Genomic DNA, 57,671 nt, shown 5'->3' with positions numbered 1-57,671 from the left:
GATAGCACGGCATTTTTCAGCAGTCATTCTAATATCATTGCCTTGGCGCAAGATAATAATGTAGAGCAGCCCATAAAGAGGGCCCAGGTCAGGAAACAAGGTTTCGGGAGTAAAAACCAACATGACAGAAATGATCTCCGCAACGGTGCTGCTGTTGCTCATTATGGATCCACTCGGCAACCTGCCGATTTTTATGTCCGTGCTCAAGCATCTCGATCCCAAACGCCGACGCGTGGTGTTGATCCGTGAAATGCTGATCGCCCTCGGGCTGATGCTGATTTTCCTGTTCGCGGGTGAGCGTATTCTGGCGTTCCTGAATCTGCGTACCGAAACCGTCTCCATTTCCGGCGGTATCGTGCTGTTTCTTATCGCGATTCGTATGATTTTCCCTTCACAAGAAGGCAACAGCAGCGGTCTGCCAGCCGGTGAAGAACCGTTTCTGGTGCCAATGGCGATTCCACTGGTGGCGGGACCGTCGATCCTTGCGGCACTGATGCTGCTGTCCCACCAGTATCCTAATCAGCTTCCTCATCTGACGCTGGCGCTGTTTATCGCCTGGAGTATCTCCTTCATCATCCTGCTGATGTCGGATGTGTTCTTGCGTTTGCTGGGTGAAAAAGGCGTGAGCGCGCTGGAGAAATTGATGGGATTGATTCTGGTAATGCTGTCGACGCAGATGTTCCTCGACGGCGTGCGCGCTTATATGAAGTTATAGCCGCATCGCTACCCCTCAGTGTCTCATACATAAATGCGCAAATTATTATGGGGGTCGACGTTATCCGGCGTAAAAATTATGCAGCGGTGGACATGACCACCGAGTGAGCGGCATGGACGCCGCGAAAGGCTGTGCCGCGCCGGGAGCGCGTCACAGTCGGCTCGAAAAGTGGTCATGAACGCCGATGGCACCGCGTAGCGGCATAATTTAGCCAGAAGCCAGGGGGCATGGGGCGAGCGGCGTTTGAGCCGCCCCATGTCGGGCGCGTGCTATGAAGTAGCATGAAAATAACGACATTATCGCGCACGAAACCGTTTCTTAGTCGGCATAAAAATGTGACTAAAAGCCCCCTCTGCAAGGAGGGGGCTAAACATATCAGAGCAAAATACTGCCTATTACCGCAATCAGGAACGCGATAGTCCCGAGCAACGTTTCCATTACCGTCCAGGTTTTCAGGGTCGTTTTCTCATCCATCTCAAGGAAACGACTCACCAGCCAGAAGCCAGAATCGTTCACATGCGACAGAACGGTCGCACCACCCGCAATTGCTACCACAATAAAGCACAGGTCAAACTGACTTAAGCCTGTGGTCGCCGCCACGGTGGGTGCCATCAGCGCCGCCGTCGTCGTCAGCGCCACCGTCGCCGACCCCTGCGCCACACGCAGTGCCGCAGACACGACAAATGCAGCAACAATCACTGGCATCCCCGTATCAGCCAGTGCGCCAGCCAAAGCATTACCAATCCCGCTGGCACGTAGCACGCCACCGAACATGCCGCCCGCGCCAGTTACCAGGATAATCGAACAAATCGGCCCTAGCGCCCCATCACAGATTTTTTCAAGGTGTGAGCGGCTCTTATCACCACTAAAGACTATCAGCGCAAAAAACACCGTGATCAATAATGCAACCGGCGTTTTTCCTAACATACGCAGGAACTGCACCAGTCCACTATCACCGCTGACAATACCCATTACCGTTAACGTATTGAGTCCGGTATCGAGAAAAATCAGCACCAGTGGCAGCAGCAGGATACTCAGCACCACGGAAAAACGCGGTGGTTTAACGCTCGTATCCGTTTCAACCGCAGACAAGAAGCTCGAAGGCAGCTTGATATCGAATTTTTTACCTGCGTATAACCCATAGAGATAACCGCCGAAATACCAGGTGGGTAACGCAATAAGGCCACCGATAATCACTAACAGGCCAATATTGGCACCCAGCAATTCACTGGCCGCAACCGGACCGGGATGTGGCGGCACTAACGCGTGCATAGCAGCAAAAGCACCCGCAGCGGGGAAGGCATATTTTAATGTCGAACCACCAAAGCGTTTTGCTACGCTGAAAATAATCGGCAGCATGACAACCAAACCCGCATCAAAGAAGATCGGGAAGCCAAAGAGCAGTGAAGCAATACCGAGCGCAAAGGGTGCTCGCTGTTCACCGAACTTGTTGATCAGCGTATCAGCCAACACCTTCGCGCCACCGGTGACTTCCAGCAAACGGCCAATCATTGCTCCCAAACCAACCAGCAGAGCAACAGAAGCCAGCGTACTACCGAAGCCACTGAGCAACGTGGGGACAATCTTCTCGTATGGAGTTTTCGTCACCAGAGCAGTGACCAAACTTACCAGTGTCAAAGCCAGAAAAGCATGCACTTTAAAGCGCATAATCAACACCAGTAACAGTGCGACTGCGCCTGCGGCGATGGTTAATAGCACACTGGCGCTATAGGCGGATGTTATTTCTGTCATCGTTAATCATCTCTCTTAGACACCGGGCCAGAATTGGCTGATTGTTTGTGAGGTGTATCACATCATCATTTGATACCGGTAACATGATACGGGTAACATGTTAAAGTCTGGAACCATTAAGTATCATTTAATTTACAGTTTGAGATAGAGATCAAATTATGTCAGGTCGAAGCATTATTCTGATGGGCGTATCAGGCAGTGGAAAATCCTCAGTTGGCGCTGAACTTGGCCGCGCCATTCAGGCAAAATTTATTGATGGCGACGATCTGCATCCGCGCGCGAATATCCAGAAAATGGCCAGCGGCACGCCACTGAACGATGACGACCGTGCACCGTGGCTGGAGCGGCTTAGCGATGTCGCTTACAGCCTGGCACACAAAAACGAGACCGGCATCATCGTCTGTTCCGCGCTGAAAAAGCGTTACCGCGACCGCCTGCGCGAAGGGAACGAAAAGATGGTGTTTATCTATTTGAAAGGCAGCTTTGAGCTAGTGCTCGAGCGTCACAAAGCCAGAGCAGGCCACTTCATGCCAACGGATCTGCTGAAAAGTCAGTTCGATGCGCTGGAAGAACCGGGCAGCGATGAACCGGATGTCCTGAAGGTCGATATTGACGGCACACGGGAAGAAGTCGTACAGCGCTGCGTTGAGGCACTGCGTGCAGCAGGCTAACGCAGCGGTTTAAAGGCTTTCACCGTCCAGCACGGTAAAACCGACATCGACCATGCCCTGAGCAACTGGCTCGCCCCGCAGACGAGCCAGTAAACGCTCGGTGCCGACACGCCCCATGTGCTCACGCGGTGTCAGTACGCTCGCCAGCTTAGGCACCATCGCCTGACCAATATCGTGCCCGTGGAAACCCGCTACACCGATATCTTCCGGCACGCGCAATCCCTGGCGCTGGCATTCAAACATCGCGCCGACGGCTAAGTCGTCGTTGGTACAAAATACGCTATCGACCTGCGGGTATTCCGTCTGTGTCTGCCGCAGCAGCTCACCACCGAGCGAATAGGAAGACGCCCGCTCGCTCATCACGCAGTAACTTTTGAGATCGCTTTCCCACATCGCCTGCTCGTAGCCCCGGCAGCGCATAATCGTACGCTCATCCTGCCGCGCCCCGAGATAGACGATATGACGATGCCCCAACGCGACCATACGCAGCGTCATCTGACGCCCGGCTTCAACGTTATCAAACCCAACGGCCATATCCAGACAGGGTGAGACGGAATCCATCAGTTCCACGACTGGAATGCCGGCGACGTCCAGCATCTGGCGCGTTCGCGGCGTGTGGGTACGTTCGGCCAGAATAAGCCCATCGATGTGATACGACAGCAGTGAGGTCAGGCGCTGTTCTTCTTTGTCAGGATGATAGCCATAGTGCGCCAACATGGTCTGGTAACCGTGCGCTTCCGCCGTACGCTCAATCCCACGTAATACCTCGGCAAAAACCTGATTGGTTAATGACGGCAGCAGCACCCCAATCGCCCGGCTGGTGGAGCTGGCGAGCATATTCGGCGCGAGATTGGGAATATAGCCCAGCTCATCCAATGCAATAGCGATCTTTTCCTGCAACGCGGCTGACACCTGCGCAGGGTTACGCAAATAGCGGCTTACCGTCATTTTGGTAATCCCAACGCGGTCAGCAACGTCCTGGAGAACGGGTCTTTTCTTCTTCATCATCGACTAAAAATGCCTGAAAAACAGTAGGCTAAGTCTAGCAAAAAAAACGTAAAGAAAGTAAAGGCAAAGGGGCAGAATCTGAAGGGTAACATGCGGCTTTTAAGAGCATAATAAGCCCGCGTCCATTCCTACGCGGGCTTATGTTTCACATCTTCGCCGTCGTTATACTGGCGGCAAATCAAACAGCAGAATTTCACTGTCTTCGCTGGCGTGTACAGAAATCGCCGTTTCGTCCCAGACTGCGAACGCATCGCTAGCTTCCGCTTTCTGGCCGTTAATCTCTACCGTACCACGCACCACCTGAACCCAGACGCGACGGTCAGCCTGAATCTGATACACCGATTGCTCCTGCGCTTTCAGCGCCCAGCGCCACAGCGTCATATCCTGAAAGACTTTCAGCGAGCCTTCACGCGCATCCGGTGACAGCACTAACTGGCGTCCTTGTTGCACATCAAAGCGTTTCTGCTCGTAGCGCGGCGTCAGCCCGGTTTTTTCCGGGATAATCCAGATTTGGTACAGATGCAGCGGTTCGTCCTTGCTGGCATTGTATTCAGAGTGACGAATACCGGTACCCGCACTCATAATCTGGAATTCGCCTGCTGGCACCTGCTCTTTATTTCCCATGCTGTCCTGATGCTCAACGGCACCGGATAAAACATAGGTCAGAATTTCCATATCTTTGTGCGGATGTGTGCCAAAGCCCTGCCCGCCTTCGATAACGTCTTCATTAATGACGCGCAGTGCCGAAAATCCCATGAAATCAGGATCGTAATAATCGGCAAAGGAGAACGTGTGCCAGCTGTCGAGCCAGCCGTGATTCGCATGTCCGCGATCTTGCGCTTGACGTAAATAGATCATGTTATTTCCTCCCGCGTTTTTGATAAGGAAAGTGTAACGGGCGGTGGCAAATAAGATAGCGCAAAAAACTCACCGCTCTGTTCGAAAAATCAGAACAGGATGACGCATTGAGAAATAAGCATTGAGAAATGACGGAACCAGAGATAACTCCAGTTCCGTGTTCGGTTATTACTTAACAACACCTAACGCTGTTGGATCGGGATATAACATCATCCACCGGCCATTATCATTGCTAACGCCCGTTCCAGTCGCTGAAATTTGATAGGTATCAGAATCCATAATCAGGAAACGCTTATTCGATACGGACAATAACGTTCCATTACCATTGCCAGAATCGGTATAAATAAAGGATTCGCTGTCGGTCACGTTGTTGGCAGATGCAACTAAACGACCATCCGAGGTGGCAGAAATATATTTCCCTGTCTGTATCGAACGGAAAGCGAATTTGTTTTGATTAAGATAAACCGCCTGAATCCCACTATTTACCGACGGATTGACCCCATTTACGGTAATTGGCGCGGACTCACCCGTGACGGCAGCCAGCGTTCCCGTGTTATCGTTATTCCGAGATTTGCTGACGGACTGCAACACAATATACATATTGTCGGATGAAGAAGAATCTGTCGCATTGATTAATCCTTCATAGGAAGGATGATCAAAATAAAACTTACCTATCGGCATACGACTGATAACTTCTTTCGTGTAAGGCAGTTGAGTTTCAGACACACCGGCTGCGGTGAATAAGCTGAAAATGCCACGATATATTGGCCTGAATTCGCCACGAAATGCAGAAGAGATGGTCAGACCGGGGATCCATGCGCGCCCTTTTCCCATATCCGCAAGCGTATAACCTTTACCAGGAATCGGCGTATAGGGCACCGTATATCCCAGATTATATTTCGCGGTGTATTCCGCCGCCTTAACCAGTGGATAGCTATTATTCGGGTAGCTCACCATATCTGCCCCGCTTGTATGATACTGGCGCTGGTTATAACCAATCTGCGCCGCCATCACCAATAAGCCTAATCCCCCTTGCGCATGCGCCTGATCGCGGCCACTCTCCTGCAATTGGCCATTCTCATTTTGTACATAATGGATAACCGAACCATTGCCCTCGCCCTGTTTAAAATACGTTACAGCGCTATTATATAATTCAGAATCGTTCAGCCAGACCCCTAAACTCAGGTGAAATAGCGTGTCGGCCGCATCCCAATTACCATTCGCCCAACCGCCATTGACCTGACCATAGGTGCTGGTCAATGGGTAAAATACGTTGGTCATCATTTTACTAAACTGCGCAATATCAGCCGACGACCAGCCGCTGCCGGTATAGCGTAATATCTCAGCCGCATTAAGCAATTTATAGCCATACAGGCTGGCGGCAAGCTGTGCGTCGTTGCCCTTAATTGCCGTCAATGTCGTTGACCAGCCATTCAGAATTTTTATCGCCGCATTCGCATAGGCGGGATTTTTTGTCATCGCCCATTCAATTGCGAGGGACAATGCGGCTGAAGCACTATTCTGTAGCTCGCCATTTCCCGCACTGCCATTTGTGGGATCGTTTCGGTATACCACCGCTTTTGGCGTGACTGAATACGTGGCGCTTGCCAAATAGTGAGATTGCAGCAGTTGCCAATCCGTATACCAAGGCTCCTGCTTATTATTAACCCCTGCCTTCATCCGCTCCAAATCCGCTTGCGTATAAAGCATACCCGGATGCAGGAAGGCTTTATCATTGACGGCCGCGTGTCCTACTCTGAGTACGCTTAGAAACAGACTCAAAAATATAATTATTAAGAAAAAAACACCTTTTTTCTTACTCAAACAGATATCCATACACAGTTTCCTTTTTATTGATTAACAACAGATTACAGAGATCATGGCGTAATAGTGACATTGATTCTGTAATCAGATTTTGCAGGTATTTCCTTTTGTACTGCCAACATGGATGTCCCCACGTTGTCCTTTTGTCGGTTATCGGCAGGTTTTGTCGATAGAACACGAAATTCCGCAGAATCATCATCTTTTATCACGTTGATCGTCCTACCCTCTTTGGTCAACAATGCCGTATTGCCCTTGATAGTGATCTCGGCAGTTGTCACCATTGCCCAACGGTATATTTTGGGGTTGTAGGTTCCTTGTATTGCATCACTTATTGTTATGGCTTTTCCATCTAACTGATATTCTCTGAGTATATTTTCCGCGACATGAGGATAGGCTCGTGTTAATTCAAGCCTTGCCGTTGATTGCTTTTCATCCCAAATGAGTGTCGCCACGCCATTAGGATCCTGATTGTCACCATCAAAGGTGAGCGTGTTATGGCTTAAGGCAGATACGCGGAAATACGATGGACGCACGGCATTATCAAAATAACCGGGGAGATTATAATAGTCTTTGCCTAAATCATTAGCCCAGCGGACACCATCATATTCCAGAACAAAAGAGCCAAGATCCTGATGGGCATGATTCGCTTTATTGTCACCAGACTTAATACCTAACCAGACATTTCCCCCATCTGAAAATTGCTTCTTATAAATAAAAAGCGCTGATGGTCCATGAAACAGAAAGTTATCTTGTGTCGTTGCACCACTGACGCTCACGGCTTGTGGATACCACAGCGCAAATAGTGGCAAAAAGCGATCGAACTCTCCCCACACCTTCCCTGCTGCTGAGCGCGCTAGCGCTTTCTGCATCTGTCCTCTGGCAGCATTAATAATGAGATCTTGTTTATAGCGATTGCCGAACCAGGCATAAACGGGGGTATAACCCTGATCTTCTACCGCATCACCGTAGTTGAAACCATCACCAGAGAAACCTTCAATAGCAAAACGATACCAGGGTGTTTTTTCCAGAACGGTATCTGACGATAAACCATAATCCTGACCAAACGCGCTTCTCAGCATCTCCTGCGCAATAATGCGATAGGTCATACCGTAGCTCCAATAAATGGGGCCTTCTGCACTCGCGCCATCTGGTTTATAGGCATCCAGCCCCATCTTCAGCGAGGGGATAATATTGTTGAGCAGCGTCCGTGTCCGTTCGGGATAATGTTCCGCGGTAGCAAGAACTGCTGCAAGCACCCCGCCGTTGCAGACTTCATTCCAATTGGTCGCCCACCACGGAAACCCCAGGCTGGGCGCGGCGGGATCCTTGTCAGCGTAAGCTTTTAATCCCCAATTAATTCCCTTCTCAAGTAGTGCCTCCCGAATTTGCTTCTCTTCTTCGGCGGAGAACTGGTCGTAAAGCCAGTCATAGCCGATAGCCACCGCAAACATCATTTCTCCAGCATCAAGAAAACGGGATTGCGCATTCCAGTCAGGAAAGTCAGATACGGCAAGCACGGTTTCTTTCGCTTTTCTAGCGAAACGAGCATCTCCGGTGATTTTCCAGGAAAATGCATTATCCAGGATAATCTTTATAGCCTTCCGCGATGTATCCAGTAATGAAGGTGATGCATCGTTCCCAGTCAATTTATAATGAATAACCGGCTCATTAAGGCTTCCTTCAGCTCTTCTAATTACCTCATCAACCAGCTTTTTCATCTCTTCATCGCTTTTAACCTGCTCTTGGATAATTTTTATATCCTCGCCAGTCATCAATAATCTTGGATGATCTTTTTTTAAATTTTTAACGACAGTATCGCGAGTAAATATATTGATAGCGTTAAATTCATGAGCGTCAGGAACAGCAGCCAGCACGGAGGGAGTGATGAAAATGGTAGTCATCATTATAGCCAGAGAGATTCTATTCATGATTCGTCTATTTTCCTGTTTATTTTATTATCTAACAGGAATAAGCAAGGGATATGCCAAGAGGTAAATAACTTTTATTTTCAAAAGATTAAAATAATGTGTTCAAGAAGAAACACATTCATTATTAGTGTCTACGGCAACCCAGACGCTAGGCGAGACTCGGATCACACAACATGTAGAAAATAGAGGTATGTGTATCAATTAACTCCTTTCACATACTTTTTTCCCCACATTTAAAGCACCTCTTTATTGTCGATACGGTACTACTTATCGATAAGGTACTACTTATCGATAACGTACTAATTATCTATAAGGTACAACGTGGTGAGCGCAGGCTCGCGATCAACACGAGTCCCCGGTCAGGGTAAGGTAGCGTTGAAGCGCAACGGCTACGCCTTCTTTGTCATTATTTGTCGTTACCCAGTCTGCCATGGCTTTAATCTTTGGCACTGCATTCCCCATCGCGATCCCTGTACCGGCGAACGCTAACATTTCTCTATCATTCTCCTCATCGCCGATTGCCAGAATAGCCGCGGGGGGAATCGCGAGATAGTGGGCCAGCGTCTGGCAGGCAGTGCCTTTGTTAACGCCCCGCTGCATGACTTCAAAATAGTTAGGTTCGCTGCGCACAAAATAATAACGACGAGAAAGCGACGGAGGGATACGCCCAGCCAGTGAATCTATCGTGGTTCGTCCCTCAACAAACATCATTTTTGGCGTCTGTCGTCGGGAATGGGTTTCCCAATCTGGCGGAAGGATAACCACCGGCATACGGCAATACCGCAAGGCACCCGCATCAGAGAGAACAGGCCTGCTGGCAACCAACTGCTGCCCATCGATTTGGTAGCATTCCAGATTCAGACTGCGGCCAAAATGCGTCAACGTCAGAATATCGTCATGATCCAGAACGCGGACGCTAATCATGGCAGATTTTTCCTGACTCCAGATCAGCGCACCGTTGCAGGCGATAGCCCAGCAGCGAGAACCGACTAGCCCTAGCTGATCCATGATTTGCAATACGCTGGGCAGCGTCCGGCCAGAAACCAGCGCCACATGGATGCCCTTTTCCAGAGCCTCTTGTAATATTCTGCATGTCGCTGGCGTCACTGCTTTTTGTGACGTCAGCAACGTGCCATCCAGATCGATAGCCAGCAATTTAAATTCCATTGCCCTTCCTGCTCATTATCGTTTCTGAAGCGAGCGAAAGCGTCAGACATCAACGCTAACGCTCCACCAAAGAATAAGGCTCCCCTCCCTCACATGAGGGAGGATGCATTTAGATGATGCCAATACCTGCTGCGGCAAAGCCTAATACAATTAACAGGATAAGCACCCGATTAGGGCTGACCTTCTTCTTGAGAAGCTTGAAACACCCTAATACCAGCAGCAGTGGAATGAGGCCAACGCATATCTTGTCGAGAATGTCCTGCAACACGAAGGGCTGTCCGGCGATGGTGGTGTTATAGGTCGTGGTAAATTTCACCATACTGGCACTCATCGCACCGACCATCATCAAGCCCATAATCGACGAGGCTTTGGTAATACAGCCCAACAGGCCCGACTGGGTCGCTTCCGCAATGTATTTCGACCCTAGCCGATACCCCATCACCCCACCATAGTAACGAACCAGATAACTTGGAATGTTATAGATCAGCAGGAAAAGCAAAGGACCCAGCGGGTTTCCCTGAGAGGCTAACCCGATAGCAATCCCCGTCGCGATGATACGTAACACACCGTAGAAGAAAGAGTCACCCACCCCCGCAAACGGCCCCATCAGGGCAACTTTGATGCCGTTAATACTGGATTGATCAAAGTCGGGATTGTTGGCGTTTTCTTTTTCCATCGACAGCGTTAGCCCCATAATGAAAGGAGATAAATGCTGATTGGAGTTAAAAAACTGGCTGTTACGCTTTAGCGCGTCCAGATAACGGTGCGGGTCTGGGTAGATCTTTTTCAGCATCGGCGCCAGCGCCCAGCCATAACTCAGCCCTTGCATACGCGTAAAATTCATCGATCCCAGCAGTTGGAACTGGCGGAAGAACAGCTGGCGAAACAGCTTTTTCTCACTCTTGTTATCACTGTATGCACTGGCATTGTTTGTTTCGCTGACGTGCCTGGTTTGGATATCAGTCATTGAAGAACCCATCCTTATCGTCTACAGAAGCCGTCGGAGCAGTGGCAGCATTCTGTTTGTTGGCTTTGAGCTGGTTGAACTCGTTAAAACACAGGTAAACGGCGACAGAGGCAGCAATAATCGCGATCCCCATGATGGGCAGTTTTAAGTAAGCGGCCATCGCAAAACCGATAAAGAAGAAAGCCGCGATATTACGGTTCCACAACGCCTGAAGAAGAATGGCAAAACCTAAAGCGGGTAAAATCCCTCCGACGGCGGTCATGCCACGCATCACCGTGCCAGGAATGCTTTCTACCAGGCTGCGAATGACGTCCGTCCCATACAGCACCCCAAAGAATGCGATCACCGCAAACGGTACGCCGTAGAACAGCGTCATCCCTAGCGTCATCCCAAGTGCAGCGCGATCTTTGCCCTCTTCAAGCAGCGCATCGTATTTCTCGACCAGACCGGTATAAACCAGCTTCTCGACCTGATAGACAAAGACCGCCAATAAACTAATCGGCAATGCCAGCGCGACGGCAACGGCGGGTTCGGCTTTCGTTAAAATAGTAAAAGCCGTAGCCAGTACCGAGCCGACCGCAAGGTCAGCGGGCACAGAGCCGCCGATAGTGATAGTGCCGAGGAAAATGAGTTCCAGCGTCGCACCAATGATGATGCCCTGCTGGAAATCCCCCAGAACAAACCCAACCATCGCGCCACAAATCAGCGGGCGTTCAATCAGTGGCTGCCCTAGCGTGTGGTCGGCAAACTTGGCGATATACATCACCAATGCAATAAGAAGTGCTGTTGTTAACATGGTGACCTCGCTTAATGAGCGCTATCCAGCATCTCAATCAGGTTTTTTATCGGGTGTGAAGGTAAGACCTGGTACTCAACCGCCACGCCACGTTCAGCAATCGCATGAAAATCAGCCACATCTTCCGGCGTCACATACACGGTGTCGCTGATTCTCGTTTTTGCCGCCAGGTTGTCGGTAATACGGCCGTAGTTCGCGACGTTTAACGTTTTTATCGCAGGGACTTGTTCAATCAAGCGCCGCGCATCGGCTGCGTTATTGATAATGAGCAGAATTTTCATGCTGTCGGAGCGGGCATCATTCAGTACATCAACCGCATCCGCAACCGTCATAATGGCGCATTTAGCCGTATCCGGGGCGGCCATGCGTAACGACATCTTTTGTACGTCGTTATTCACAATCTGATCGTTCGCAACCAGAATGCGGTTAACTCCAAGGTGTTTTGTCCAGACAACGGCGACCTGTCCATGAATCAGACGGTCGTCAATACGAATAAGTGAAATCATGGTATTTACTCCTGTTATTAGAATTTACCAGTAGGGGGTCCAGATTCGGGTAAGGCGTACCAGGGCTTCAAACCAAAAGTAATCACCCCAGAGATTGGGCTCGTTAATTCCCATATTGCGGCCGAAGTTATAAACACCTTCGCGCAGCAGCCCATCGGTGTGATGAGCGAAATAGTGCTGGCGCAAATTCTGCGCGATCTGCGTGATGGCATGGTGATAGGCGGGACGCAGCGGATCGGTAATGGGCAACTGCTTTAGCAGTTCCGCCAGCCCGCATACGGCAATCGCTGCCGCAGAGGTATCTCGAAACGCGTTATCCTGCGGCGTAAAGATCAAATCCCAGTAACAGACATAATCTTCCGGCAGCCGGTTGAGAAAATAGTGAGCCAGCTTGCGGGACAACTCCGGAAGCTCGCCATCGCCGGTATAATTAAAGCCCAGCGCAAAGCCATAAATGCCCCAGGCCTGCCCACGAGACCAGCAGGAATCATCGCTGAATCCCTGATGGGTATCGCCATGTAGCGGGCGTCCGGTGCGGATATCCATATAAAACGTATGAAACGTTGAGGCGTCATCTCTGACCAGATGGCGCGCGGCTAAAGCAAGATGGCGCTGTGCGGCTTGCCGATAGCGGGTATTTCCCGTCTCATTCGCAGCCCAGAACAAAAGCGGGACGTTCAGGTTACAATCAATAATCATGCGTCCTTGCCGCGCAGGATCGCTGAGATCGCCCCATGCCTGTATCACCCCTGCGGTTTCGTTATAACGCTGATACAGCAGTTCCGCAGCACGTAGCGCGAGTGAACGGGCGCGTTCGTTGCCGGTTAGGCGCCAGGCATTGACACAGGACAGCAGGTAAAGGAACCCTAAGTCGTGGGTATCGACTTTGATGTGGTTATCCAGACGCGTTTCAAAGCTGTCCAGCAGCCCTTCCGCCACCTGACGATATTTATCATCCCCGGTAACCTCCCAGGCCAGCCACAACATGCCAGTCCAGAACCCTTCCGTCCAATCGACCTTTTCAACCGTCGGATAGTGCCCACTGCTGGCGCTGGCGGCAGGAAATGTGTGGCTAAAGCGCGGCAACATCTCGTCCAGCTTTTTTAAAACATCCTGAATGGCATCATTGAGCCATACCGGAGAAAGTGGAGGGTGAGATGCCTCGTAGCGCGCATCTAATGGCTCAAGAATGATCGTCATTGCGATAGCTCCGTAGTAAAGAAATCGTCGGAGCCATCCTGTTCAGCGCTAAAGTTCGCTTCACGCGCCGCCTGAAGCTCAGGAACGGCATTCATGTACTGCATACCTTCTGTAGCCATCGTGATCGCTTCACGCACCCGAGCGGCGGTATCGCTGTTTTCAGACATGCAAAATGCCATCAGCATGATCAAATTAGCGCCGCTAATCACGTGCATATGTGGGTATTTCACCATCAGTTGCACCGCGGTATTATTAACGCTGCCTCCCTGCATATCGGTGAAAATAACTAACTCATTTCCACGCCGCGCCGATTCCTGCGCAATCTCAATAAAACGCTCAGCCAATTCAGCTGTAGAACCAATATCGCCGCAATAAGCGCAAATAGGTTGAATCGCATGATCTTCGCCAATCAGTAAATTCAGGGCGGATACCGTCCCTTCAGCGTATCGGCCATGGCTGGCGATATAAACTTCTCGCATAACGCGTTCCTTAATTTATTTACAGCAACTGGCAGCATTAATGCACTTACCATGCCAGATTATTATTTAATTGTTTTTATTGGGTTTTATTTCAGTTATTAGACGCTAAAAATACTGTCCAGATCGGCATACAACGATGTGTCGAAACGCGGTGACCGCCTATTTATGTCAATAAAAAAGAGAGGATAGCCACGCCATCCGGCTATCCATTTTTATGCGGCAAGGTGTCAGTATGGTTCGGCGTGGCAGAGAGCGAAGTGGCGAAAGGCGACACTGACTCATTGGTCAGCGTCGCATTATTACGGCGTAGGGTCTGAAGAAATCCAGGGCTCCATGATTTCATAAATCATCAGCACTTCTGTCAATGGAACGACAATATGGTATTTACGGTTCAGTACCTGAAAAAACGTATCGTGAACATCGACAAACGCCTGCTGTTCAGCCGTTAGCGCGGAGTCATCACGATGGCACATGCCAGTATTGACCATGACCCGTTCAATCATCAGCGCAATGTGCATAAACAAATTAATACGTAAATAGCTCTCAAAATGAATTTTGTAGAAAAATTCATACTGCTTAATCACGGCTTCCACTTCATCAATAATAATCACCGGATTAAGGAAATTAAGACGTCCGGCAACGCCTTCTACCGTAAATAGCTTAACCACTTCATCAATCATAGGTTCCATTCCACCGGAGATAAGCAGGTCGGTAAAATAGTCCCTGTGCAGGATGTCAAACTTCTCTTTTATTAATTGCTCAACACTAATAATGGGGATATAACCTGCATCAAGCGCAGTCGTGGTAATGACGAGCCGTGTGCCATTTAATGCCGGATCGGCCTGTGACAGTTTGTATTTTAAATCATCATATTCCATTGTGACGATATCTATTGTGTCAGAGGCCAGATAGCGTAATACAATATCTCTCAGCTTTCTGGAAATCCCCTCACCAGATATACATGAAATGATAATTTTATTACCGGGAAGCATACCCGCGTAATACCTTGTTTCGACCTCATAGGCGCCTTTTACGCCGTCGATAATCTCTTCCATGGACAATCGACTCTGAATCTTAGATGCAATGTCCAGCGCCATCGCCGTACTGACATTATTAATGACTAACAACTCACCATGAAGGTGCAGTTTTATTTCCTCATAGATTTCTTTCAGCGATCCCATATCGACCAATATAATCAACCCTGCACGCTGTTTGATGCTATCCAGATGGGCAATCAACAGATCAATGATCTCGCGTGTCGAGGTCGAGTTGGGCATATCAAACGCTTTAAAGTAGTATCCACCCGTTAGTTGGTTTGCAATCCCTGCAATACTGGAAGCCGTGGAACGACCGTGGGAGACAATCACGCCCTGAATCAAATCATCATCGCCGGATAATTTGTTCATGGCACAGCTCAGCAGCGGCATCAGCAAAGGATAATCGGTGTTTGTCACATATTTTTTCAACAAACAGAGGCATTCAAGCGCCAGCAGCCTGGCTTTTGCAGAAACGTAATCGGTGATGGCCGTCAGTTCATTGATGTATTGCGCTTCACTGGCATTATTCATGGCGTAATGCAGGCAAAGCCAAACCGTTTTTCGATAGTCTGCGTTACATTCAATACCCGTTTGATTTTCCAACTCATTAATGGCCCGCATCGTGTTTTGCCAGATATAGCCGCTGTAGAGTTCCTCTTTCTGCACGGTGCAGTTAAGCGTGGTGAGCAGTTGTTCGAGCTTTCGATTCAACAGTAGGGTATTGCCGCTGTGACAAAACTCTTTGAATATCACGTCATCCCGCATCGCTTTTGGCAACAGTGATGAAATATCGAGGGAAGCTGAAGGTTTTCGCGCAGAGAACACCAGCGTATCGCCATTCATTTGGCCGGGCTGGAGGGGCTGTAATGCAATATATTCTGAATGCTGGTTTTCACTCCATGCACTGGCACACATCACTCTGACTTGGTTTTTCAATTCGCCAATATTTCCCCGAATGGGAGACGCCACCAGTTGATGCATCAACAGGCTATCCATATGAATATCGCAGTTCAGATCGCTCGCTTCACGGCGTAAAAAATACTCTACCTGAGCAACCCGCTCGGTTAGCGGACGGGAAATAAAGTTTGGTAGCGCAATACGAATGGGAATACGCCGACGAAAAGTATTCAACAACACCGTATCGACATTTTCCGTCGTGGCAAAAATAAAGCGGATCGCGGCCGAGTGGCGAGTACGGTTATCTCCCAGACGATAGAAGTAACCTTTATCCATAAATAAAAAGAGTTTTTCCTGATTTTCCGCAGATAAGCGATGCACTTCATCAAGAAACAGGAAACTGCCATCGGCATCATCAAAGGCACCTTTTTTATCCCGATCGGCTCCGGTAAATGCCCCTTTTATATAGCCAAACAGCGTAGCGGAAAGCAGTTCAGGATTGTTGGCATAGTCGGCACAGTTAAGCTCGACCAATGGCTTGTCCAAGGCAACAATGCCGCGATCCTGTGCATAAAGATGAATCATTGCTGCCAGGTGGCTTTTCCCTACGCCACTCTCGCCAGAGAGCAATATCGGTAGCCCCCGACCAGGATAATTCACCGCAGAACGACAAGAAGAGATGGCTTGCTGCAAACTTCCTGTAGCACCAATCAGTTCACTAAAAACATCATCATGCTTGAGCGGTATCACTGCATCTGGCGAAGTTTGTGGACGAGTATCAATATAAAAACGGACAGGGCGAGTATTCTGCTTATGGAGTTTGCCCTCATCGCACAGGCGATTAAGGTAATGGCTGATAACGCTACGGCTGACCTGAATAAAACCGGCACAATCCAGCGCCGTGAATCCATGGGTATTACTGGCATAGTGCGTGATGATGTTTTGGAACAGTTTATCTTTCGCGGACAAAGCCATAAGCGGATTCCACCGTAGTGAGCAGCATAGCATCCATTCATTTTTAGACACTAGACACTAAGAATTCATTAAACACTAATAACTATCTGCGCGATAAAGAGAAAATGAAACATCGTTTTTACTTTGTTGTGATCGTCTTCGCATCCTAAATGCAATTGGGTAGAGCGTACTGACAGAAAGGCACATCACCAGCGCGATGCATCGGTTAAACACCAGAGAATGGCGATGGAATAAGGGAGAAAACGCGCGGAAGATCGGAAACAGGGTTGCTCAGGAGCGGACGACAGGCAAAAAAAAAGCCAGCACCCGAGCTGGCTAAATAATACTGGAAGCAATGTGAGCAATGTCGTGCCTTCACAGAGAAACCGGCTCGTCATAAACACCATTAACACAGGCACATGACACCGTTCCCCGGAACGCACAGCAATAATAATCATTATCATTCGCAGTTGTAAAGTGCTTTTTGCGATAAATTCTTATTCTCAATACGAGCTGCGTCACGGCCCATTTTTCGCCCTCTGCTTCTTACTCTGGCTGCGCTAATGACCTCGCCAGCAGCGTGATGGGGTGTTCACACCGTTTGCTGGTCGACATCTCAATCTGCCATTTACAGGTTTCGCAGTCCGTTACCACGATATCGACGCCGCTCTCTTCAATCTGCTGGAACAACGGTGCGCCAATGCCTTGCGACGTGGTGTAATTCTCTTTCTTGAAACCATAGGTGCCAGCAATACCGCAGCACTGGGAATCCAGCATCACCAGTTCAAGACCGGGGATGCGTTGCAGCAGCGCCAGAGTATACGCCGTCCAGCCCATCCTCTCCAGATGGCAGGGCGTGTGATACGCCACCCGCAGTGGCAATTTACGCAGCGGCAACGTTCGCCCTTCTTCTTCCAACAGGCGATAGAGCTGGCGCGTCACCAGTTCGACGCCATCGCGCACGTGGCCGTTATCCACACCCAGCAGATGCGGATATTCATCACGCAGCGTGAACGTACAGCTGGATGACGTCGCGACCACCGGCAGAGATTTCTGATTGATCGCCTCATCCAGCGATTTGATATTAGCGTGCGCCTGCTTTCTGGCCTTGTCGTGAAAACCATTGGCGATCAGCGGTACGCCGCAGCATTTCTCTTTATTCAGCAACTGGACGCCAATGCCCATCGCGTTAAAGACCTGAACCAGATCTTTACCCAGCTGTGGATGGTTGTAGTTGACATAGCAACCGTGGAAATAAGCGACCTGCTCATCATAGGCCTGCTGCTTTGCCGCCTGCTGACGATACCAGCGCCGGAAGGTGCCGAACGAGTATTTCGGCAACTGACGACGATGGTCGATTTTCAACGCCTTATCCAGCAGTTGGCGCACGGGCTTCAGGCTGGTAGCCGTGTTGACCAGCGGCGCAAACGGTGTGGCAATTGACCCCATAAAATCGGTATGGCTCAGAATCGCATCGCGCAACGTCGGCTTGTGATTGCTGTGCGTCGCTTTCGCACGCTGAATAATGTCGCCAATTTTGACATCCGACGGGCATGCGACTTCACAGCGTTTACAGTTGGTGCAGTATTTCAACGCGTCATCGTACAGTGCCGGATCTTTACGCCGCAGGCGTTCGCCGTCCGGTCCAGCCTGTTTCGGGCCGGGATAAAGCGGGTTCACGCGCGATACCGGGCAGTACGTGGTACAGACCGTACACTTGATACAATCTTCAAAACTGTTATCGCTAAGCAGGCTCATGGGTTGCCCTCCTTCAAAATCTGTTCGGCAACATGCAGTGCGCTAAGCAAGGACACCCCGGCGCCACATCCCTGCGCAATCGGGTCGAAGCCTTCCAGCACTGCGCCGATGGCGTACAGATTGCCGATCGTTTCGCCCCCAATACGCGGATGGAGATGTTCATCAACGATCGCCCCAAACTGCATATAGGGCTGCGGCGCAAACACGTCCTGCTGGCTCCAGCCTTCGCGCTGCTCCGCAAACCGAACATCCAGCCCAAAGACTGGCTCTGTCACCCGATCGAACTGCGTCACCAGCCCGTTACTGAAGAAGCTGCCGCTCGCCAGCACCGCGTACTTCGCCCGTAGCGGAATATCACGGTGATGGTGGCTATGAACGGCAATCTCCTGCGCCGACAGCGCTGCACGCACCGCGCGGTCGCCCGGCATTACCATGCCACCCAACTGACGAAAGCGCTGCGACAGCGCCTGATGCAAGCGCAATCCGAGAACTGACGGTGGTAAGGTCGGCAACAGCGATATCGGTTTACCTAGCGCCTCAGCGAGTTCACCCACCACTTCGGGACTATCCAACCCCAGACAGCCAGGCATGATGATGGCATCGTTACCGTTGGCCAGAAGCGACAGTTCCTCCACCAGCGCTGCACGGTTTTCTGGTCGATCGAGCACGCGGGCGATATTTACCGCACGGAATTCACTGGGGTTTTGGCGTAACCGATCCAGCACCGGCAGCTTGAGGTCATCACTGCGCGCCGCGATCCCCTGCGCCTGAAGCGTACCGGCAACAATTCGGGACTGAAAATCCAGAAAACCTTCGATACCAGCAATGAGCGGGTTATCGCCAAAATCGGAATCCGGCAGGCCACGCGTTACGCCATCAACCGGGCTCAGCCAGCATGCGCGAAACTTACCTAACGGCGTCATACGCCAGTGATTCTGCTGATAGCTGCCCAACAGGGAGATAGTGCTGCGCTCCAGCAATGCTTCGACCTGTGGCAACAGTGCGGCAACCGCCGCCGCCCCCATGCGCGAATAAGGGTGGTGAGGAGCTTGACGCGCCAGCTCATCCAACGCCTCAAGCGGCTGGCTCACAGGCTGTCCGTCAGGGAGATGGGAGAGTAAATCCAACGCACCGGAAGAAAAATGCAGCGCATTCTGCCCGGCGCTGACAATTGCGCAGCGTTTCCCCTGCTCCGCCAGACGAATACCGCAGGTCAGCCCCGCCAGTCCTCCGCCGATAATCACAACGTCATAGCGCATGACGATCCTCCTGGCTGTCGCTGGCCGTCAGGCCGCACAATCCCTGATAAATCCAACTGGTAAACTCGCTTTCACGCAGGGCATTGCCCCACGCGACTGGGCGAATCCCTTTCCAGCGTTCGTTCAAAAACTGGCTGAGCTGCGTGAGCGACTGCTCCGGCGTCGCGGTGCCCAGCCGGCACAGCAGGCCCGCTGCACGACAGGCGCACAGTTCACCCTGACAGGTGCCCATGCCAACGCGAGTACGGCGACGCAGGTCAATCAGGTTATTCACCTGCAATGATTCCACGGCGTAGCGTACTTCTCCCGCCGTCACGGCCTCACATTCGCACACCAGACTGCGATCAAGACGTTCACCGGACAGCATTCTTCCAGCACGTTCACCGTGGCGATAAATTGCCGAGCCGCGCAGCGGCGCGGAGAGCGGTTTTGCCGCAGGATAAGCTGACAGGGCGTGAGGGGCGGTTTTCACCTCATCCAGCGACTCAGAACCGGGCAGCGGCGTCTGTGCCGTCGAGCAGGCCACGTCATGGCCCAGCTTTTTGCAGATAGCGTCCGTCACCCACTCCGCCATCAGACGGTAGGTCATCAGCTTGCCGCCGGTGATGGTAATAAACCCTTCCAGCCCGTCGCGGCTGGCATGGTCGAGCAACACAATGCCGCGGCTTACGCTACGCCCGCTGGGGTCACTGTCGTTGGCAACCAGAGGTCGGACGCCGGCATAGGCGCGCAAAATTCGCGTGCTCGCCAGAGACGGCGCCAGCATAGATCCCTCGCGCATCAGCGTTTCCACTTCGGCAGGTGTCACCAGCATATTGTCGATTTGGTCGTAGTCGATGTGAGTTGAGGTCGTGCCAATCAGCGAAATGGTATCGCCCGGCACCAGAATGTCGGCATCTGCGGGTTTACGGCAGCGATTGATCACCATGTTGTTGATGCGGTGTCCAAGAATCAGCAGCGCGCCTTTCGCCGGGAACATGCGCACGCGCAGATCGGCATATTCCGCAATGTGTTGCCCCCAGATTCCCCCTGCGTTAACCACCACCTGCGCGTATATTTCTGTTTCTACACCTTTTTTATGGTCGAAAACGCGCACACCAGTAACCCGATCGCCCTGACGAATCAGCCCGATAACCTCGTGATAGGTCAAGACTTCCGCGCCGTGCTCGCAGGCATCGATCATGTTGGCTGCGGTCAGGCGAAAGGGATCGACAGAACCATCCGGCACGCGTACCGCGCCAATCAGCGCCGGATTAGCCGCGGGTTCCAGCCGCAGCGCTTCCCGCGGGTCCATCGCTTGAGCACGAATCCCCGCCTGCTGGCAGGAAGCAATAAACTGTGCCTGCCAACCAAGATCGTCTTCCGGCAAGGTAATAAACAGGCCGTCGGTCGGTTCAATACAGTGGCGGGCAATCCGCCGGAGAATCTGATTCTCTTCAATACATTCGCGGGCAGACTCGCCATCGGTAACCGCATAGCGGGCACCGCTGTGTAATAGGCCGTGATTACGCCCGGTTGCCCCGGTCGCAATATCATAACGTTCAAGCAACAGGCAGCGCAGCCCACGCAGGGCGCAATCCCGTGCCGTACCTGCTCCCGTCGCACCTCCGCCGATGACAACCACGTCAGTTTCACGCCAGTTCCCAGTATTTTGCATCATATTCTCGCTCCGGGCGGATGGTATATGTTGCTATTGGGACACAAAAAGGAGGGTTAATGTTTGATAAAGAGCAAAAACAAACACTAAACGAAAATAAAGGGGCATTTAAAAACAATAAGTGTGATTTACATCACTAAAACCACACTGTGGAATTTTCCGATTCTGTTAACATGAGCGCAAAAATCGTCACAGTTTCATAAAAGTGTAACATTAGCGTCATGAATCACACTCATTTGCACGCTAGCCCCTTACAATAACGTTCGTAATAGAACAAAAAAGCTATCGTTTTTTTTCGCATTGGAGATATCTATGCTGAGTATTTTTAGGCCCGCCGCCCACCAGCCACGCGTGTCGCAGGATCGTGTCGATCCCCTCTATCGCCGTCTGCGCTGGCAGATTTTCATGGGGATCTTTTTTGGCTACGCCGCCTACTATCTGGTACGCAAAAACTTCACACTGGCAATGCCTTACCTGATTGAACAGGGCTTCTCGCGCGGTGACCTTGGCTTTGCGCTATCCGGTATCTCTATCGCCTACGGCTTTTCCAAATTCATCATGGGTTCGGTATCTGACCGTTCCAACCCACGGGTTTTCCTGCCTGCCGGTCTGATTCTGGCAGCCGCCGTGATGCTGTTCATGGGCTTCGTGCCGTGGGCAACATCAAGCATCGCGATTATGTTCGTCCTGCTGTTCCTGTGTGGCTGGTTCCAGGGAATGGGATGGCCACCGTGTGGACGCACCATGGTTCACTGGTGGTCGCAGAAAGAGCGTGGCGGCATCGTATCCGTATGGAACTGTGCTCACAACGTCGGCGGCGGGCTTCCGCCTCTGCTGTTCCTGCTGGGTATGGCCTGGTTTAACGACTGGAAAGCCGCACTTTATATGCCGGCCTTCGCCGCGATTCTGGTTGCTCTGATTGCGTTTGCACTGATGCGTGACACACCGCAATCCTGTGGTTTACCACCGATTGAAGAGTACAAAAACGACTATCCGGTTGACTACAATGAAAAAGACGAAGAAGAACTGACGGCTAAGCAGATTTTCATGCAGTACGTTTTCCCGAACAAACTGCTGTGGTACATCGCTATCGCCAACGTCTTCGTTTACCTGCTGCGTTACGGCATCCTCGACTGGTCACCGACTTATCTGAAAGAAGTGAAACACTTCGCACTGGATAAATCGTCCTGGGCCTACTTCCTGTACGAATACGCAGGTATTCCGGGTACGCTGCTGTGCGGCTGGATGTCCGATAAAGTGTTCAAAGGCAACCGTGGCGCAACGGGCGTGTTCTTTATGACGCTGGTGACGATAGCGACCATCGTGTACTGGATGAACCCAGCCGGTAATCCGGGTGTGGATATGGCCTGTATGATCGTCATCGGCTTCCTGATTTACGGCCCGGTGATGCTGATTGGTCTGCACGCACTGGAGCTGGCACCGAAGAAAGCAGCAGGTACAGCAGCGGGCTTCACCGGCCTGTTCGGCTACCTCGGTGGCTCCGTTGCCGCTAGCGCCATCGTCGGCTACACCGTTGACTTCTTCGGTTGGGACGGCGGCTTCATGGTGATGATCGGCGGCAGCATTCTGGCGGTACTTCTGCTGATTGTTGTTATGCTGAATGAGAAAAAACATAAAGCAGAGTTAGCCAGCCGCGCTTAACCCGCTCTTGTAAGCATCCCTCTGGCGGCGTCATGATGACGCCGCCTTTCTCTCAACAGAAAGAGGTTTGATCGCATGAACGTTACCGTAACATCCCTACTCTCCGCCCTCGCACTCTCCGTTTCCCTTAGTGCTTCCAGTCACGCAAGTGACTCCGCTTCATCAACCGACAAAATCGTCATTGCCCACCGCGGCGCCAGCGGCTATCTGCCCGAGCATACGCTTCCAGCCAAGGCAATGGCCTACGCTCAGGGTGCCGATTATCTGGAGCAGGATCTGGTGCTCACCAAAGATAACGCACTCATTGTCCTGCATGACCACTATCTGGATCGCGTGACCGATGTGGCAGAACGTTTTCCGCAACGCGCCCGTAAAGATGGACACTTTTACGCCATCGACTTCACGCTACAAGAGATCAAGTCGCTGAAATTCACCGAAGGATTCGACATCAAAGACGGCAAGCAGGTACAGAGCTACCCGAACCGCTTCCCGATGTGGAAATCCGACTTCCGCATTCATACCTTTCAGGAAGAGATTGAATTTATTCAGGGTCTAAACCACTCAACGGGCAAGAACATCGGGCTCTACCCCGAAATCAAAGCGCCGTGGTTTCACCATCAGGAAGGGAAAGATATTGCCCGCGAAACGCTGGCCGTGTTGAAGCAGTATGGCTATACGAAAAAAAGCGATAAGGTTTTCCTGCAATCGTTTGATGTTGCAGAGCTAAAACGCATCAAAACCGAATTGCAACCGCAGATGAAGATGGACCTAAACCTGATTCAACTGATTGCCTATACCGACTGGCATGAAACCTACGAGAAACAGGCCGATGGGACGTGGGCGAATTACAACTACGACTGGATGCAAAAGCCCGGCGCCATGCAGCAGATTGCAACCTATGCCGATGGTATCGGGCCGGACTACCACATGCTCGTCCAGAAAGGTTCGACGCCTGACAACATCACCTTTACCGGCATGGTGAAGGAAGCCCACCAGCATAAACTTCAGGTACACCCGTTCACGGCAAGGGCTGACAGGCTACCAGCGTACGCCAAGGATATCGATCGGCTTTACGATATTCTCTACTATCAGGCGGATGTTGACGGGCTGTTCACCGATTTCCCCGACAAAGCGGTCGATTTTCTGAAAAAACCGCGCTGAAGTTCAGCATTCCCATCGGGCAGTACGTGCCCGATGGGGCGTCGGTTCGAGAATATACGGCTTACTTCAGAAACAGTTCCCGCAGGTAATTCGGCACCGCGCTGTCTGCGTTAGAACCAATCACTTCGCGATCCGGCAGTAAATCTTTCAGGCGCTGGTGCGCGTTCTGCATGACGCAGCCTTTACCTGCCATCGACAGCATTTCGTAGTCGTTCATACCATCGCCAAACGCTACGCACTCTTTGAGCGAGAAGCCGATGATCTTCGCCACCTGCTCCAGCGCATGGCCTTTAGATACGCCGCCTGCCATCACTTCCAGACAGGTGAGCGTCGAAAAGCTCACGTTAACGCGGTCGCTCCAGCGCGCATTGATCGCTTCTTCCAACGGCAGCAGCTGTTCATGGGAATCGCAGGTAAAGAACACCTTGCTGACGCCATCGGTTTCCAGCAGCGCAGGCTCGAACAACTTGTATTTAAAGATCGACTCTTTGAAGAAACGTTCTTCTTCCGCACGCGGACGGTTCATAAACCACTCATCATCGCGATAAACGTGCGTCAGCATATCGGGGTTATTGTGCACGACGCTGTAAAGGTCGCGGGCGATATCCTGATCCAGATTGTGGCTAAAAATCAGCTCGCCCTGCGAGTTGTGCACTCGCGCGCCATTCGAGGTAATCATAAACGCGCTGATGCCGAGATTATCGCGAATCTGCGCGACGTCCATGTGGTGCCGTCCGGTCGCGAACACAAAGTGAATCCCTTTTTCCGTCAGCAGCCTGAGGGTTTCTTTCGCATACGGGGACAGCGAGTGGTCAGGTGACAGCAGTGTGCCATCTAAATCGGAAGCAACGACATGGTACATAACGATGAGATCTCACTTCTGGTGTGTTGTAGCGGCACACGCCGCAAAAATTAATGATAACGCGCAAAGTGCGCCAGAATCAGCGCAAATGCCTGAGCGCGGAGGTTATCCGTTTCAAATAGAATTTCATGCCGCGCACCGGGGATAACCTGTAGAACGCCGTTCGCATTGGCGTTACCGCTCTGCGCCAGTGCCTGACAAAACGCATTTTGGCTGCGGTTATCCACCACGCGTTCCTCTCCCGCCTGCAACAGCAGCAGCGGCGTAGTGACGGCGCTGGCCTGTGCCTGTAGCTGTTTCCCTGCCTGTATCGCTTCACGCACCCAATGATAAGTGGGGCCGCCTACGCGCAAATCCGGCGAGTCTGCATAAAATCGAATGCTGCGCTGGTAGCGTTCACGGCTGTGCGTCAGCACATTCATTCGATAAGGCAACGGACGCCACTGTCCGGTGCCGATAGCGTAATAATCACGTATCGCCGGACGACGCTCTGCCCAATCGACAATCCATCCGGCAACACAATGAGGAAGCGGCAAACGAATGCCAAACATCGGCGCGCACAGCGCAACGGCATCAAACGTCTCAGGCTGGCGAATCAGCAGTTGTGCCAGAATCGCGCCTCCCATTGAATGCGCTAACGCAAACCGGCGGATATAGTGCTTAGGCCCTATGTGCTGCTGACACAGCGTTTCGGCGTCATCGACATAATCACTGAAACGCACAACGTGTCCACGGTGGCCGTCTTGCAACACGCGACCCGATCGCCCTTGCCCACGGTGATCCATGATGAGTACATCATAGCCGCTATGAAAAAGGTCATACGCCACTTCGCTATATTTGACGTAGCTTTCGATGCGGCCTGAAAAGACAACGACAATCTTGTCGTGCTGTGGCGCGGTAAAACGAACAAACCGGATAGGGACGTCATCAACGCCAGAGAATTCGCCCTCTTCGCGCTGACGCCAAAAATCCAGTAATTCTCCGGTAGCAAAAGCGGCAAACTGCGCTTCTCGCGTTAGCAGGTTCAAGGTTAACCCCTCAGGCGTTAACCGTTCCGACGTAAACAACGTATTGTGGCGTTGAACCATCACACCTCTCCGGTGACGCGGGAAAACTAAAGCTAGCGGAAGAACATGACAAGCGGTAGAGCACCAGCGTATTGTGACATAAAAAACAAACAGACTCTCGTAATACAGAACGTGATTCAGGGGTATGCTTCATGACATTGGACTGGTGGTTAACCTATTTACTCACAACGCTTATTCTCAGCCTGTCGCCCGGCTCGGGCGCCATCAACACCATGAGCACCGGCATTAGTCACGGCTATCGCGGCGCGGCGGCCTCGATCTGTGGTTTGCAGGTCGGGCTGGCGATTCATATCGTGCTGGTCGGCATCGGGCTAGGCGCGCTGCTTAACCAGTCGGTACTGGCTTTCGATATGCTGAAATGGCTGGGCGCGGCTTATCTGATTTGGCTGGGGATTCAGCAGTGGCGTGCCGCAGGCGCACTGGACCTTCAGGCGATCGCCAGCGCGATGCCGCGTCGTAGACTCTTTAAACGTGCGGTGCTGGTGAATCTGACCAACCCGAAAAGCATCGTTTTTCTGGCGGCGCTGTTCCCACAGTTCATTATCCCCCACCAGCCGCAGGCCGCTCAGTATCTGGTATTGGGCGTCACCACCGTTGTGGTCGATATTATCGTGATGATTGGCTATGCCACGCTGGCCACGCGGATCGCCGGGTGGCTGAAAGGCCCACGGCAGATGAAGACACTCAACCGGATATTCGGTTCACTGTTCGTGCTGGTTGGCGCGTTACTTGCCACCGCGAGAAAAGCCTGATGAAGACAGTGCGCCGTATCGACTTACGGCGCGCTGTTGTTCTCCACCAGAAACGCTCTGGGGAAATGTTAGCGAGAGAAAATCAGGTGCAGGCCAAAACCGGTAAATAGCACGCCCGCTACGCCATCCACCCATTTCGCCAGACGCTGATAGCCGCGACGCATTGCCGGCAAGGCGAAAACCATCGCAACCAGACTGAACCAGATCAGCGTTTCAATCGAGATCAGCGCAAACAACCCCCAGCGGGCGCCGCTGCCGACGCTATCGCCAACAAACAGCGAGAACACGCTGCCGAAATAGATCAGCGCCTTCGGGTTAGCCAGATTCGTCAATAGCCCACGCATAAAGGTTTTACCGCGCTGAGGCAAGACCACCGCCGTTTCCTGCGTGGTTTCCAACTGTGCTTTACGCCGTGCGGAGCGCAGCATCTGCCAACCCATCCAGCACAGATACAGCCCGCCGCCGACGGTAATGGCGGTATGCAGCCAGGCCATTTTTTGCAACAGCAGATGCAGCCCCAGCAGCGCGATAGCCGCCCAGACCACCACGCCCAGAGAAATACCCAGCACACCCATCATCGCTTCACGGCGGGAACGGCTGGCCGCGGTTTGTGAAACAAAAAAGAAATCCGGCCCTGGGCTCATCAGCGCAATGAAATGCACCAGCGCCACCGTCAGAAATAGCATCAGCATCTTGGTTTTCCTGTTTTTTTAAATGCAATCAGATAAGGCGAGCGTTACTCGTCATCATTATCGACATGATCGCGAATCATGTTCATGAAGGGCGCACCAAAGCGTTCAAGCTTACGGTGACCGACCCCGTTGATATTCAGCAATTCACCCGCGGTGATCGGCATCAGTTCCGCCATCTCCAGCAGCGTCGCATCGCTGAACACCACGTAAGGCGGAATATTGTCTTCATCCGCAATGGATTTACGCAATTTGCGCAATTTGGCGAACAGCTTACGGTCGTAATTTCCGCCATAAGATTTCTGATTCGCGCGAGGCTTCAGGTTAATCACTCGCGGCACAGCCAACTGTAGCGGCACTTCTCCCCGCAATACCGGACGTGCCGATTCGGTAAGCTGTACGGCGGAATGCATCGTGATGTTCTGGTTCAGCAAGCCCAGATGAATCAGCTGGCGCAGCACGCTGACCCAATGCTCCTGCGATTTATCCTTGCCGATGCCGTAAACCGGCAGCTTGTCATGGCCGAAGTCCCGGATACGCTGGTTATTTGCGCCGCGCAACACCTCGACGATATACCCTAAACCAAAGCGCTGACCGACGCGATACACGCAGGACAGCGCCTTTTGCGCCTCAACCAGCCCGTCGTAACGCTTCGGCGGATCGAGACAAACATCGCAGTTACCGCAAGGTTGTTGGCGCCCTTCACCGAAATAGTTCAGCAGCACCAGACGACGGCAGGTCTGCGCTTCGGCAAATGCCCCCATCGCATTGAGCTTATGGCGCTCGATATCCAACTGTGGCCCGGCGGTTTTTTCTTCCAGGCAGCGGCGCAGCCACGCCATATCCGCCGGATCGTAGAACAGCGCAGCTTCAGCAGCGAGGCCGTCACGTCCGGCACGCCCCGTTTCCTGATAGTAGGATTCGATGTTGCGCGGAATATCAAAGTGCACCACAAACCGCACGTTAGGTTTGTTGATGCCCATACCAAATGCGACGGTCGCGACTACCACCTGAAGATCGTCACGTAGAAACGCTTCCTGCACCTGCGCACGCCGCTCGTTATCCAGACCAGCGTGATAAGCCCCTGCGCTCAGCCCGCGCGCCTGCAAACGCGCACAAATGTCTTCCACGCGGGAGCGGCTATTGCAGTAGATGATGCCGCTTTTTCCCCGCTGTCCCTGCACGAACATCCAGAGCTGATCGAGCGGTTTGAATTTCTCTACCAGCGTGTAGCGAATATTCGGGCGGTCAAAACTGTTGATCTGAATGAGCGGCGACTGAAGATCCAGCAGGCGAACGATATCGTTGCGCGTGGTTTCGTCAGCGGTGGCCGTCAAAGCAATGAAAGGAAGATGCGGAAAACGCTGTTTAATCTGCCCCAGCGCGCGGTATTCAGGGCGGAAATCGTGTCCCCATTGGGAAATGCAGTGCGCTTCATCCACCGCGATCAGGGCGATCTGCCAGTGGGCGAGATGATCGAGGAAGCTGTCTGTCGTCAGACGTTCCGGCGCAATATACAGCAATTTGATCTGGCCGGTACGGCAACCCGCCATCACCTCAAGCTGCTGTTCACGCGTTTGCGTCGAATTCAGGCAGGCCGCCGACACGCCGTAGGCCTGAAGCTGATCGACCTGATCTTTCATCAGTGAAATCAGCGGGGACACCACCAGCGTCAGCCCGTCCATCACCAGTGCAGGGATTTGATAGCACAGCGACTTGCCGCCGCCTGTCGGCATGATTACCAGACAATCCTGCCCACTGAGCGTCGCGCTGATAATTTCCTGCTGACCCGGTCGGAATTGCTGGTAGCCGAACGTGTCCCGCAGAACCTGAACCGCCAGCGCTTCCTTATTCAATACTTCCGCCGTAGACACCGCCTTCCCCAATTCAATGAAATCAAACAGGCGCTATTTTCAGCGCCGTTTGGTAAAACTGCAATGGTTAGTTTGGTAAAACGACACGGGTTAACAAAGACTGTCGTTAACGAAGGCAGTAGTCAAAACGGCAATCGCTAAAATAACCGTCGTTAGAACATGTCGTTCAGCGTCACCCCAACGCCGAAGCGAGTCTGACGGTGGTTGTAGTCAATCAGTGATTCACCGTAACCGCTAAAGACCTTGGTATAAAAGCGAACATGACGCGTCAGCGGGTAGCTCCAGCCCAGTTCACCACCGCCGTAGCCGCTGTTCCAGTTATAACGCCCTTCCGCGCTAAACACGCTGTCGCCCCACACATAGCCAACGCGTAAGCGGTAATGACCCATGTATTTGGTGATGTCCGGGTTATCGTCCTGGCTATCAGAGAAACGAATCCACGGTTTCACATCAACCTGCCAGTTACCGTTCTGTGCCATCAGACGGGCATAGGCGCGGTTCCAACTGCGTGACGTGGGTTCGGAACGGCCGTTAGATTGGTGATTAAAGCCCACTTCCACATCCCGCAGCGTCCAGCCCGCGAGGGTGGTGTTCGTTGCCCAGCCCAAAAAGACCTGAGGTTCATAATCCGTTTCACGGAATGGAGAAGACTCGCTCTTATTCGACAGCTGCCACCATGAGCGCTGCGTATAGGAAGCCCCCAGCAGCGAGTTATCACCCAGAATGCCACGCCAGATCGGGAATCCCAGGCTCAACTGGTAATGCACTTCATCTTTACGTGCTTCATCGCCCCAGTTATAGCTCTGGATCGCCGTTTTATTGATGTTGCTGGTATAGGTGTACAGCAAGTAGTTACTTTCATAAGGATAGAGGACAAACGGGGTATCGTGCTCTTGTAACAGACTGGCGATAATGCTGCCACGTACCACCGGTTGATTTGGCGCTGGCGCGTTTACGTTTGTTGTTGTTTCAGCATGAGCCTGTGCCATCAGTAATGCTGCCAGTACGAGTACTATTTTATGCATTCATTTTCTCCGACATGTTTTTTCTCCGGCATTCTTTTTATCCAAATAAAATCTTTTATCTAAATAAACTCTTTTATCTAAATAGCGATAAGCCTTCCCCTTCCCCATTCAAGCCCGCCATTCTACACAGTTCCGCGACGTTTGAATTACCGTTCCCCCGTTTCTCAGCCTTTTCTGGCAAGAAACAAAATCAATGCATAAAATAAACACTTGCATAACCTTATCGCATCAAATCACCTACATTTAATGCATGCCTCTTATTGCTCGGACGGGAAACAACGATGGCTGACCACCCCTCATTTCAGGGAACGACATTAACCAGAGATACCGTGCGCCAGCTCGTTGGCGAGATTTTCATTTACAAAATGCCATTCAACATTGAGCTAGGCCTTGAGCTACAGCAATTTGAAGCTGATAAGGCCGTCCTGACGTTCGCCCGGCAAGAGAAGCTCATCGGCAATGCGGCACAAAAGATTCTGCATGGCGGCGTGATTGCCGCCGGGCTGGACGTTGCTGCCGGATTGGTATGCGTCGGCAACACGCTGCTGCGTCATGAGACGATCAGCGATCAGGAATTTCATCACCGACTCGCCCGCATGGGAACCATTGATATGCGGGTAGATTATCTGCGTCCGGGCTATGGGGAACACTTCACGATAACCAGCACGCTGCTGCGCGGCGGCAATAAAATCGCCGTCGCCCGTGCCGAATTGCATAACGAACAGGGTTCACATTTGGCCAGCGCGACCGCAACCTATATTGTCGGGTAGCCTTTCTCGTGGGCAAACAGGATTGTCAGGCAACATGGCCATTAACACTTTACGTGAAAGCACTCACAGTTTTGGGTAGACTTAGCGTTTTCCCGCCGTCCTTATCGAGTCACCCATGAACGCGCAACAAACCCGTGAGGGGATATTTTTCGCCCTCGGTGCGTATTTTATTTGGGGAATTGCTCCCGTTTATTTCAAGCTGCTTGAGCACGTTCCACCCAATGAAATACTGACGCACCGTATTATCTGGTCATTCTTCTTTATGCTCATCCTGCTGACCATCGGCCGTAAATGGCGTCAGGTGAGCTATGCCTGCCGCAACGTCAAGCATCTGTTTCTGCTGGCATTAACGGCGGTGCTTATCGGCGGAAACTGGCTGTTGTACATCTGGGCGGTCAACAACCATCACATGCTGGAAGCCAGTCTGGGATATTTTATTAACCCGCTGGTCAACGTCATGTTGGGCATGATCTTCCTTGGAGAGCGCTTCCGCCGTCTGCAATGGCTGGCCGTGCTGCTCGCGGTGACAGGCGTACTGGTTCAACTGTGGACATTCGGATCGCTGCCAGTGATCGCTCTGGGTCTGGCATTCAGCTTCGCGTTATACGGCCTGCTGCGTAAGAAGATTGGTATCGACGGGCAAACTGGCATGCTGATCGAAACGCTGTGGCTGCTGCCAGTGGCGGTCATTTATCTGTTTTTTATTGCCGATACGCCAAGCAGCCATCTGACAGCCAATCCCTGGTCGCTAAACCTGCTGCTGCTCTCGGCGGGTATCGTCACCACGGTGCCGCTGCTATTCTTCACCGCGGCGGCCATGCGTCTGCGTCTGTCAACGCTCGGCTTTTTCCAGTATCTCGGCCCGACCATCATGTTCCTGTTGGCGGTGGTGTTCTACGGTGAAACATTCAGCAGCGACAAACTGGTCACGTTTGCCTTCATCTGGGGGGCTCTGGGGCTGTTCATTCTGGATGCACTTTATACACAGCGTAAGCTACGGCGCACGCCCGCTACACCTTCCCAGCCTCAACACGACGGGAAATAAAGCGCGATAAGATCGGGCTGAATACTAGCGTCGAAAACAGCCGCAGCGTCTGCATGGCAATGACAAACGCCATATCGACCCGACTGCCTGCGGCAATAATTGCAATCGAATCCAGCCCGCCGGGGCTGGTCGCCAGAAAAGCGGTCAGCATATCCACCGGCATCATTTTCGTCACCATCCACGCCATCCCGCCACAGAGCAGCATCAATCCGACGATCGACGCCATCATGTGCGGCAGCGTGCGTATTGCCAGTAGAAAGATAGGGCGGGTGAAACATAAACCCACGCTCCAGCCAATCACGGCATAGGCCAACGCCAGCAGCCACTCCGGGGTTTGCAAGTGCAAGGTGCCGCTGGCATGCAGCATCGAACCAATAATCATCGGCCCCAGCAGCGCCCCGGATGGAATACGCATGCGTCTTGCTAACCATGCGCTACCAAATGCCACGCCGAGCGTCGCCAGAAAACGCCAGTCCAACGAAGGGAACCACACCAGCATCGCACTGTTTTCTGCCGCTTCATCGCCTAAGCTCAGACGTGCCACGAACGCTGCCGAAGCAGTCACCATCAACACGCGTAAATATTGCATGAAGGCAACCAGTCGCACGTCCGCGCCGAACTCTCCAGACATGGCAACCATGGCAGACGCCCCGCCCGGCGATGCGCCCCAGGTTCCGGTCGTTCCGGGAAGCTCGCTAAATTTGACCAGTAACCAGCCAGATAACCCGCTGGCCGCCAGTGTCGCCAACAAAATGAACAGCACCAGCGGCCATTCATTCAGCAAAGGAGTCAGGATAGAAAAAGACAGGCTTTGTGCTACCAGACAGCCCAGTACGGCATTGCTGCCAGCAAAGCAGACGGGTGGGATGCGAATCGTCGCGCCGTTCAAGCCCATGACGACACCGACCATCATCGGCCCCAGCAACAGCGCGGCGGGAACGTGGTAAACCTGTAGTCCAAACCCCAGTGATAACGAAACCGACAGCAATATTCCCCACTGCATCCAAGGAGACATCCCTTTCATGCACACGACCTGTTTTTAGTAATAGAAAGTAAGAGTGGAAAGTAAGAATAGAAAGACTGTCCGCCATTCTAAACAAGATGGCCGGAAAATGAACGGGCGCGGGAGAATAAACAGGAAGAGTGAGTCGGAGAACGATGAATGGAGGAAGGAATGTTGATACGCCTGATGGTTAATTTCCATCAGGCGTATCGGTAAAAACTTAGAGCCAGTTTTTACGTTTAAAGTAGAGGTACGGCGCCAGTCCGGCGAGGATCATCAGCACAATCGCCCCCGGATAGCCAAACGACCATCTCAGCTCCGGCATAAACTCAAAGTTCATCCCGTAGCTGGATGCCACCAGCGTCGGCGGCAGGAACACCACGGATACCACCGAGAAGATCTTGATAATCCGGCTCTGCTCGATGTTGATGAAGCCCATCGCCGCCTGCATCAGGAAGTTAACTTTCTGGAACAGGGATTCGTTATGCGGCAGCAGAGATTCGATATCGCGTAAAATTTCGCGCGCCTGCTCCAGTTGGCCGGATGGCAAGCGGGCTTTACGCACCAGAAAATTCAACGCGCGTTGGGTATCCATCAGGCACAGACGCACTTTCCAGCCCACGTCTTCCAGTTCCGCCAGCGTAGACAACGCATCGTCGTACTCTTCACCCTGCCGCCCTTCCATTATGATGCGGCTTAGTGATTCCAGATCGCTGTAGATGTTCTCGATTTCGTCCGCCAGTTGCTCAATTTTCGTCTCAAAGAGGTCGAGCAACAGTTCATAAGCATTGCCGTCCACCAGCGTTTGGTTGCGGGCGCGCATGCGATACAGGCGGAACGCAGGCAATTCACGCTCGCGCAGGGTGTACAGGCGGCCATCACGGATGGTAAACGCCACCGTGGAGTTACCAGCGTGATCCTCAGCATCTTCAAAAAAGAAAAAGGAGTGAATATGCAAGCCATCTTCATCTTCAAAAAAACGTGCCGACGCTTCGATATCTTCCAGTTCTGGACGGGTTGCCAGACTTTGTCCCAGTTCGTTTTGTACTTTTTCACGCTCATCGTCTTCCGGCTCGATCAAATCGACCCAAACTGACGTGGTGAGATCATCGGAGTCATCCAGTTCCAGACGAGATAAACGGCAATTATCCAGTTTAAATGCGCTCAGCATGGGCCATAGCTCCCCTTTCAGTAGCAGAGATGGACAACGCGATTGAAGCACAGAAACAAAGGTGAGGTGTCACCAGCAGGTTTCAGTCCGTTCGACGGATCTGACTCGTAGCGACAAAAACAGCGTCGCTGACAACCACGAAGGCTATCAGCAGAGGAAGATAGCCTTAGAAGTTGTACCTAATGAACAGGTTAGTGAGCCAGTATCGACTGGGTGTGTCCAAGGCGTTAGTCCTCCGAGAATAATGATGCGCGCATGTTACGCCGAGATGAAAAAGACTTCAACTTTAAAACCTCGGCTGAAACACGCTGTAAAATATTGACCAAACGAATGAGATTTTCCAATAAATTCGGCGCTGCAATCGGTAAGAAACGCAGTCCCTTAAAGCAAAAAGGAACCGCGTTTATCGATTAGGCATTGTCCGGCAGGTAGGCGATGGCACGGACGGGGAAGCCGGGCGCACCGGCGAAATTAGGGTAGCTGACGTGGATATAAGCGCCGGTAGGCGGCAGCTGATGCAAATTGTTCAGCACCTCAACCTGCCAGGCATTCTGATTCAGCACGAAGAACTCGCCAATCAACCCGTTGTTGCGACGGAAATCAACGGCGGAATCGGTATCCAGCGTTTCATGCCCAACCGCGCTAATACCGCGCTCTTCAAACAGGAAGGTCAGCGCCTCGAGCGACCAGCCCGGCGTATGGCTGTTACCCTGCTCATCTTTATTGGCGAAGGCGTCAATATCAGGCCAGCGCGTGCTCCAGCCGCTGGCAAACGCGACAAAGCTGCCTGACGGGATTTCCCCGTGTTCACGTTCAAACACCAGAATGTCATCAACCGACAGGCGGTAATCGTGATCGTTCGCAACGGCGTCTTGTTTGTGGAGCACCACCAGCGGCAGCAACAGCTCTTTATTATCAATGCGATCCAGATAACGTTTACCCGCGACAAAATGCCCCGGCGCGTCAATATGCGTCCCCGTTTGTGTCGCAAACGTCACGGCCTGCGCATAAAAGCCATGATCTTCAACGTTGAATAAGGTCTTACGCTGCAACACGCCTTCAAACGCGCCAAAAATAGGAATCGACTCCGTAATCGTATGCGTAAGATCGACCCATTTTTTCTTCTGCAACTCGGCAATAATCTGGTCTAGCGTCATGGGCATGCTCCTTTTTTATTGTGATACCACACATCCATGGATACGCGGCAGGCCACCTAGCATTGTCGAAAATGACGATAAAGGTTAATACAGGATTTTTATAAGTTATATAACCCCGTCATACTTCAAGCCACATCGTGACGATCACACCGTTTCCAGCCGGGCATAGGCGGCAACCAGCCATTTAATGCCCTGTCCTTGAAACGCGACCTGAAGCCGAGCGTGATCGCCGCTGCCTTCCAGATTCACGATCGTGCCTTCACCAAATTTTGCATGGCGAACCCGCTGCCCCAATTTATAGCCGCTGTCATTTTGCGTGATCGGTGTGCCAAGACGCTGGTGATTGACCGGACGGGAGACGCTGGCGCGTAACCGCACTTCTTCAACACACTCTTCAGGCAGTTCACCGACGAATCGTGACGGTCGGTGATAAGCTTCTTTGCCGTATAAACGGCGGGATTCGGCGTAGGTTATCGTCAGCTTTTCCATCGCACGCGTCACGCCGACATAGGCCAGACGACGCTCTTCTTCCAGACGCCCACCTTCATCCAGCGACATCTGGCTGGGGAACATGCCTTCTTCCATGCCGACGATAAACACCTGCGGGAACTCCAGCCCTTTCGCCGAGTGCAGCGTCATGAGCTGTACCGCATCCTGATTGGCATCCGCCTGACCTTCCCCCGCTTCCAGCGCGGCATGCGACAGGAAAGCCTGAAGCGGCATCAGATCCTGATCTTCTTCCTGATAGCTGAACTGGCGCGTCGCCGTCACCAGTTCCTCGAGGTTTTCTACCCGCGCCTGCCCTTTTTCGCCTTTTTCCTGTTCGTACATGCTCCACAGGCCGGAATCTTTAATGACCCGGTCGGTTTGCACATGCAGCGGCAGTTCCGACGTTTCATAGGCCAGCGCATCGATCAATTCAATAAAGCGCTGTAGCGATGCCGCCGCGCGTCCCGCCAGCACTTTCTCCTGCAACAGCGCCCGCGTGGCTTGCCACAGCGTCAACTGACGATCGCGCGACGTCTGACGCACGACATCCAATGTGCGATCGCCGATTCCGCGCGTCGGCGTATTCACCACGCGCTCGAACGCCGCATCGTCGTTACGATTGGCGATGAGGCGCAGATAAGACAGCGCGTCTTTAATTTCCTGACGCTCAAAGAAGCGCATGCCGCCGTAAATGCGGTACGGCATACTCTGCTGCAACAGCGCCTCTTCCAGCACGCGCGACTGGGCGTTGCTCCGATACAGAATGGCGTTATCTTTCAGCGCACCGCCATTTTCCTGCCAGGTTTTAATCCGGTTGACGACGTAGCGCGCTTCATCCAATTCGTTGAACGCGCAATACAGCGAGATAGGCTCGCCCTCTACGCCATCGGTCCACAGGTTTTTTCCGAGTCGCCCGCCGTTATGCGCGATCAGCGCATTCGCCGCTTTCAGGATGTTGCTGGTCGAGCGGTAGTTCTGCTCCAGACGGATCGTTTCTGCGCCGGCAAAATCTTTTAGGAACAGCTGAATATTCTCGACCTGCGCGCCGCGCCAGCCGTAAATCGACTGATCGTCATCCCCGACGATCATCACTTTGGCGCTGTCGCCCGCCAACATACGGATCCAGGCGTACTGAATGCGGTTGGTATCCTGAAATTCGTCCACCAGAATATTGGTGAAACGTTCGCGATAGTGGTTCAGCACATGCGGCTTGTTCAACCACAGTTCGTGCGCACGCAGCAGCAATTCGGCAAAATCCACCAGCCCGGCACGATCGCACGCTTCCTGATAGGCCTGATACACGCGCTGCCACGTTTGCTCGATAGGGTTGCCGTAGCTTTCAATGTGCTGCGGGCGCAGCCCCTCATCTTTCTTCCCGTTGATGAACCACATCGCCTGACGCGGCGGCCACTGTTTCTCGTCCAGATTCAGCGCCCGAATCAGACGCTTCAGCAGACGCAGTTGATCTTCGCTGTCCAGAATCTGGAAATCCTGCGGCAGATTGGCATCCATATGGTGCGCACGCAGCAGACGGTGTGCCAGCCCGTGAAAAGTGCCAATCCACATACCGCCCTGACTGGTGCCGATCAGGTGATCGATACGATGGCGCATCTCCGCCGCCGCTTTGTTGGTAAACGTCACCGCCATGATGGAGTACGGCGAACAGTTTTCCACGGACAAGAGCCAGGCAATACGATGAACCAGTACCCGCGTTTTGCCGCTGCCTGCCCCCGCCAGCACCAATAAATTGCTGCGCGGCGCGGCTACCGCGTCACGCTGTTTGTCGTTGAGGCCATCGAGCAGATCAGAAACGTCCATAGGTACGGGTTATCCGGTGAGGGAAACGCCGCATCGACAAGGGCATTTCCACTGGTGATTTATACAGATTAATGCAGTGATTATAACAACGCCGACAGCGATGCCAACCGCGAAATTTCAATATGCGGCAGCAGTCGGGCATCCCCAATCTGCGTTAGGCTGCCTTCACGCAAGTTAATCCAGCAGGCCTGCATGCCGCAGCGGATCGACCCCGCGACATCGGTCGTAAGATCGTCACCCACATGTAGGATCTCATGCAAAGGCAGATTGAGCTTTTCCGCTGCCAGATGGTACATGTCATCAAACGGTTTGGCGCGACCGTGCGGGCCAGCGCGCAGAATAAATGAAAAATAGCGCTCAAGGCCAAAGCGGTGCGGCTCAGCATTACCGTTGGTGATGGCGGCCAGCGGCACTTTCTCGGCTAACGCTGCCAACGTCTGGTGCGTCTCTTCCGTAATCGTTATTTGACTACGCCAGTTGGCAAAATTTTCCATTGCCGCCTTGGCACCCTCTTTAGCTTCTGCCGTACTCAGCCCACGTTCTAACATTGCCAGCTCAGCCGCACGGCGACGCCATTCAGTGACGTCGTGATAGATATCAGGTTCACGCTCAAGCAAGATCTGGCGTAAGTTTTGGAAATCATCCGCCTGAAAGTCACGAAGTGCAGGATGGTATTCTTGTAGGAAGCGAATTGACTCTTGTCCTGTGCGCCGGATGACGTCCGCATTGTCGTACAGCGTGTCATCCAGATCGAACGTGATCGCACGGATCGGGCCAAGAGATCGGTAAAAATGCATCAGGGTTTCCCTCGTTTGGCGCGTGGATGCGCAGCATCGTACACGGAGGCTAAATGTTGAAAATCAAGATGGGTATAGATCTGTGTCGTGGACAGATTAGCGTGGCCCAGCAGCTCTTGTACCGCCCGTAAATCCCCGCTGGATTCCAGCATGTGCGTCGCAAAAGAGTGGCGCAGCTTGTGCGGATGAACATGGCTATTCACACCCTGCTTAATCCCCCACTCGGCAAAACGCTTCTGTACGTTACGCATCGAGATGCGTCGCCCCTGATTGGAGATAAACACGGCATCATCCTGTGGGCCAAACAGTTCACGCAACGCCAGCCAGCGTTCCAGCCAGGTTACCGCCGTTTTTCCTATCGGCAATTTGCGCTCTTTACTGCCTTTCCCCATGACCCAAACTTCACCGCTTGCCAGATCGATATGCTGACAGTCCATACCGACCAGTTCCGCCAGACGCAGCCCCGCACCGTACATCACTTCCAGCATCGTGCGGTCGCGCACCGCGAGGGGATCGTCCAGATCGATATCCAGCAGACGATCCATCTCATCCACATCCATATTCTTGGGTAATGGACGCCCGGCTCTCGGCGTGGATATTCCTTTCGCCGGGTTCGCCGTCAGCACACCGCGTGACACCATCCAGTCGAGAAAGCTGCGTAATGCCGATAGGCGCAGTGCCAAACTGCCTGAATGCAGCCCATCACGCTTGCTGCGGGACACCACGGAACGTACGCCAGCGGCGTCCAGCTTACGCCAGTCAACCACACTCGCCGCGGAGAGTATCGTGATAACCGCGGACAATTGGCGCAAATAGCTGGTCTGCGTGAGCGGACTAAGCTGACGCTCCACTTTCAGATAGCGCAGGAAAGCATCAACATCGGCTTGTAAGAGCGAAGAAGAAGGGGCCTCCGGCGACGCAGGCTGTCGACTCATACCCGCTCAACCCAGCGCGCCAGCATCGCCGGCAGCATCATGGCCATTTGCTGAAGCAGTACGGTCCCCATGCCATCCTGATAATGATGGGTGTCACGGCTACTGAAAATCAGCACGCCCAAATCGTGATTATTGCCCATCAACGACAGCGCAACCGACCCAACCTGCCTGGCCTGCGGCAGCAGGAGCAGCAGTTCCGGCCCGTTCAGGCTGCCAAGATAGTGGTTACTTTGCCCGAAACGCTGAATGCGCAGCGGCTCAAACGTGGTGCGGTTTAGCCCGAGGTGGGTAAAACCAGACGGCGCGCCAATGCGCCATTTATCGCTGAACAGACGAACCGTCGCCCCCGCCAGACCAAGCTGACGCGCCCAGCGCTGCAACCGATCCAACATGTCCGTCAGGCTATCCGCCGATGCCAATTCAGTCTGTAACCCAAGCAGGCGATTGAACAACGCTTCATTCGCCCCCGCCTGTTCCATCAACAGCGTGATCTCTTCCTCAAGCTGAGTAATGTGGTTACGCTGACGCGCCAGTTGCCATTCTACCAGCGACACGGTTCCCCTGACGGGGTGAGGAATGCGCATCTGCTCGACGGGACGCGCATTGCGGATAAAAAAATCGGGATTCTGTTGCAGGAACTGCAAAACCATCTCGTCACTGAGTGCGATCTCGCGCTCTGCCTGTTCCTCGACATTCTTCATAAATGAATAAATCCATCGTAGACATGCGTTGCAGGCCCGGTCATGAATAACGGATGTCCTGGCCCATCCCACTGGATATCCAAATCCCCTCCCGGCAGAGACACGCGAACGTTCGCGGACAATAGTCCCTGCTGGATCCCTACCGCCACAGCGGCACACGCGCCGCTACCACACGCCTGCGTTTCTCCCGCACCGCGCTCGTATACCCGCAGGCGGACAGTGTGGCTGTCGACAACCTGCATAAAACCAATGTTGGCTCGCTCGGGAAAACGCTCGTGGCTTTCCAACAGCGGCCCCAGAGTTTCCACTTTCGCCGTGTCCACATCCTCAACCTGAATCACACAGTGCGGGTTACCCATCGACACCACGCCGCAAAGTACTGTGTGTTCGTCGGCACGCATGATGTAGGTTTTCTCTGCTTTGACCGCGCGAAAAGGCACCTGTTGCGGCTCGAAATTCGGTTCGCCCATGTTGACGCGCACCAGTTCATCATCCGTCACAGACAGCACCATCCGGCCCGTCTGCGTACTGACGGCGATATCACGCTTGTTGGTCAGCCCTTTCAGGCGAACAAAACGAGCAAAGCAGCGCGCACCGTTACCGCACTGTGCCACTTCACTGCCATCCGCGTTAAAAATACGATAATGAAAATCCAGTTCAGGATCGTAGGGCGGCTCAACGACCAGCAGTTGGTCAAACCCCACACCACAGTGCCGATCCGCCAAACGGCGAATCAATTCGGGTGAAAAATAAACGTTTTGCGTAACGGCATCAACAACCATGAAATCGTTGCCTAATCCGTGCATCTTAGCGAACTGCATTATCCTGACTCCCCCGCTTGCTTAACCGGGCGCGATAAACATCTACGTGACCTGTTATATATTCTTGTCGTCACACATTAAGGATGCATTGACGCTTTCTTTTGCGGCGGCTGGCTCTCATTTTGCTGAGTCGTTGACGCACCGGATTTGCCATCGGCAGGCATATACAGCGGACCTTTCAGGCCACAACCGAATAAACTCACTACTGCTAACACCAGAAAAAACTGGCGAAATACGTTCTTCATCACGTTAAGACCTGTCATTAATACTCGTATGCTCTCTATAATCGCAGGTGGATCATGAAAATCAATAGGAATCGAAAATGAACGATAGCGAGTTCCACCAATTAGCCGACGAACTCATGCTTCAGTTGGAAGAAACGCTGGATCGGTTTGAGGGGGATGCCGACATTGATTACGAAACCAACGGCGGCGTGATGACGCTGAGTTTTGAAAACGGCAGCAAAATCGTGATTAATCGGCAGGAACCGTTGCACCAAATCTGGCTGGCGACCAAAGCAGGCGGTTACCACTTCAATCGTCAGGAAACACGCTGGATATGCGATCGCAGCGGTGAAGACTTTATCGCGCTGCTGTCATCCGCCTGTTCGGCTCAGGCTGGGGAAACCGTTCGCTTCGAGTAATTATCACATGCCCCATGGCATCGCGGCGCACCGTACCTCAGCGCCGTCCCAGTAATAACAGTGCCAGTACCAGCAACAACAGCATGCCGATACCGACCATATTCACCAGCGGCCAGCCGCTGGTCAGCGCCATCAGGCTGCCAGCGGACAGCGAAGCCAACGCATTAGGGACGTAAATCATCAGCGAATTAATGCCCTGCAAACGGAATTTATGCACCGAATGGGTAAACGCGTTGAGCATAAATGTCCCGCCGTTAAACATAAACGCCCACCCGATGCCGAACAGCGCCAGCGCAAAGAGAAAGTGCCAGAACGTCAAACCACTCAGCGCAACCGCCACGCCCACCACGTTACACGCCATGCCAATCGCCACAACCTGAATCGGCGTCAGCCGTTGCGCCAGCATCACTAACAGCAGCGCTGGCGCATACATGGACACAAAATGCCATTGCAACACCGTCGCGCTATGGCTGACGGAAAAGTGGTGCTGATGCATCGCCAGCGGCACTGAATTCATTAATAACGTCATCACCACAAATCCGACGGAACAGCTCGCCGTTCCCAAGACAAATGCCCGACTTTTCAGGATGGACGATAGCGGTTCACTACGCTGAGCGTTGGCCGTGGCAACGGACATCGGACATCGGACATCGGACATCGGACATCGGACATCGGAGGCAGTTTAAGGCCAAGCAGCAGCAATAACGTGATAACGCAGATGAACGCCGCCGCGATAAAACTGCCAAAAAACGGGTATGGCGCCCAGAGCTGAGATGATTGGCTCGCCGCAAATGGGCCGAGGAAGCCCCCCAGAATGCCGCCGCTGATCACCCAGGAAATGGCACGATTTTTCTGCTGATTATCAGTAAAGATTTCAGCCGCAGCGAAGCGATAATATTGATTGAAGGCACAGGACATCCCCAGAACAAACGTCGAGAACACAAAGAGGAAGAAGCTGTGCAGCACAATCGCCAGCGCCGCCAGAAGCGCCCCCGCCAGACCCAGCAGCGTGCCGATGATGAACGCATTACGTCTGCCATATTTTGTCATCAATGAGGAAACGGCGTAGATCATCAGCGCCGCGCCGCACACCGTCGCAGTAATCGGTAATGTCGTCAGCAGTGGAACAGGCGTCATGGATACGCCAACCAGCGTAGAACATAGCGTCATCAGGGAAATAATACTGCCGGTCAGCCCTTGTCCGAGCGCCAGCAGTATCAGATTTCGGCGTTGCAACGAATCCATCAATACATCCTTTTCTGAATGCGCTGAAAGCCGAATATCAGGAAGTGGTTATAAGATTTGCAGCCGCTGCTTCATTGTCATCACTTCATCATCCACAACTGGCGTAATGCACAGATGAGAAAGCGCGCTGCTACGGAACGGGATCACCTGCGTACGGCCGTCCAACTGCACGATTTGGTAGAACTGCGGCAGGTTGAAATTGATAAAGCTGGAACCGTAAGTAAAGCGATCGTGCGACGATGAATAGAAGCGACTGACATCGCGCACCAGTTCTTCTTTACTGCCTTCACAGTGGTGATACACCTCAACGCGATTCGATTCATCCAGAATATAGATATTAAAGCCCTGATTTTCTGTCAGATCTTCAAAGAAGAATTGGATGATCCCTTCGCTGGCGACGCCATCCACCACCGGCGGTAAATGTACATGGTTAGTTTCAACCTGAACCGGTTGGCCTTGCAGCTTGTTGTTGGAAATTGCGCCATAAAACTCGACCGCATTTTCCAGCTTCTGCACCGACACGCTCAGCCGCTCGAAGAACAAGCCCCAGGTTTGACCCGCCACTTTCACCGCTTTGAAGCGACCCGGCTCCTGACGCGTGCTGGTCAGGCGCAGCTCAATGCATTCGGACACCAGTTGCTGCACACGGGTACGAATCAACCCGCGCAGATGCTGGCTGTAGCAGAATACTTCCAATGATTCCGGCAGCGCCGCATCCTGGTGCATTTTGCCCAGAATGGTTTTCAGCGCTTCCAACACCGCCTGCTCGCCGCTGAAATGCAGGGTACGCACTTCGTTCCACGAGTTGCGATACAGCAGGTCGATACTGCCGACCAGACACTGCTGCTGCTGGCCGAAGCTAAAGACATCCAGATGACGGAAGTCGAAATGCACCACCTGATTGCGGAAGGCCGCCGTCGGATCGTGTTCCAGATTGACGATAATCGCCAGATGACGAATTTCACACGGGCTGTACAGCGCTTTCGGCGTTGGTGCAGGCAGGCGCAGCGGGAAATGGCTGGCGACATCGTCCACCAGCGCTTGCAGGCGCGTGATATCGCACAGCTCATTGCCTTTAATGTACAGACGCGTGCTTGGCGTTAGCAGGCCATTGAAATACGCCCACGCCACTAGCTTGTTCAGATAGCGGTTATATTCCAGCGGCTGATGGCTGATGATCGCATCCATCGACGGCGCCTGATTGTACAGGTACCAGCCGGAACGGTTCGCGCGACCCGGCGGAACATAGATAAAGGTTAAGTTCGGTTCAGACAAATCGGGCGAGATTTGTGGATTCAGCAGGGTAACTTTGCCCGGCAGCGCTTCAAACGCGGCATACAGTTTACGGGTCAACACACCGATATCCTGCGGGCTGGCGCTGACGCTCAGATTATTACGGCGGGCGAAGCGAATCAGGTTGCGATAGGTCTGCATCATCGCATCCAGCAGTTCATTATGCGCTTCGCGTACTTGTTCGATTTTCCAGTTAGCGCGGTTATCCAGCATGGCCAGATGTTCGTCGCTCCATCCCCATTCTTGCACCAGTTGGCTCAGAATCTGGCGACGCCAGCCGACGCAGGCTTGTTCCCGCGAGAGCTTTTCACACACTTTTAAGTAGAAACATCGACGCGCCAGATCGAGGCGCGTGGGATCGTTAATCGCCGTCAGATAGTGCGTCACGCGATCTAACATCATGCAGTAAGGATCAAGTCCGAAAGACACGATTTCGCCATCATGCAGGCGCTTTTTAATCTCGGTCGACAGCAGGCTGGTATCCGGGTATTCCCAGGAATAGGCTTCCAGCAGCAGCGTTTTCAGTACGGCTTTATAGGGAGAATCGATGCTTTTATAGAGCTGCCAAAGGCTTGCGCCAAAATACTCTTCTGCCGACAGCGTACTTAAACCGCCTAAATCCATCCACTCGTTAGGTGCCAGCGCCCCCTGAGAGTACAGCGACAGCACATATTCGTCGTAGTGAGATTCTTCTTCGACTGGCACCATGTTCCACAGAATGCGTTTACCCGCCATACGCACAGCGGTACGGTAGAATTCGTCGAGTAACAGAATATGCTGCGTGGTGCCGCAGTCTTCACCGCTCAGGCTGCCACTTTCATTGTGGCGGAAACGGCTCTCATCCATCAGGAAGAAGCTGACCTCAGCGCCTTGCGCCGCAGCCCACTGCTCCAGCAGCGTACATTTCTTCTGTAGGAGCTGGCGTTCTTCGCTGTCCAGCCAGGATTGGTGACACACCCAGATATCGAGATCGGAGCTACAGCTCTGCCCGATAGACGAGGTGCTTCCCATTGAATAGATGCCCGTGATCGGCAGTTCGCCCTGCGGATGAGAACAATCAAACTGACCCCAGCGCAGCGCAATGCCATCCAGGTACTGTTGTTGTTTTTCATCAGGCGTGTGAGTACAGATACCATGAGGCACCTTGCCTTCAAGGTAGCCGGGCATCAACGGGTGATGATGATGTAATAAAATGGGCAGAAGACTGTAAACCTGCTGAAAAGCTGGCTTCATTGCTCCCAGAGCACGGTCAACACGCAGTTGGTTGATCGCATCCAGTCTTTGCTTCAAAGTCTCGATGTAGAAGTACAAGACAGTTTCGCCTGATTTATCCCAGTGCCTAGAAAAACCCCGTGTTCCAAATCCGCCATGATGAAATTAGAAGAATGTTTAGCGAATTATTGCTGGAAACGTGATCAATTTAACACCTTGCTGAATGGGCGTAAAGAAAGTAAAGAAAGTTAGACTTATCTATCTTGCTTTATTACGAATTTACCTACCCGACTGCATCAGCACGGTCTCTTATCTATGTATGCGGCACCCGAATTTCAGACCGTTTTAAAAGGCGCACCGCTAATGCCCACAACCTGACACCAACGCACCATCAATGATACGATGGCGGAAAATGATAAAAACGGTATCAAGCATGTTAGCCAATATTATTAGAATTGCCACCCGACAAAGCCCGCTCGCCCTGTGGCAAGCACGATATGTTCAGCAGTGTCTGAATCACCTCTACCCGGATTTACACGTGGAGCTGGTGCCGATGGTGACCCGCGGCGACATCATCCTGGATACGCCACTGGCAAAGGTCGGCGGTAAGGGATTGTTTGTTAAAGAGCTGGAATTGGCGCTGCTTGAAGGGCGCGCTGATATTGCCGTCCATTCCATGAAAGATGTGCCCGTTGAATTCCCGGATGGCCTCGGCCTGACTACCATTTGCGAACGCGATGACCCGCGCGACGCATTCGTTTCCAACCGTTACGACAGCCTCGAACACTTACCGGAAGGCAGCTGTGTCGGCACGTCCAGCCTGCGTCGCCAATGTCAGCTGCGCGCCCGACGCCCCGATCTGGTGATTCGTGATTTGCGCGGCAATGTCGGAACGCGTCTGGCAAAACTGGACAACGGCGAGTATGACGCCATTATCCTTGCCGTCGCGGGTTTGAAACGCCTCGGCCTTGAAGAACGCATCCGCTGTGCGCTGAGCCCGGAAGAATCTCTGCCCGCTGTCGGACAAGGTGCTATCGGCATCGAATGCCGTTTAAATGACGATCGTATTCGCCAACTCCTTGCCCCACTCAATCACCCCGCGACCGCTGCCCGCGTCCAGGCTGAACGCGCCATGAATGTGCGCCTTGAAGGTGGCTGTCAGGTGCCGATTGGCAGCTATGCCGAACTGGAAGACGATACACTGTGGTTACGTGCGCTGGTTGGCGCCCCGGACGGTAGCCAAATGATCGTCGGTGAACGTAGAGGAAACGTCTCCGACGCCGAACAAATCGGCATCGCACTGGCTGAAGAGCTGTTAGCAAAAGGGGCAAGCGCCATCCTTCAGGCCGTTTATCACGAGTCGAGCTCATCATGACAATTCTGGTTACCCGTCCGTCACCAACTGGCGAACAACTGGTGACCCGTTTAAGAAAGCTTGGCTATAACGCCTGGCACAGCCCGCTGATCGAGTTTTCACCCGGACGAGAACTTGCCAGCTTGCCAGCACTATTACAGACGCTGCGCGCCGACGATCTGGTGTTTGCGCTCTCACAACATGCGATTCATTACGCCGATCCGATGCTGGCGCGTGCGGGCATCGGTTGGCCTGCCCATCTCGCTTATTATGCGATTGGGCGCACCACGGCACTGGCGCTGCATAAAACCAGCGCCCATCCGGTCATCTACCCTCCCGAACGCGAAACCAGCGAAACGCTCCTACAACTACCTGAACTGCAAAATATTTCCGGCAAGCGCGCACTATTACTGCGCGGCAACGGCGGCAGGGAATTGCTGGGAGAAACGCTAACTGAACGCGGCGTGCAGGTGACCTACTGCGAATGCTATCAGCGCAGAGACGTTCATTATGATGGGCCGGAGCAAAGCCGCCACTGGCAACAAATAGGCATCGACAAACTGGTGATCACCAGCGGAGAAATGCTACAACGGATCTATACTTTAGTACCTGATTACTATCGGGCTTCCTGGTTACTCGGCTGCCGCTTGATCGTCGTCAGTGAACGACTGGCAGAACAGGCTCGTCAGCTTGGCTGGCGCGATATCCGGGTCGCCGATAACGCCGATAACGATGCGCTCGTGCGCGCACTACAATAAACCTGATCATGGGATGTACCATTATGACGGAACACAATACCCCCACAGCTCCATCCGACGAGGTTGCTGAACGGGTTGAACCCGCGCATCAGCAGCAAGATCCCGCACCGCAACCCAAACGCAGTGGTGCCGTGCTGGGAGCGATTGCCATTGTGATTGCGCTGGCGATAGGCGCGGGACTGTATTACCACGGACACCAGCAGGCGCAGCGGGAAACCGCCACGCTTCAACGTCTGGAAGCACAGTTAAATGCCTTGCAGCAGCAGCACAAGCAAGAACAAGAGCAGTGGCAGGACGCTCAGCAGCAGCAAAGCAAAGCGCAGGACACGGCCGCACAGCGTCTTGAGGCGTTAACGCGTCAGTCAGATGAACTGCGCGATAAGCTGGCGGCACTTTCCAGCCATGACACCAATACCTGGCTGATCGCTCAGGCGGATTTTCTGGTGAAACTGGCAGGACGTAAGCTGTGGAGCGACAAAGACGTCACCACTGCCGGTGCGTTGCTGAAAAGCGCGGACGCAAGTCTGGCGGAAATGAACGATCCCAGCCTGATTGAGATCCGCCGCGCATTGACCAGCGACATCGGCGCGCTGGCAGGCGTGAGCCAGGTCGATTTCGACGGCATCATCCTGAAAGTGAATCAGCTAACCGACCAGTTGGACAACTTGCAGCTCGCCGATAACAACACCGATGAAGCGCCGATGGACGCCAACAGCACAGAGCTGTCCGCCTCCTTGAGCGAATGGCGACAGAATCTAAGCAAGAGCTGGCACAATTTCATGGCGGATTTTATCACCATTCGTCGCCGCGACAGCGCTGCCGAACCGCTGCTGGCACCGAATCAGGATGTATATCTGCGTGAGAATATCCGTTCACGTCTGCTGGTTGCCGCACAGGCCATTCCTCGTCACCAGAATGAAGTGTACAAACAGTCGCTGGAAACAGCCGCCACCTGGGTTCGCGCCTACTTCGATACTACCGACCCCACGACGCAGGCCTTTTTGGATCAGCTAGATGCCTTAAGCCAGCAGTCGGTTTCACTGGATGTCCCAATGGAGCTACAAAGTCAGGCGCTGTTGGAAAAACTGATGCAAACGCGCGTTCGTAATCTGCTGGCTCAAGCGCCAGCCACGCAGCAGGGGGAATGAGCATGCTGAAAGTCTTATTGCTGTTCCTGATCCTGATCGCAGGCGTTGTGATCGGCCCGATCGTCGCGGGTCACCAAGGCTACGTCCTGATCCAGACGGATAATTATGATATTCAAACCAGTGTGACCGGTCTGGTCATTATGCTGGTGCTGTTTTTCCTCGCCTTTCTGGCGGTGGAATGGGTGCTCCGCCGAATCTTTCGTACCGGCGCCCGCACACGCGGCTGGTTCCTCGGCCGCAAACGCACCCGCGCCAGAAAGCAGACCAAAGCCGCGCTGCTCAAGCTGGCCGAAGGGGATTATTTACAGGTAGAAAAACTGCTGACTCGCAATGCCGACCACGCCGAGCAGCCTGTGGTTAACTACTTACTGGCAGCCGAAGCCGCCCAACAGCGCGGTGACGAATTCCGCACCAAGCAATATCTGGAGCGTGCCGCCGAGGTTGCAGATACCGATCAACTTCCGGTGGATATCACGCGCGTGCGTATTCAGTTGGCGCGTAATGAAGATCATGCGGCGCGTCACGGCGTGGACAAATTGCTGGAAGTTGCGCCCCGTCATCCAGAGGTGCTGCGTTTAGCGGAACAGGCTTTCCTGCGAACCCATGCCTACAGTGCGCTGCTGGATATTCTGCCTGCGATGCGCAAGATCAATCTGTACCCTGAAGCACGTTTGCTGGATCTGCAACAGCAGGCCTATATCGGCCTGATGAATCAGGCGATGGCAGACGGCGGCAGCGAAGGGCTGAAATCATGGTGGAATAATCAGAGCCGTAAAGTACGCCATGAGATCCCGCTTCAGGTCGCGATGGCTGAGCATTTAATCGAGTGTGACGATCACGATACGGCCCAGAAGATCATTCTCGACGGTCTCAAACGTCAATATGACGAACGTTTGATCCTGCTAATGCCTCGCCTCAAGGCGGGTAACCCGGAACAACTGGAAAAAGTACTGCATCAGTACACCAAGCAACATGGCACTACGCCGCTGTTGAGCAGCACGTTAGGGCAGCTATTGATGAAACACGGCGAATGGCAACAGGCTAGCGATGCCTTCCGCGCTGCACTAGAGCTCCGCCCGGACGCTTATGATTATGCCTGGCGCGCCGACGCACTGGAGCGGCTGCATCTGCCCGATGAAGCGGCGCAAATGCGGCGTGAAGGGCTGTTGCTCACGCTACAACAGCCTGCCGACTAATCGATCGCTACGACATCCCTTTCATAAGGCTCCTTTTGGGAGCCTTATTCGTTTTATGTTTCGGAAGAAGGCAGTTACCGAACATTTTCATCAGACGAAAAAAACGCTTACCGATAAACGGTAAGCGTTGAAAATATCAGGTCTGTCAGACAACAGAATGGTGCCTCACTCAACGTTATGTCCGGAAAGCCCGATGGAGATTTGCATCTTCATCTGGAGTTGGACGATAGGCACCTCAAATTGGCTCTGCATCATTCCCAGGATTATGAAGCCGAAGCAAGCATAGAAGGTGGAATGAGCATCTACACGTATATTTAAGCACAAATTATGCCAACATGCATAATTTTATTACCATCGCATCTTAATTCAATGATAACCCGCTAATAATCAATGTTATTTTTATTTATTCACGGGAAGAAAAGCAAACGAACACCAGGTGATAAAAACGAGACCCCGCTCACAAAACATGTCGCTATTCAGAGACGGATTTATCATAAAAAATATTAACCATTATTAATCAATGAATTAAATGTCTCTTTTTTGCGACAGCAGATCACCCCAAGTGTCGTGTTTTTCCGACAGTTCGATCAAAGCTGCTGATTTAACATGCTTAGTCGGGCACGATAGCCGTTACGGATATGTTGGCAGGCAGCCTCTTGTGCCGCGTCCTTATCACGCCGTACCAACGCTGCCACAATTGCCTGATGTTCACGCCGCGCCTCTTCGGTACGTTCCGTCGATTCATAAGTGGTTCCGCGCAGGAGCGACAGATGAATGCGCAGATTTTCCAGCATCTCATTCAGATACGGATTATGAGTCGCCCGGTAAATCTGGCGATGAAAAAGCCGATTATGATCGTGCAGTTGTCGGCTGTCGGTGAGCGTCTTCTCCACGTCGACCATATCCTGCAGCAGCGCCAACTCCTCTGCCGACGCAGAAGCGACAGCAAGCTCCATCGCCAGCCGCTCTAACCCTTCACGCACGGCGAAAAGCTGACGCAGTCGCTCATAGCTGATCTGCGCGATCATCAGTCCACGCTGTGGACCCGGCTCCACCAGCCCCAACGCTTCCAGACGGTGCAGCGCCTCACGAATCGGCGTCCGGCTCAATCCAAACTGCTTCGCCAACCGTGTTTCCTGCAAACGTTCGCCAGGCAGCAGCTCGCCTTTCTCTATCGCGTTAATCAGTACCTCGAATGGCGACAGTGCCGGCGCTTTGTCGTTAAGTGTTAAGTTCATAGTCCCTTGATATATCGTGTGACGGTCGGAATAAGGCCGCGAGCAGATGAACAAACGCCTCGATTTTTGTCGCGGTTCGCACCTTTACGCTACGGATCGTCATGCATTGAGAAAAATTCAAGTTTGCCCGACGCCCTGCCTTTAGCAAGATATCGCATCGCATATTTTGTACTTAGCTTAGCGAAAAAGCGTCTTTGTCACTGAATGGGCGATTGCATATGCTTTTCGCCACACACTGTATACAAATGCATTCAACAATACAAAACGCGAATCTTAGCACCGTTCGGTGTACTGGCAATCTCCTCGCGTTTTTGCTTAAGGAGCTCCTACGATGTCTGCCACCCCGACGTTTCCTCGCGGCAACGCGCTCAGCCAGTTTATTCACAACGCGCCCACAATGACGATCCCCGATGCCGTGTGGCACGAAGCCAAGCGGGCGCTCATTGACTATCTGGGCGTCTCCATTGGCGCGACAGGCGACGATGCGGCCAGCACGGTTCAACGCGTGGCGCAACGCTGGCAGGCTCAGGGGAAGGCACAAATCATTCTCGGTGCGAAAACCACACCGGCACTGGCAGCACTGATCAACGGCACGCTTTCTCATGCAGCCGACTATGACGATACGCATCCGGCTGGTGCGGGGCACCCTAGCGGCCCTTGCTGGTCAACCGCGTTGGCAATGGCACAGCATTACGGTGCGGACGAACGCACGACGCTTATCGCGTTCATCACCGGATTTGAAGTCATGGCCAGACTGGGGGGCGGCTGGGTGCCTGGCGTAGGTCGCAGCCTGCAACGTCGAGGCTTTCACCCAACGTCGATTGTCGGACGCGCGGGAGCAGCAGCCGTTGCCGCTTCCATTCTGCGTCTGGAACCCAACGCCATTGCCAATGCGTTGGGGGCGGCTGCGACAATGATGGGAGGATTGCAGAAATCATCCGGTACGCACGGCAAACCGTTTCATGCTGGCAAAGCGGCAATGGATGGCATCACGGCGGCAGAACTGGCTGAGGAAGGTTTTATTGCCGCCCATCACTTTTATGAAACCGATGGCTGGGTAAAAACCTTTGTGCAGGACGGCAGTGCCGTCATCCCGCCGCTCGATTTTGGCGACAGTTGGGAGCTATTGGGTAATGGCTACAAACTGTATGCCAGCTGTCGAGGCACCCATGCGTCAATTGAAACGGCACTCAAGCTCTATCCACAGCTAAAAGGCCGCGCTATCACCCGTATTCATGCCAAAGTCCATCCAATGGGAATGGTGAACGCGGGGATCGCCAACCCGCAAACTCCACTGGAGAGCAAATTCAGTATTCCGCACTGCATTGCGCTGGCGTTGAGCGGCTATAACCTCACCGATACGGACTTTACGCAGCAGACCGTTGACGACCCGGCTGCACGCCAGTTGCTGTCACGCCTACAGATCGATGCCGTCGAGGGGCAATCGGCCAGTTCCGCGTTTATCGATATCGAACTGGAAGACGGCGAAATACTCCATGCCGAAACCGATGTTTATCGCGGCCACCCGCAAAATCCACTGACCGACGCCGAGCTGCGCACCAAGTTTGACGCGCTGACCCTCCCCATATTGGGGGAAGACCGCAGCCGTCGGCTCTATCAGGCGGCTTTCCACTTTGAGCAGCCGGGGTCGCTCGCGACACTGACTTCGCTATTAGCGGGCTAACGCGCTTCAGTTAGACATAAACCATTCGATATAAAAATTTCACGATAACGACAGGACGCTTCCATGACCATTGCCCGCCAGCTTGCCCATAATCTGCTGGAATTTTCTCGCCAGACGTTCCCTGCCGACGTATTGGCACACGCCCGCACTGCCGTAATTGATACGCTGGGCGTCACGCTCGCGGGGGGGATTCAGGACGGGGCGCAAAAACTCAGGGCGGTGATAGTGCCCTCCGCCGCCGTGGGAAAGAGCCGTATTTTCGGTACCGATCTCAAACTTAACGCGCTGGATGCGGCGTTATTAAACGGCACATCCGCGCATTTGCTCGATTTTGACGACTCCAACTCCTGGCTGCACGGGCATATTTCTGTCGCCGTACTCCCGGCCTTGCTGGCGCTGGCAGACGAGCAGGAAGCCAACGGAGAAGCGATCCTGCATGCCTATTTGTGTGGTTATGAAACCGCGGTACGCATGGGCAAAGCCGTCAGCCCTTTTCAATATCGCAACGGCTGGCACCCTACAACGTCCGTCGGCATTTTCGCGGGCGTGGCAGCCTGCGCGGTGCTGCTGAAGCTCAGTGAAGAAGAAACGGCGACCGCCTTTGCAATCACGGCGTCACTCGCCTCCGGCATCAAATCCAACTTCGGCAGTCAAACGAAATCACTGGCAGTCGGCCACGCCAATCGCAGCGCCGTCATGGCGGTATTATTGGCGCGTCAGGGATACAGCGCGGGGGATACCGCATTTGAACACCACCACGGGTATTTCAACGTCTACAACCGCGCCGCCGAAAACGTCGACACCACGCCGTTAACCGAGTATTGGTCCGCACCGTCTCATATTCTGGACCCCGTAAAAGGGAATAATTTTAAATATTTCCCCTGCTGCTACGCCATTCTGGCACCGCTGGACGGCCTGCTGACGCTACGCGAGGAAACCGATCTGTCCCCAGAATCGCTGGAACGCATTCAGATTGCCATCCACCCTATTCGCTTCCCGCACATCAACATCCCGACACCGGATACACCGCTGGCGGGGAAATTCAGCCTGCACTACTGTATTGCCCGTGCCTGGGTGCAGGGAAAGCTGACGCTGGACGATTTTATTGACGAAACGGCGCTGCACGACCCCACCACACAATCGCTGATGGCACGCGTTGAGCTCATCTGTCATGACGAACCCACCACACACACGGCGCACGTTACGCTAATCACTCGTGACGGCCACACCTATCATCGCCGCGTGGCAGGTGCGCGTGGCTCCAGCGCAGAGAACCCGCTGCCGGATAATCTGATTGCGGAGAAATTCATCGACTGCGCCAGTCAGGCTTTGCCACGCCCTGAGGCGCAGGCGTTGTATCAACGCCTGCTGCATGACGATTATCGTTAACAGCGGAACGGGTGCTTGATACGCATTGAACGCATCAGGCATTATCATTTGCTCGACCACGCGATGGGTTTCACCATGCTACACCTTGTTCCGCCCGACATTTCCCCGCTCTTTGCCGGTATCCTGATTTTTTGCAGTTTTTTGACGTCGGCGTTAACGGCCGCGCTGGGGCTGGGCGGTGGCGTCACATTGCTTGCGATCATGGGTCTCGGGATGCCAGTCAGCAGCCTGCTGCCGGTACACGGCATCGTCCAGCTAGGCTCCAACCTCAGCCGCAGCCTGATCCAGCGTTTGTATATCGTCTGGCCATTGGCGCTGTGGTTTTTTATCGGCAGCGTCATCGGCATCGCACTGGGCGCGCCCGTCGTCGTTTGGATCCCAGACAGCGTGGCAAAAATTGCGCTGGCCAGTTTCATTCTGTGGTCGGTTTTCCGTAAACGCACCGCGCCAAAACCGGTTAATCGATTGTTCTTCATTCTCGGTGGTGCGCTCACCAGCCTCGGCACCATGATTGTCGGCGCAACGGGTCCAATGGTCGCCGGGCTTATCAGCTCTCAAGGGGTCACCAAGAAGCCGCTTATCGCCACGCACGCGCTCTGCATGGTGTTACAACACGGCCTGAAGATACTGGCATTCGGGATGATGGGGTTTGCCTATCACGATTGGCTGCCGATGCTGGCTGCGATGATTGTCAGCGGCGTATTAGGCACCTGGCTGGGCACACGCCTGCTGGATAATCTGCCTGAAAAACTCTTCCGCACCACGTTTCGCCTCACCATGTTAGTGCTCAGCGCCCAGCTCATGTGGCAAGGCATACAAAGCCTGCTCGCCCGCTAAATCATACCTCTGTGCCTTGCTTACCGTGCGAGGCACACCTCTCTTTTTTATCCTTCTGGTCGTGCCCGAAATGGCTATATCCAATATTCAGATTTAGATAGAGAAATATGCTATTTGCCATTTAGATGCAACATTGAGAACATTTGTATACAAAAGAACGCGCCATAATAAAAACCATTAATTACAACAAATTAAAACAACACCGATCATTCTGAGGATACTTATGCTGAGAAAACTACTCTCGTTGACGACCGCCACAGCGCTGACTTTAGGGGGGCTTCTGCTGCCCGTCGCACACGCTAATGCCGCTGATGCAGGAAATGGCGAAACGCTCAAAAAAATCAAAGCACGCGGTGAACTGGTGTGCGGCGTGCACCCAGCGCGCCACGGCTTTTCCGCGATTGATAGCAAAGGACAGTGGACCGGGCTGGACGTCGATTATTGCCGCGCATTAGCGGCCGCTGTGTTTGGCGATGCGAATAAAGTACGCTTTGCCGCCCTTTCCACCGCCCAGCGCTTCCCCGCGATTCAGTCTGGTGAAGTGGACGTGCTGTCACGCAATATCACCGCTGATTTGTCTCGCGATACGTCGCTGGGGCTGAACTTCGCGCCGCCGACCTTCTATACCGGTACGGGCTTCATGGTGCGCACCAGCGCCAATGTGAAGAAAGTCGAAGATCTGGACGGCGCGACCGTCTGTATCACACCGGGCAGCAGCACCGAACGTAACGTCGCGCAGATTTTTGCCTCACGCAACCTGCATTACACCCCGGTGGTTATCGAGAACAATAAAGAGTATGTCGCGGCCTACCTGTCTGGACGCTGCGACGTCATTGCCCGCGATAAAGTCGCCCTGCCCGGCGTGCGCACCTTTGATGCGGAAAAGCCGTCCGACCATGTGATTCTGCCGGGGATTTACTCAAAAGAGCCGCTGGCGATGGCGGTTCGTCAGGGTGACGACCAGTGGTACGACATTGTGAAATGGGTGGTTTACGCCACATTCAACGCGGAAGAGATGGAAATCGGTCAACAGAACGTGGACAGCAAGCTCAAGTCGACAGACCCGGATATACAGGCGCTGCTTGGGGTCACTGGCGATTACGGTCAGAAACTGGGATTGAGTAACCAGTGGGCTTACAACGTGATTAAGCAGGTCGGGAATTACGGCGATATTTATAACCGCCACTTCGGGCCAGATACCCCAGCACCGCTGGAGCGCGACCTGAATAATCTCTGGACGAAAGGCGGTTTGCTCTACGGTCTGCCCATTCGTTAATTCACCCAATCATCGGCGTCACCCCCGAGAATATCCGGGCTGACGCCATACCACCGTATTCACGCACAGATCCCCTCGGATAGCGCGCTGCAATCGGTAATGATCAGAAGAAAAGACCGCCGGTAATGAAATCACCACACCCAACGCTGCCGTCAGCCTCTGCACCGTCGTGGCTGGGAACGCCATCTTATGCGCGCCGTCTGTTGAATGCGTTTGACAGCAAGTCGCTGCGCGCCTGGATTTATCAGTGCCTGCTCGGCCTCCTGATTGTCGCTTTCAGCTACTGGCTCTATGCCAACGTGGTCGAAAACCTGCGCTCGCAAAATATCGCAACAGGATTTGGCTTTCTTGACCACACCGCGCAGTTTGAGATCGGTGAAAAGCTCATCGCCTTTACCCCACGCGACAGTTACCTGCGCGCACTGGGCGTCGGGTTACTGAATACCCTGTACATCACGCTGTGCGGCATCGTGCTCGCCACGCTGCTGGGCTTCTCCGTCGGCATCGCCCGCGTCTCTCGTAACTGGTTGCTGGCGCGGCTCGCCGGAGGATACATCGAGATGATGCGCAATATTCCGGTGATCTTGCAGGTGATTTTCTGGTCAGTGGTGATCCGCAACTTGCCCTCACCGCGGGATGCTATCGAACTGGGTAATCTGGGATTCCTGACCAATCGCGGGCTGTCTTTTGCCGTTCCCGCCGCACACCACGGCTGGCTGTGGACGGGAATCGCCCTGCTCGCCGCCGTACTGATTAGCCTGATCCTGAACCGCGTAGCGCGCTATGTTCGGGAAAGTCGCGGGCGCTCTCTGCCGACAGGTCGTTTGACGCTGGCAGCCCTTATCGGGCTACCGCTATTGGTCTGGTGGCTTTCCGGCGCACCAGCAGAGCTCGATCGCCCGATCTTGCGCGGCTTTAACTTTCGCGGCGGCTTTACCGTCAGCCCTGAATTTACAGCGCTGCTGCTCGGCATTGCGCTCTATTCCTCCGCGTTTATCGCAGAAATCGTGCGGGCGGGGATTCAGTCTATCCCCAAAGGTCAGTTGGAAGCGGCACGAGCACTGTCTTTTTCGCCGTGGCACATGATGCGCCACATCATTATCCCACAGGCCATGCGCGTCATCGTTCCACCGCTGACCAGCCAG

Annotated in this window: 51 protein-coding genes (1 of these 51 running past the window's edge); 17 read left to right on the top strand and 34 right to left on the bottom strand. The window is 53.2% G+C overall.

Annotation, left to right across the window (positions count from 1 at the left end; translation table 11 throughout):
* The first annotated feature begins 121 nt into the window (after window positions 1-121).
* Window positions 122-715 carry a YhgN family NAAT transporter gene (locus AB8809_RS01505; protein ID WP_015842037.1) on the top strand — a complete coding sequence of 198 codons (594 nt, stop codon included), beginning with the start codon at window positions 122-124 and terminating at the stop codon, window positions 713-715.
* A gap of 375 nt (window positions 716-1,090) precedes the next feature.
* Here AB8809_RS01505 and AB8809_RS01500 read toward each other — a convergent pair whose 3' ends face one another.
* Window positions 1,091-2,467 carry a GntP family permease gene (locus tag AB8809_RS01500; protein WP_349856643.1) on the bottom strand — a complete coding sequence of 459 codons (1,377 nt, stop codon included), beginning with the start codon at window positions 2,465-2,467 and terminating at the stop codon, window positions 1,091-1,093.
* Between the two features lie 158 nt (window positions 2,468-2,625).
* Between AB8809_RS01500 and AB8809_RS01495 the strand changes: the two genes are divergently transcribed.
* Window positions 2,626-3,138, top strand: a complete 513-nt coding sequence (locus AB8809_RS01495) for a gluconokinase (protein WP_015842039.1) — start codon at window positions 2,626-2,628, stop codon at window positions 3,136-3,138.
* A gap of 9 nt (window positions 3,139-3,147) precedes the next feature.
* Here the strand turns inward: AB8809_RS01495 and gntR are convergent, their stop codons facing one another.
* The 14 genes from gntR to glpA all read right to left on the bottom strand — a co-directional run bounded on the left by gntR (window position 3,148) and on the right by glpA (window position 21,436).
* Entirely contained in the window at window positions 3,148-4,143 is a 996-nt protein-coding gene (gene gntR / locus AB8809_RS01490) for a gluconate operon transcriptional repressor GntR (RefSeq protein ID WP_349856686.1), read from the bottom strand.
* 165 nt (window positions 4,144-4,308) lie between these two features.
* The gene (locus AB8809_RS01485; RefSeq protein ID WP_349856644.1) at window positions 4,309-5,004 is read right to left on the bottom strand and encodes a pirin family protein; all 696 of its coding nucleotides are present in this window, start codon (window positions 5,002-5,004) and stop codon (window positions 4,309-4,311) included.
* A gap of 168 nt (window positions 5,005-5,172) precedes the next feature.
* Window positions 5,173-6,840, bottom strand: a complete 1,668-nt coding sequence (locus AB8809_RS01480) for an alginate lyase family protein (RefSeq protein WP_349856645.1) — start codon at window positions 6,838-6,840, stop codon at window positions 5,173-5,175.
* Between the two features lie 41 nt (window positions 6,841-6,881).
* The gene (locus AB8809_RS01475) at window positions 6,882-8,756 is read right to left on the bottom strand and encodes a heparinase II/III family protein (protein ID WP_349856646.1); all 1,875 of its coding nucleotides are present in this window, start codon (window positions 8,754-8,756) and stop codon (window positions 6,882-6,884) included.
* Between the two features lie 342 nt (window positions 8,757-9,098).
* A complete protein-coding gene (locus AB8809_RS01470) occupies window positions 9,099-9,923 on the bottom strand; it encodes a Cof-type HAD-IIB family hydrolase (RefSeq protein WP_349856647.1) in 825 nt (274 codons plus the stop codon).
* A gap of 109 nt (window positions 9,924-10,032) precedes the next feature.
* Complete coding sequence (locus AB8809_RS01465) at window positions 10,033-10,890, bottom strand: PTS system mannose/fructose/sorbose family transporter subunit IID (RefSeq protein ID WP_015842045.1); 858 nt, start codon at window positions 10,888-10,890, stop codon at window positions 10,033-10,035.
* Complete coding sequence (locus AB8809_RS01460; protein ID WP_180779345.1) at window positions 10,883-11,686, bottom strand: PTS sugar transporter subunit IIC; 804 nt, start codon at window positions 11,684-11,686, stop codon at window positions 10,883-10,885. Before AB8809_RS01460 ends, AB8809_RS01465 begins: the two co-directional genes overlap by 8 nt.
* A gap of 11 nt (window positions 11,687-11,697) precedes the next feature.
* Entirely contained in the window at window positions 11,698-12,192 is a 495-nt protein-coding gene (locus tag AB8809_RS01455; RefSeq protein WP_015842047.1) for a PTS sugar transporter subunit IIB, read from the bottom strand.
* Window positions 12,193-12,216: 24 nt separating this feature from the next.
* Window positions 12,217-13,392, bottom strand: coding sequence for a glycoside hydrolase family 88 protein (locus AB8809_RS01450; RefSeq protein WP_256599073.1), 1,176 nt, complete (start codon window positions 13,390-13,392; stop codon window positions 12,217-12,219).
* Entirely contained in the window at window positions 13,389-13,871 is a 483-nt protein-coding gene (locus AB8809_RS01445) for a PTS fructose transporter subunit IIA (protein WP_349856648.1), read from the bottom strand. The genes AB8809_RS01450 and AB8809_RS01445 overlap by 4 nt, the downstream gene beginning before the upstream one ends.
* Window positions 13,872-14,170: 299 nt before the next feature.
* Window positions 14,171-16,780 (bottom strand): sigma 54-interacting transcriptional regulator, encoded by a 2,610-nt coding sequence (locus AB8809_RS01440; protein WP_015842050.1) that lies wholly within the window; start codon window positions 16,778-16,780, stop codon window positions 14,171-14,173.
* Window positions 16,781-17,305: 525 nt separating this feature from the next.
* Window positions 17,306-18,517: an anaerobic glycerol-3-phosphate dehydrogenase subunit GlpC gene (gene glpC / locus AB8809_RS01435; RefSeq protein WP_182100844.1), complete on the bottom strand. Its 1,212-nt coding sequence runs from the start codon at window positions 18,515-18,517 to the stop codon at window positions 17,306-17,308.
* A complete protein-coding gene (gene glpB, locus AB8809_RS01430) occupies window positions 18,514-19,776 on the bottom strand; it encodes a glycerol-3-phosphate dehydrogenase subunit GlpB (RefSeq protein ID WP_349856649.1) in 1,263 nt (420 codons plus the stop codon). Before glpB ends, glpC begins: the two co-directional genes overlap by 4 nt.
* Window positions 19,766-21,436 (bottom strand): anaerobic glycerol-3-phosphate dehydrogenase subunit A, encoded by a 1,671-nt coding sequence (gene glpA, locus AB8809_RS01425; protein WP_369986970.1) that lies wholly within the window; start codon window positions 21,434-21,436, stop codon window positions 19,766-19,768. Before glpA ends, glpB begins: the two co-directional genes overlap by 11 nt.
* A gap of 309 nt (window positions 21,437-21,745) precedes the next feature.
* On the opposite strand from glpA, the gene glpT reads away from it, so the two are divergent.
* Both glpT and glpQ read left to right on the top strand, forming a co-directional pair.
* Window positions 21,746-23,095 carry a glycerol-3-phosphate transporter gene (glpT, locus tag AB8809_RS01420; protein WP_349856650.1) on the top strand — a complete coding sequence of 450 codons (1,350 nt, stop codon included), beginning with the start codon at window positions 21,746-21,748 and terminating at the stop codon, window positions 23,093-23,095.
* 75 nt (window positions 23,096-23,170) lie between these two features.
* Window positions 23,171-24,256, top strand: coding sequence for a glycerophosphodiester phosphodiesterase (gene glpQ / locus AB8809_RS01415; protein ID WP_349856651.1), 1,086 nt, complete (start codon window positions 23,171-23,173; stop codon window positions 24,254-24,256).
* A 61-nt stretch (window positions 24,257-24,317) separates the two neighbouring features.
* On the opposite strand, the gene yigL is transcribed toward glpQ, so the two are convergent.
* Entirely contained in the window at window positions 24,318-25,118 is an 801-nt protein-coding gene (gene yigL, locus AB8809_RS01410) for a sugar/pyridoxal phosphate phosphatase YigL (protein WP_349856652.1), read from the bottom strand.
* Window positions 25,119-25,168: 50 nt separating this feature from the next.
* The gene (gene pldB, locus AB8809_RS01405) at window positions 25,169-26,206 is read right to left on the bottom strand and encodes a lysophospholipase L2 (RefSeq protein ID WP_180779352.1); all 1,038 of its coding nucleotides are present in this window, start codon (window positions 26,204-26,206) and stop codon (window positions 25,169-25,171) included.
* A gap of 131 nt (window positions 26,207-26,337) precedes the next feature.
* Here pldB and rhtB point away from each other — a divergent pair, with 131 nt between their 5' ends.
* Window positions 26,338-26,958 (top strand): homoserine/homoserine lactone efflux protein, encoded by a 621-nt coding sequence (gene rhtB, locus AB8809_RS01400; RefSeq protein WP_015842058.1) that lies wholly within the window; start codon window positions 26,338-26,340, stop codon window positions 26,956-26,958.
* Between the two features lie 68 nt (window positions 26,959-27,026).
* On the opposite strand, the gene rhtC is transcribed toward rhtB, so the two are convergent.
* The 3 genes from rhtC to pldA form a co-directional block, all read right to left on the bottom strand.
* Complete coding sequence (gene rhtC, locus AB8809_RS01395; RefSeq protein ID WP_010284889.1) at window positions 27,027-27,650, bottom strand: threonine export protein RhtC; 624 nt, start codon at window positions 27,648-27,650, stop codon at window positions 27,027-27,029.
* 44 nt (window positions 27,651-27,694) lie between these two features.
* Window positions 27,695-29,521 (bottom strand): ATP-dependent DNA helicase RecQ, encoded by a 1,827-nt coding sequence (recQ, locus tag AB8809_RS01390; protein WP_349856653.1) that lies wholly within the window; start codon window positions 29,519-29,521, stop codon window positions 27,695-27,697.
* A 152-nt stretch (window positions 29,522-29,673) separates the two neighbouring features.
* Window positions 29,674-30,546, bottom strand: coding sequence for a phospholipase A (gene pldA, locus AB8809_RS01385; RefSeq protein WP_320702129.1), 873 nt, complete (start codon window positions 30,544-30,546; stop codon window positions 29,674-29,676).
* Between the two features lie 281 nt (window positions 30,547-30,827).
* Here pldA and AB8809_RS01380 point away from each other — a divergent pair, with 281 nt between their 5' ends.
* On the top strand, window positions 30,828-31,316 hold the full coding sequence (locus AB8809_RS01380; protein WP_015842061.1) for a thioesterase family protein: 489 nt from the start codon (window positions 30,828-30,830) through the stop codon (window positions 31,314-31,316).
* A 115-nt stretch (window positions 31,317-31,431) separates the two neighbouring features.
* Window positions 31,432-32,361: an EamA family transporter RarD gene (gene rarD / locus AB8809_RS01375; RefSeq protein WP_015842062.1), complete on the top strand. Its 930-nt coding sequence runs from the start codon at window positions 31,432-31,434 to the stop codon at window positions 32,359-32,361.
* Here the strand turns inward: rarD and AB8809_RS01370 are convergent.
* From AB8809_RS01370 to AB8809_RS01325, 10 genes are all read right to left on the bottom strand, one after another.
* Window positions 32,327-33,385, bottom strand: coding sequence for an AbrB family transcriptional regulator (locus tag AB8809_RS01370; RefSeq protein ID WP_015842063.1), 1,059 nt, complete (start codon window positions 33,383-33,385; stop codon window positions 32,327-32,329). The two genes, rarD and AB8809_RS01370, sit on opposite strands and share 35 nt — an antisense overlap.
* A gap of 199 nt (window positions 33,386-33,584) precedes the next feature.
* The gene (gene corA / locus AB8809_RS01365) at window positions 33,585-34,535 is read right to left on the bottom strand and encodes a magnesium/cobalt transporter CorA (RefSeq protein ID WP_181830498.1); all 951 of its coding nucleotides are present in this window, start codon (window positions 34,533-34,535) and stop codon (window positions 33,585-33,587) included.
* 166 nt (window positions 34,536-34,701) lie between these two features.
* Window positions 34,702-34,758 carry a YsgD/CorL family protein gene (ysgD, locus tag AB8809_RS01360; protein WP_349814568.1) on the bottom strand — a complete coding sequence of 19 codons (57 nt, stop codon included), beginning with the start codon at window positions 34,756-34,758 and terminating at the stop codon, window positions 34,702-34,704.
* A gap of 187 nt (window positions 34,759-34,945) precedes the next feature.
* Window positions 34,946-35,692, bottom strand: coding sequence for a cyclase family protein (locus tag AB8809_RS01355; RefSeq protein ID WP_349856654.1), 747 nt, complete (start codon window positions 35,690-35,692; stop codon window positions 34,946-34,948).
* A 144-nt stretch (window positions 35,693-35,836) separates the two neighbouring features.
* Window positions 35,837-37,999, bottom strand: a complete 2,163-nt coding sequence (uvrD, locus tag AB8809_RS01350; protein WP_015842066.1) for a DNA helicase II — start codon at window positions 37,997-37,999, stop codon at window positions 35,837-35,839.
* An 80-nt stretch (window positions 38,000-38,079) separates the two neighbouring features.
* Complete coding sequence (yigB, locus tag AB8809_RS01345; protein WP_349856655.1) at window positions 38,080-38,796, bottom strand: 5-amino-6-(5-phospho-D-ribitylamino)uracil phosphatase YigB; 717 nt, start codon at window positions 38,794-38,796, stop codon at window positions 38,080-38,082.
* Entirely contained in the window at window positions 38,796-39,731 is a 936-nt protein-coding gene (gene xerC / locus AB8809_RS01340) for a tyrosine recombinase XerC (protein WP_349856656.1), read from the bottom strand. The genes yigB and xerC overlap by 1 nt, the downstream gene beginning before the upstream one ends.
* Window positions 39,728-40,432, bottom strand: coding sequence for a DUF484 domain-containing protein (locus AB8809_RS01335; protein ID WP_015842069.1), 705 nt, complete (start codon window positions 40,430-40,432; stop codon window positions 39,728-39,730). Before AB8809_RS01335 ends, xerC begins: the two co-directional genes overlap by 4 nt.
* On the bottom strand, window positions 40,429-41,253 hold the full coding sequence (gene dapF / locus AB8809_RS01330; RefSeq protein ID WP_015842070.1) for a diaminopimelate epimerase: 825 nt from the start codon (window positions 41,251-41,253) through the stop codon (window positions 40,429-40,431). The genes AB8809_RS01335 and dapF overlap by 4 nt, the downstream gene beginning before the upstream one ends.
* Window positions 41,254-41,330: 77 nt before the next feature.
* Window positions 41,331-41,516, bottom strand: a complete 186-nt coding sequence (locus AB8809_RS01325; protein WP_015842071.1) for a lipoprotein — start codon at window positions 41,514-41,516, stop codon at window positions 41,331-41,333.
* A 59-nt stretch (window positions 41,517-41,575) separates the two neighbouring features.
* Between AB8809_RS01325 and cyaY the strand changes: the two genes are divergently transcribed.
* Complete coding sequence (gene cyaY / locus AB8809_RS01320) at window positions 41,576-41,896, top strand: iron donor protein CyaY (protein WP_180779357.1); 321 nt, start codon at window positions 41,576-41,578, stop codon at window positions 41,894-41,896.
* A gap of 37 nt (window positions 41,897-41,933) precedes the next feature.
* Here the strand turns inward: cyaY and AB8809_RS01315 are convergent, their stop codons facing one another.
* The 3 genes from AB8809_RS01315 to AB8809_RS01305 are packed head-to-tail and all read right to left on the bottom strand — an operon-like array spanning window position 41,934 to window position 45,745.
* On the bottom strand, window positions 41,934-42,533 hold the full coding sequence (locus tag AB8809_RS01315; RefSeq protein WP_349856657.1) for a hypothetical protein: 600 nt from the start codon (window positions 42,531-42,533) through the stop codon (window positions 41,934-41,936).
* Window positions 42,479-43,141 carry an MFS transporter gene (locus AB8809_RS01310; protein WP_349856658.1) on the bottom strand — a complete coding sequence of 221 codons (663 nt, stop codon included), beginning with the start codon at window positions 43,139-43,141 and terminating at the stop codon, window positions 42,479-42,481. The genes AB8809_RS01315 and AB8809_RS01310 overlap by 55 nt, the downstream gene beginning before the upstream one ends.
* 48 nt (window positions 43,142-43,189) lie before the next feature.
* On the bottom strand, window positions 43,190-45,745 hold the full coding sequence (locus tag AB8809_RS01305) for a class I adenylate cyclase (protein WP_015842074.1): 2,556 nt from the start codon (window positions 45,743-45,745) through the stop codon (window positions 43,190-43,192).
* Window positions 45,746-46,079: 334 nt separating this feature from the next.
* Here AB8809_RS01305 and hemC point away from each other — a divergent pair, with 334 nt between their 5' ends.
* The 4 genes from hemC to hemY are packed head-to-tail and all read left to right on the top strand — an operon-like array spanning window position 46,080 to window position 50,102.
* The gene (hemC, locus tag AB8809_RS01300) at window positions 46,080-47,021 is read left to right on the top strand and encodes a hydroxymethylbilane synthase (protein WP_182100854.1); all 942 of its coding nucleotides are present in this window, start codon (window positions 46,080-46,082) and stop codon (window positions 47,019-47,021) included.
* On the top strand, window positions 47,018-47,758 hold the full coding sequence (gene hemD / locus AB8809_RS01295) for a uroporphyrinogen-III synthase (protein ID WP_015842076.1): 741 nt from the start codon (window positions 47,018-47,020) through the stop codon (window positions 47,756-47,758). Before hemC ends, hemD begins: the two co-directional genes overlap by 4 nt.
* A gap of 23 nt (window positions 47,759-47,781) precedes the next feature.
* Complete coding sequence (gene hemX / locus AB8809_RS01290) at window positions 47,782-48,906, top strand: uroporphyrinogen-III C-methyltransferase (RefSeq protein WP_349856659.1); 1,125 nt, start codon at window positions 47,782-47,784, stop codon at window positions 48,904-48,906.
* Between the two features lie 2 nt (window positions 48,907-48,908).
* The gene (hemY, locus tag AB8809_RS01285) at window positions 48,909-50,102 is read left to right on the top strand and encodes a protoheme IX biogenesis protein HemY (protein WP_043881842.1); all 1,194 of its coding nucleotides are present in this window, start codon (window positions 48,909-48,911) and stop codon (window positions 50,100-50,102) included.
* 587 nt (window positions 50,103-50,689) lie between these two features.
* Here hemY and AB8809_RS01280 read toward each other — a convergent pair.
* Window positions 50,690-51,340, bottom strand: a complete 651-nt coding sequence (locus AB8809_RS01280) for a GntR family transcriptional regulator (RefSeq protein ID WP_180779362.1) — start codon at window positions 51,338-51,340, stop codon at window positions 50,690-50,692.
* Window positions 51,341-51,671: 331 nt separating this feature from the next.
* Between AB8809_RS01280 and AB8809_RS01275 the strand changes: the two genes are divergently transcribed.
* The 5 genes from AB8809_RS01275 to AB8809_RS01255 form a co-directional block, all read left to right on the top strand.
* Window positions 51,672-53,024 (top strand): MmgE/PrpD family protein, encoded by a 1,353-nt coding sequence (locus tag AB8809_RS01275; protein ID WP_349856660.1) that lies wholly within the window; start codon window positions 51,672-51,674, stop codon window positions 53,022-53,024.
* 63 nt (window positions 53,025-53,087) lie between these two features.
* Window positions 53,088-54,413 (top strand): MmgE/PrpD family protein, encoded by a 1,326-nt coding sequence (locus AB8809_RS01270; protein WP_349856661.1) that lies wholly within the window; start codon window positions 53,088-53,090, stop codon window positions 54,411-54,413.
* 75 nt (window positions 54,414-54,488) lie between these two features.
* Window positions 54,489-55,250 (top strand): sulfite exporter TauE/SafE family protein, encoded by a 762-nt coding sequence (locus tag AB8809_RS01265; protein WP_349856662.1) that lies wholly within the window; start codon window positions 54,489-54,491, stop codon window positions 55,248-55,250.
* Window positions 55,251-55,473: 223 nt separating this feature from the next.
* Window positions 55,474-56,526 (top strand): amino acid ABC transporter substrate-binding protein, encoded by a 1,053-nt coding sequence (locus tag AB8809_RS01260; RefSeq protein WP_180779365.1) that lies wholly within the window; start codon window positions 55,474-55,476, stop codon window positions 56,524-56,526.
* 125 nt (window positions 56,527-56,651) lie between these two features.
* A protein-coding gene (locus AB8809_RS01255; RefSeq protein WP_015842084.1) for an amino acid ABC transporter permease crosses the window boundary here: on the top strand, window positions 56,652-57,671 show its 5' portion. The gene runs 204 nt beyond the window's last position; 1,020 of the gene's 1,224 nt are visible here — the first part of the coding sequence; the start codon lies at window positions 56,652-56,654; the stop codon falls past the right edge of the window.

Source organism: Pectobacterium aroidearum (genome assembly GCF_041228105.1).
In the GTDB taxonomy this organism is placed as follows: Bacteria; Pseudomonadota; Gammaproteobacteria; order Enterobacterales; family Enterobacteriaceae; genus Pectobacterium; species Pectobacterium aroidearum.
The sequence above is the reverse complement of the archived record's forward strand: the minus strand, read 5'-3'. Positions and strand labels throughout refer to the sequence as shown.

Bases quoted from the DNA above. Each gene is read 5' to 3' on its own strand.
- AB8809_RS01505 (WP_015842037.1), top strand. From the start codon at position 122: ATGACAGAAATGATCTCCGCAACGGTGCTGCTGTTGCTCATTATGGAT.
- AB8809_RS01500 (WP_349856643.1), bottom strand. From the start codon at position 2,467: ATGACAGAAATAACATCCGCCTATAGCGCCAGTGTGCTATTAACCATC.
- AB8809_RS01495 (WP_015842039.1), top strand. From the start codon at position 2,626: ATGTCAGGTCGAAGCATTATTCTGATGGGCGTATCAGGCAGTGGAAAA.
- gntR (WP_349856686.1), bottom strand. From the start codon at position 4,143: ATGAAGAAGAAAAGACCCGTTCTCCAGGACGTTGCTGACCGCGTTGGG.
- AB8809_RS01485 (WP_349856644.1), bottom strand. From the start codon at position 5,004: ATGATCTATTTACGTCAAGCGCAAGATCGCGGACATGCGAATCACGGC.
- AB8809_RS01480 (WP_349856645.1), bottom strand. From the start codon at position 6,840: ATGGATATCTGTTTGAGTAAGAAAAAAGGTGTTTTTTTCTTAATAATT.
- AB8809_RS01475 (WP_349856646.1), bottom strand. From the start codon at position 8,756: ATGAATAGAATCTCTCTGGCTATAATGATGACTACCATTTTCATCACT.
- AB8809_RS01470 (WP_349856647.1), bottom strand. From the start codon at position 9,923: ATGGAATTTAAATTGCTGGCTATCGATCTGGATGGCACGTTGCTGACG.
- AB8809_RS01465 (WP_015842045.1), bottom strand. From the start codon at position 10,890: ATGACTGATATCCAAACCAGGCACGTCAGCGAAACAAACAATGCCAGT.
- AB8809_RS01460 (WP_180779345.1), bottom strand. From the start codon at position 11,686: ATGTTAACAACAGCACTTCTTATTGCATTGGTGATGTATATCGCCAAG.
- AB8809_RS01455 (WP_015842047.1), bottom strand. From the start codon at position 12,192: ATGATTTCACTTATTCGTATTGACGACCGTCTGATTCATGGACAGGTC.
- AB8809_RS01450 (WP_256599073.1), bottom strand. From the start codon at position 13,392: ATGACGATCATTCTTGAGCCATTAGATGCGCGCTACGAGGCATCTCAC.
- AB8809_RS01445 (WP_349856648.1), bottom strand. From the start codon at position 13,871: ATGCGAGAAGTTTATATCGCCAGCCATGGCCGATACGCTGAAGGGACG.
- AB8809_RS01440 (WP_015842050.1), bottom strand. From the start codon at position 16,780: ATGGCTTTGTCCGCGAAAGATAAACTGTTCCAAAACATCATCACGCAC.
- glpC (WP_182100844.1), bottom strand. From the start codon at position 18,517: ATGAGCCTGCTTAGCGATAACAGTTTTGAAGATTGTATCAAGTGTACG.
- glpB (WP_349856649.1), bottom strand. From the start codon at position 19,776: ATGCGCTATGACGTTGTGATTATCGGCGGAGGACTGGCGGGGCTGACC.
- glpA (WP_369986970.1), bottom strand. From the start codon at position 21,436: ATGATGCAAAATACTGGGAACTGGCGTGAAACTGACGTGGTTGTCATC.
- glpT (WP_349856650.1), top strand. From the start codon at position 21,746: ATGCTGAGTATTTTTAGGCCCGCCGCCCACCAGCCACGCGTGTCGCAG.
- glpQ (WP_349856651.1), top strand. From the start codon at position 23,171: ATGAACGTTACCGTAACATCCCTACTCTCCGCCCTCGCACTCTCCGTT.
- yigL (WP_349856652.1), bottom strand. From the start codon at position 25,118: ATGTACCATGTCGTTGCTTCCGATTTAGATGGCACACTGCTGTCACCT.
- pldB (WP_180779352.1), bottom strand. From the start codon at position 26,206: ATGGTTCAACGCCACAATACGTTGTTTACGTCGGAACGGTTAACGCCT.
- rhtB (WP_015842058.1), top strand. From the start codon at position 26,338: ATGACATTGGACTGGTGGTTAACCTATTTACTCACAACGCTTATTCTC.
- rhtC (WP_010284889.1), bottom strand. From the start codon at position 27,650: ATGCTGATGCTATTTCTGACGGTGGCGCTGGTGCATTTCATTGCGCTG.
- pldA (WP_320702129.1), bottom strand. From the start codon at position 30,546: ATGCATAAAATAGTACTCGTACTGGCAGCATTACTGATGGCACAGGCT.
- AB8809_RS01380 (WP_015842061.1), top strand. From the start codon at position 30,828: ATGGCTGACCACCCCTCATTTCAGGGAACGACATTAACCAGAGATACC.
- rarD (WP_015842062.1), top strand. From the start codon at position 31,432: ATGAACGCGCAACAAACCCGTGAGGGGATATTTTTCGCCCTCGGTGCG.
- AB8809_RS01370 (WP_015842063.1), bottom strand. From the start codon at position 33,385: ATGAAAGGGATGTCTCCTTGGATGCAGTGGGGAATATTGCTGTCGGTT.
- corA (WP_181830498.1), bottom strand. From the start codon at position 34,535: ATGCTGAGCGCATTTAAACTGGATAATTGCCGTTTATCTCGTCTGGAA.
- AB8809_RS01355 (WP_349856654.1), bottom strand. From the start codon at position 35,692: ATGACGCTAGACCAGATTATTGCCGAGTTGCAGAAGAAAAAATGGGTC.
- uvrD (WP_015842066.1), bottom strand. From the start codon at position 37,999: ATGGACGTTTCTGATCTGCTCGATGGCCTCAACGACAAACAGCGTGAC.
- yigB (WP_349856655.1), bottom strand. From the start codon at position 38,796: ATGCATTTTTACCGATCTCTTGGCCCGATCCGTGCGATCACGTTCGAT.
- xerC (WP_349856656.1), bottom strand. From the start codon at position 39,731: ATGAGTCGACAGCCTGCGTCGCCGGAGGCCCCTTCTTCTTCGCTCTTA.
- AB8809_RS01335 (WP_015842069.1), bottom strand. From the start codon at position 40,432: ATGAAGAATGTCGAGGAACAGGCAGAGCGCGAGATCGCACTCAGTGAC.
- dapF (WP_015842070.1), bottom strand. From the start codon at position 41,253: ATGCAGTTCGCTAAGATGCACGGATTAGGCAACGATTTCATGGTTGTT.
- AB8809_RS01325 (WP_015842071.1), bottom strand. From the start codon at position 41,516: ATGACAGGTCTTAACGTGATGAAGAACGTATTTCGCCAGTTTTTTCTG.
- cyaY (WP_180779357.1), top strand. From the start codon at position 41,576: ATGAACGATAGCGAGTTCCACCAATTAGCCGACGAACTCATGCTTCAG.
- AB8809_RS01315 (WP_349856657.1), bottom strand. From the start codon at position 42,533: ATGTCCGTTGCCACGGCCAACGCTCAGCGTAGTGAACCGCTATCGTCC.
- AB8809_RS01310 (WP_349856658.1), bottom strand. From the start codon at position 43,141: ATGGATTCGTTGCAACGCCGAAATCTGATACTGCTGGCGCTCGGACAA.
- hemC (WP_182100854.1), top strand. From the start codon at position 46,080: ATGTTAGCCAATATTATTAGAATTGCCACCCGACAAAGCCCGCTCGCC.
- hemD (WP_015842076.1), top strand. From the start codon at position 47,018: ATGACAATTCTGGTTACCCGTCCGTCACCAACTGGCGAACAACTGGTG.
- hemX (WP_349856659.1), top strand. From the start codon at position 47,782: ATGACGGAACACAATACCCCCACAGCTCCATCCGACGAGGTTGCTGAA.
- hemY (WP_043881842.1), top strand. From the start codon at position 48,909: ATGCTGAAAGTCTTATTGCTGTTCCTGATCCTGATCGCAGGCGTTGTG.
- AB8809_RS01280 (WP_180779362.1), bottom strand. From the start codon at position 51,340: ATGAACTTAACACTTAACGACAAAGCGCCGGCACTGTCGCCATTCGAG.
- AB8809_RS01275 (WP_349856660.1), top strand. From the start codon at position 51,672: ATGTCTGCCACCCCGACGTTTCCTCGCGGCAACGCGCTCAGCCAGTTT.
- AB8809_RS01270 (WP_349856661.1), top strand. From the start codon at position 53,088: ATGACCATTGCCCGCCAGCTTGCCCATAATCTGCTGGAATTTTCTCGC.
- AB8809_RS01265 (WP_349856662.1), top strand. From the start codon at position 54,489: ATGCTACACCTTGTTCCGCCCGACATTTCCCCGCTCTTTGCCGGTATC.
- AB8809_RS01260 (WP_180779365.1), top strand. From the start codon at position 55,474: ATGCTGAGAAAACTACTCTCGTTGACGACCGCCACAGCGCTGACTTTA.